Source organism: Flavobacterium geliluteum (genome assembly GCF_017948595.1).
In the GTDB taxonomy this organism is placed as follows: domain Bacteria; phylum Bacteroidota; class Bacteroidia; order Flavobacteriales; family Flavobacteriaceae; genus Flavobacterium; species Flavobacterium flavipigmentatum.
In genome coordinates, this window is record NZ_JAGFBV010000020.1 from 1 (window position 1) to 57,671 (window position 57,671).

Consider the following 57,671-nt stretch of genomic DNA (forward strand, 5'->3'; position numbering starts at 1 on the left):
GTCAAATCAAAAACAGTTATAAAACGAAAAACGCTTATAGCGGATTTTTTAAAGTCCTGTTATAAGCGTTTTTTTATTGTCTAAAAAATAAACCTGATCAAAATAAGGGATGTTTTTCAGTGCCCTCCTATTACAAGCCGGCTTTTTGGTGATTTTTATTAAAAAAAGAAAATCGTTTAGATATTCATTTCCGGAATTTCGCCTTCAATAATCAATTCTGCTTCTGTTGAAGCAATAATGTGCTCAACAGAAACACCTGGCGCGCGTTCTAAGAGCTTAAAACCCTTTGCAGTTATTTCCAGAACAGCAAGCTCAGTAACCACCTTTTTCACGCATCCTACACCCGTTAATGGCAAAGTACATTTTTTTAAGATTTTTGATTCTCCGGCTTTATTAACATGCATCATGGCTACGATTATATTTTCGGCAGAAGCCACCAAATCCATCGCTCCTCCCATTCCTTTTACCATTTTGCCTGGAATTTTCCAGTTGGCAATATCACCATTTTCCGAAACTTCCATAGCACCTAAAATAGTCAAATCTACTTTTTGGCTTCGAATCATTCCAAAACTAAAAGCCGAATCAAAAAAACTGGCTCCGGGAAGTGTCGTAATCGTCTGTTTTCCTGCATTAATGATATCTGCGTCTTCTTCTCCTTCGAAAGGGAAAGGCCCCATACCCAAAACACCATTTTCACTCTGAAACTCCACAGCAATATCTTCTCTAACGTAATTCGCAACCAAAGTCGGAATTCCGATGCCTAAGTTGACAAAATACCTGTCTTTTACCTCTTTTGCAATTCGTTTTGCAATATCTTCTTTTGTTAACATATTTTTGAATGTTTCAATTTGGAAATTAGACAATTAGATAGAGCCTTGTGGCATAATCCGATTAATTATCTAATTGTCATATTTTCTAATTATCTAATTCTTTTTACGAACGGTGCGTTGCTCAATACGTTTCTCGAATTTTTCTCCCTGAAAAATACGCTGCACCATAATTCCTGGTATATGGATTTGATTGGGATCTAAAGTGCCAACCGGAACCAATTCTTCGACCTCAGCAATTGTAATTTTTCCTGCACCTGCCATACAAGCATTAAAGTTTCTGGCGGTTCCTTTAAAAATAAGATTACCAGCCTCGTCTCCTTTCCAAGCTTTCACAATAGCAAAATCGGCTTTGAAAGCTTCTTCCATAATGTGCATTTTTCCGTTAAATTCGCGCACTTCTTTTCCTGCCGCCACTTCGGTTCCAAAACCTGCTGGAGTAAAAAAAGCAGGAATTCCAGCCTGTGCGGCGCGAGAACGTTCTGCCAGAGTACCTTGCGGAATTAACTCCACTTCTAGTTCGCCCGACAGCATCTGACGTTCAAACTCGGCATTTTCACCCACGTACGAAGAAATCATCTTCTTGATTTGTCTTTTTTGCAAAAGCAATCCTAAACCAAAATCATCTACACCTGCATTATTAGAAATACAAGTAAGATTCGATATTGATGTTGCTACCAAAGCTGCGATAGTATTTTCTGGAATTCCGCATAAGCCAAAACCGCCAAACATAATCGTCATGTTGCTTTCGATTCCTTTTATTGCTTCCTGAACATTATTTACTTTTTTTGTAATCATATCAAATGGTCTTTATTGACGTATAATTTTGATAAAAATAAAGTTTTTTGATTAAATAATAGTTATTTCATAAAAAAATAATAGTCAAAGCAAAAAAAAGCCTTTTGGATCTTCCAAAATTAAGGAAGAAACAAAAGGCAATACTTTATTTTTATAAAATAAAAACCTACTTAGAAAGAGGTCAATTTACAATTACAGTTCAAATTCGTCTGTACTTTGCTCTGTCTGAGTAGTATCTTTTACGACAGCTGGTCTAACGTAACAATCTACTTTTATGCTCAAACCAGGAGGACGATCGAATGCAGATTTTGAAACCTGAAGCCCTGCGTCAGCATAGCATAATTTCATAAAATAAGCCCAAACCGGCAAAGCAGCTGTTGCTCCCTGACCATACGTCAAGCTTTTAAAACGTGCCGAACGATCTTCGCAACCCACCCAAACACCTGTTACTAGATTTGGAACCATACCCATAAACCAACCATCTGATTGGTTTTGTGTGGTTCCGGTTTTACCCGCAATTGGGTTTTTGAACATGTACGGATATCCTGTCCAGCGATTGTCGCCATTACCACCGCCTTGTGTACGCAAACGCGCACCAGATCCAGTCTCGGTAACACCTTCCATCAATTTAATTACGGCAAAAGCAATATCTTTATTTAGTACATCGTGTGATTCTGGAATTGGCTCATAGATCACCTCGCCACTTTTGTTTTCAATACGACTTAAAAACTGAGGTTTTACATACACTCCCTGATTGGCAAAAGTGCTGTAAGCCGCTACCATATCTTCTACTGTAGCATCTACTGCACCAAGCGCTATTGAAGGTTGAGAAGGAATATCAGACTTGATTCCTAATTTATGCGCCAGTTCTACCACCGCATCAGGACCAGTTCTGTCTATAAGTTTTGCAGAAACCGTATTGATAGAGTTTGCCAAACCTTGCTTTAAAGTTACCATACCACGGTATCTATTATCGGAGTTTCTTGGTTCCCAATCTTCAGTAACATTATGTTTCCCTTTATGAATCATAAACGGACCGTCAAGAATAGAGTCACAAGGCGACATGTTAAGTTGCTCGATTGCAGTTGCGTAAACAATTGGTTTGAAAGTAGAACCTACTTGTCTCGCTCCTTGTCCTACGTGATCGTATTGAAAATATTTATAATTGATTCCGCCTACCCAAGCCTTGATACTACCTGTCTGAGGCTCCATCGCCATTAAACCTGACTGCAGAAAATGTTTGTAATAACGAATAGAATCCAACGGAGTCATCACAGTATCACGTTCTCCTTTCCAGGTAAAGACGCGCATTTTAGTTTTTACTTTAAAAGAAGCTATAATATCTTCTTCACTTTTTTCTAAATCTTTCATCATGGCCCAACGGCTCGAATTTTTCATGGCTTGCATCATGATTCTATCCGTTTCGGCTTTTGTAATATTCAAAAAAGGCGCATTCTTATTGGTTTTCGATTCAATAAAAAATTGTTCCTGAAGATTTTTCATGTGAGCCAAAACAGCCTCTTCGGCGTGCATTTGCATTCTCGAATCTATGGTAGTATAAATTCTCAAACCATCTTTATAAATATCATAATCAGAACCGTCTGGTTTTTTGTTTTCAGCCATCCATTTTTTCATGTAGTCACGCAGATATTCTCTAAAATAAGTTGCCATTCCCTCGCGGTGGCTTTCTAACTTAAATTTTAAGTTTATTGGTAAGGCTTTGTACTTCTCTTTTTGAGACTCCGTAATCATCTTGGCTTTTACCATTTGACCCAGTACTACATCACGACGGTTTTTAACACCAACAGGATTTCGCAAAGGATTATAAAGAGATGAATTATTAAACATTCCAACTAATATTGCCGATTCGTCTATGGTTAAATCTTTAGGCTCTTTAGAAAAATACGTTTGAGCTGCAGAACTTACCCCAACAGCGTAATTTCCGAAATCGTATACATTACAGTACATCGCTAAAATCTCATTTTTGGTATACTGCCTTTCCAGACGAATTGCAATAATCCATTCTTTTATTTTTTGCACTATTCTAAAGGGCAAAAAGCTAGATCCTCCACGATGAAATAATTGTTTTGCTAACTGCTGTGTTAAGGTACTAGCTCCTCCATTGGTCCCCAAGGAAAAAGCAGCTCGCAAAGTTCCGCGTCCATCAATACCCGAATGCTCATAAAAACGAGCATCTTCGGTAGCAACCAAAGCATCTACAAGGTTTTTCGGTAAATCCGAATACTTCAACTGAGACCTATTGGTTTTAAAGTACTTACCGATCACGACTCCATCTGAAGAAATAATTTCGGTAGCCAAATTAGAATCCGGATTTTCTAAATCTTCAAAAGAAGGCATCGAACCAAAAAGTCCCCATGATGCGAACAAGAAAAACGCCAGGAGCGCTAGTAGCCCGTAAACGAAAATTCGCCAAAATTTCTTTTGATAATACTTAATATCTTTAACACTATTTGGTTGATTGTTTTTTGTGGTAGCCATAACTATTTCAAATCTTTTTGTTCTATTCTAAAACCTACATCAGTGATACCCTCTAAAGCCTGAACTCCGGGAATCTTTCCTGATTCTCTAACAGCTTGTTTGATATGTACTTTGTATTTTCCTCTAAACTTTACTCCTTCTTTAAAATATAGTTTACTTTCTTTAATATCCGAGAAACCTTCTCCTAAAAGTGTGCCGTCAGGATTGGCCATTAAATATTCTAAAGTGTCGACTTTTGTAAATCCGTTTGGCGTTTCGATAGCCACAATCAAAAAAAGATTATTGAACGGATAATTGTTATTATCTCTCAAATTTACAAATAAATCATATCTTTTTGTGGAGTCTAAAACGGGCAAATCAAAGGTTACAATACTGTCTTTGTGCCACGCACTTCCAACAGATTTGTACTGATCAAACACTCTTTTTTTATCACAAGAAAAAAGAAGTATCCCTACCAAAAGAAGAATTCCGCTATTTTTTATTCTCATTTTTAGTAATAATTATAGGTTTTCTAGGTTCGCCTTGCTTTTTTTCGTTCGAATTATTGTTGGGTTTGTTCGAATTATTAGGCTTGTTATTATTCGGTTTGTTGGGTTTATTTGGGTTTCCTCCTCCGGCCTTTGGGGCATTGATATTGGTATTTGCCTGAGGTTTCGGGGCGTTGGCCACAATCGCATTTTCTGTTGGTTTGCGTTTGCGATTTGGTTTTTTCTTTCTTTTCGGCTGATCAAAACGAGTTAAACTTTCCTGCCCCATAGCGTTATTAAAATCTTTTTCAGGCTCTAAAGTCACCTCAATAGCAAAATCTTCCAAAGACGAAACTTTGTTTTTTTGCTTATTCTCGGCAATAATTTCTTTTACCTGATCAATTTTTAAAACATGCCAGTTTGCAAAATTATTGGTGTAAGCAAACCACATCAATCCCTTAAAAATATCTTGTTTCTGGCAGATTGCGTCTCCTTTTTCGGTAACCAGCTTGGTATCGTAATCCGGAAAATCTTTCAGGGCATCCATGTACGTATCCAATTCGTAATTCAGGCAGCATTTTAGTTTTCCGCATTGTCCTGCTAATTTTTGAGGATTCAACGAAAGTTGCTGATAGCGTGCCGCCGAAGTATTGACACTTCTAAAATCGGTCAACCAAGTAGAACAGCAAAGTTCTCTTCCGCAAGAACCAATACCTCCTAAACGAGCTGCTTCCTGACGAAAACCCACTTGCTTCATCTCTACCCTTGTGCTAAATTCTTTAGCAAAATCCTTAATCAAAAGTCTAAAATCGACTCTATCATTGGCGGTGTAATAAAACGTAGCTTTCGAACCATCGCCTTGAAATTCGATATCCGAAATTTTCATTTCCAGCTTGTGCTGAATGGCCAATTCTCGGGCACGAACTTTCATTGGTTCCTCGCGTTCACGCGCTGCAGACCAAATATCAATATCTTTTTGAGATGCTTTTCTATAAATTTTAGGTACTTCATTACTCTCGTGATTGACCCCTTTTTTCTTCATTTGAATTTTTACCAATTCGCCTGTCAAAGTTACGATCCCGATATCGTGTCCCGGTGAAGCAACAGTAGCCACAATATCACCAATACTTAACGTTAATTTTTCTGAATTTCTAAAAAATTCTTTGCGTCCGTTCTTAAAACGCACCTCAACACAATCAAAAATAGCCTCTCCATTAGACGGACTCATGTTTGAAAGCCAGTCAAAAACTGTTAATTTATTGCAGCTATCGGTGCCGCAAGTCCCATTATTTTTACAACCTTTTGGTGCGCCACCATCTGAGGTTGAACAACTTGTACATGCCATAATTTTATATGTAGTGTTGCAAAAGTGCAACTTAAGTTCATAAACGTTTGATCGGTAAAGATAGTATTTTTTTTAGTTTGCTTTTTATCGATTAAAACTAAAGGGTTGTTAAATAAAAAAACCTATTCTGTTTGACACAAAATAGGTTTTTAGATGTTTTTTAAATCTGTTATTTTAGTTTTTTTATTTGTTTATCAAAATCAGAAATTATTTTTTGTGTTTTATTAAAAACCTCGTAAGCTTTAATTGCTTTTTTGTCAGCTTGCAGTTTAGAAATTTTTCCTTTTCCTTCTATTATTTTATAATCATTAAAAGATAAAAACTTATTAACGCTTGCAGCCAATTGTTCCATTGTAAAAGTGTTTTCACGCTCTATCAATCCTTCTATATAATCGAAATATCCAATTACAGTGCGCTCCAGTTGTTTAATTTCTTTTTCCTGCAAATAATTTTTAGCAACAATTACATCCGATTTCAAAATTCTTCCATTTGGACTATTTTTCCAAGTAGTCAATCCCATATTTTCTTTTTTGGCATTCGCGGTTTCAAGTATTATCTCGGCCGCTGTTTTACCTGTTATGGCATAATGAAATTTATTTTGAATTGTAGCATAAAAGTTTTTAGTTATTTCGGCATTGCTATTATAGTCGATGCTGCATTCGGCAAAAATATCTGTGATTTGCTGATAAATTCTCCTTTCACTCGCCCGAATCGAGCGAACCCTTTGCAATAATTCTTTAAAATAATCTTTGCCAAAAATAGCCTGAACTTGTTTTAAACGATTGTCATCTAAAACGAAGCCTTTTATAATATATTCTTTTAAGGTTTGAGTTGCCCAAATACGAAACTGTGTGGCTTTGGTTGAGTTTACTCTATAACCAACAGAAATGATGGCATCGAGACTATAGTGTTTTACCTTGTATTTTTTACCGTCTGAAGCAGTTGTCGAGAAAACCTCGGTAACTGAATTTTCTTCTAATTCATTACTTTCAAAAATATTTTTTAAATGTAATGAAATATTATCTGTGCTACAATCAAATAATAATGCCATTGCTTTTTGTGAAAGCCACACCGACTCATTTTGTAACAAAACATCAACGCGTATTTCACCGCTTGGTGCAGTGTACAACACAAACTTTTTTAAATCATCCTCCATAATTACTTTCTCTCTGTTACGATTATCGTATTCAACTTAACAGGTGAGTACTTTGACAAAAATAACGATTGTTGGGCAAAAACCGCTGTTTTAAAACTGTATCAGCATTTGTTTTTTAAATTTTAACTGCTTCCAAAATCTTTACAGGCAAAAAGAACAACTATATACTTTTTCAAGCTTAGTGAATGATATTCGTAAAAAAAACCTATTCTGTTTGACACAAAATAGGTTTTCTTTAAATGAAAATTTTAGAAAAATTTATCCTAAAATCTTATAAATTTTATCAGACAACCTGATTCTGAAAGGAACTTCAAAAGTAACTTTATTGCCTGCTTTTGCTATTGTGTTTTCGGCTCCGTCGACAATCATTTTGTCTAAAACCAATTCCTGATTACCTGTAGTTGGTCCAGAAATTAAGATGGTATCACCAATGTTTAGCTCTTGATTTTCTATCGTAAACTGTCCTACTTGTGCTTTTACGTAGTAATGTTCTGCTTTTCCAAGCAATACTTTTTTTACTTTTACTTTCTGACGAATATCAACTTGCTTCTCGGCTGCTGCCAAAGCTGTATCGGCCAATTCTCCAGAATGTTTGAATTTTAAATTTTCTGATTTTCCTTTTCTAAAAACTTTGTTCCCAACCTGTTTTCCAGTTCTTAACCGCACCTGATCTACCAACGGCATGTGTATGATTTCTAAACATTCGGTAGAACAGCAATTTTCCATTGCCGCTTTACATTCATCACATTGAATAAACAACAAATGGCATCCGTCATTTTCGCAATTGGTATGGTTGTCGCAGGGTTTTCCGCATTGGTGACATTGCGAAATAATATCTTCTGTGATTCTTTCGCCAAGACGATTATCGAATACAAAGTTTTTCCCGATGAACTTGCTTTCCAGACCTTCTTCTTTTAGCTGTTTGGCATAATTGATGATTCCGCCTTCTAACTGAAAAACATTTTTGAAACCCTGGTGTTTAAAATAAGCACTTGCTTTCTCGCAACGAATTCCGCCTGTGCAATACATGACCAGATTTTTGTCTTCTTTATGGTTTTGAAGCTGTTCGTTGATTATGGGCAAACTTTCTCTAAAAGTTTCGACATCCGGCGTGATGGCGTTTTTAAAATGCCCTACTTCGCTCTCGTAATGATTTCTAAAATCGACTACAATCGTGTTTGGATCTTCGAGAATTTCATTGAATTCCTTGGCTTTCAGATGAACGCCTATATCGGTTACATCAAAAGTCTCATCGTTTAAACCATCTGCAACAATTTTATCACGGACTTTAATCGTTAATTTTAAAAAGGAGTGATCATCATGTTCTATCGCTTCATTCAAACGGATGCCTTTCATAAAATCGTATGTTTCGAGAGTTCCTCTAAAAGCTTCTAAATTGTCGGCAGGAATACTCATCTGAGCATTTATGCCTTCATGGGCAACATAAATTCGGCCTAAAGCATCAAGTTTGTTCCAGGCGATAAATAAATCATCGCGAAATTTTTTGGGATCTTGAATTTTGGCATACGCATAGAAAGACAACGTGAGTCGTTGTTTACCGGCATCATCGATCATGATGGCTCTTTCTTCTGCGCTTAAAGTGTTGTACAGTTGCATGCTATAAACAGTTTTTAAGTTTAGAAATTATTTTTTTGTGCTGCAAAAGTAGCAAAAAAGGTTCGAAGTTGCAAAGACTTCTTCTAAGCGGTTAAGATTCTGAGTAGCTAAGGCGCTAAGGTTTTTAGGATTCATTGTAAAGACTAAAGTTCTTAAGAATTTTGATTTTTAGCCCAGATGGAAGCGGCATCCTTTTGTGCCGGGGTTCGGCACAAAAGATATAGCGGACAGCTGGATTGGCTTCAAACAAAAAAAACTGCCTAAATAAATAGACAGTCTTGTATAACTTAGAACCTTAGCTACTCAGAACCTCAGCACCTAAAAAAATTAACAATACTCATTAAACGCATCTTGCAAATTCTCAGCGATTAATTCAGCTGGACGACCTTCGATGTGGTGACGTTCTAGCATGTGAACCAATTCTCCGTTTTTAAACAAAGCCATAGAAGGGGATGATGGAGGAAAAGGAAACATGTGTTGTCTTGCAGCATCTACCGCTTCTTTGTCAACACCCGCAAAAACCGTGATTAAGTGATCTGGTTTTTTTGCTCCATCCAAACTCATTTTTGCTCCCGGACGTGCATTTCTTGCAGCACAACCACAAACAGAATTCACAACAACTAGCGTGGTACCTTCAGCTTTGATTGCATTATCTACAGCTTCTGCACTATGTAAATCTTGAAAACCAGCTGCTGTTAACTCAGCCTCCATTGGTTTTACCATTTCTTGTGGATACATATTTTTATCTTTTAAATTTTACTTTTTGACTTGCAAAGTTACAAAGTTTACTCGCAACAACTTAATTTGAAGTATAAAGTTTTGTTATAGTTCCATTGATATATACTCTTTACGAAATATTCAACAAAGATAGACCTTGAATTATCATTCCGACTGAGGAGGAATCTCAACAAGTAACTCATCACAGAAATTTATCAATCTTTGTAGAACTTCTCACGGAGATTCCTCCTCCATCGGAATGACATACCAGGCCCAAAACTATTTCAAGATCTGCTTGAAAAATTTTTATTTAAATAAAACCCGAAACAAAGCTTTTATAAACGGCATTTTCGGGCATTTTAAAATTACTTTCAGATCTTCCCATAAACTGGTTTCTTCGTCTAGAAATTTAAAAATTAGACTTGGATTTCCTTTTTTAAATAATGAAGAAAAAATAAGGCTTCCCAACTCATTATGACGGTACAAAACATCCAAAAGCAATAAATCATAATACCAAAATTTGTTTTTTTTATGAAAATCAGACATTTTAAGTGATCCTGATGGCATTAGAAGCGAGGCCGAAGGAGCTAAAAACGCCACCAATTGAGATGATTTTTTTTCTGAATTTTTAAAAGTATAACCCGTACTGGCTTTTGTCCATCCGCCAGCAGTTCCTATATTTAATACTCTTTTGGTGTTTTTTTTCCAAAACGGATAGCAGGTCATCGGAATACTGCCTTGTTCTTTTTCTGTAATTTCAAAATGATCGGCACCTAAATTTTTTAAGTATATCTGAATTTCATTTTCGTATTCCTCTTTCGAAAGCAAATTTTCAGAAAATAACGTATATTCAACCAAAGCTTCGGTTTTTGAAGCGGGTAAAACATACATAAACCGCGTATTGCCTCTTTGTTCTACAGAAAAATCCATAAAAGTGGCCTGTTCCGGATCAAAAATTTCCTTCTCAGATTTTACAAACCATCCCACAAAATGTTGCTGCAAAACAGGATATTTTGTGTGATTGGCGACAAACTCTTTGGTGTAAATACTATTAAACAAATAATCACAAGTATATCTGTTTTCTTCTGTTCCGACAAAAACATGATTCTCTAATTCATTAATATCAGTCACTTTTTCGCGCAAAAAAACTACATTTTCTTGCTTTGAAAGAGCTTCAAAAACAAAATTGTAAAAATCCAATCCTCGAATTTGATTGTATTGATAAGGTTTTAAATCCAAATCAGATCTAAAATTTTCATTGGCAAACAAAGCCGAATCCCAATTCTTTAAAACAATCGAATTCCAAACTGTAGCATTTTCATTCCAGAAACACCAGGTTCTGTCGTTGGTTTCCTTTAGATTTTCATCTAATAATGCAATTGATTTATGAGAAAAACTGCCCGATTGCACCATTTTGTAAACAGTCATCAAAGCGGCCAAACCTGTTCCGGTAAAGATGTAATCGTAATGTTTGATTTGCGAAGAATTCATTTTCAAAAATAAGAAATTTTATTCTTTCAATTTTCCTAAAAGAAATTTAAAATCGCTTGCGCTAATAAAATTATGATACTGCAGAATGATCTCGTTTTTATCGTTCATGACACATAAAGCAGGATAGACAAGCTGTTTGTCAGCGGCTGCTAACTGAATAGCGAGTTCGTGAACGCCAACATTATTCCCCGAAGGTTTGTAATAAAAAGTATGATTATTGAACGTAATGTTGCGTTTTTCTTCTGCATTGAAATCTATGAAATAAAACTCCGAATTCAGTCTTTCACTGATTTCCTGATTTTTGAAGGTCGTATTCTTCATTCGTTGACAAAACTGGCACCAATCGGTGTGAATAAACACGATAATTTTTCGCTTTTGAATATGTTGCAAACTATCAATCGCTTCAAAGGTTCTACTTTTTAGCTGACAGAAAGCTGTTGAAGTTATTCCAAAAAAGAATAAAATTAGAAATAGCTTTTTCATTTGTTTAAAATTATTTTGCCACCGATTTTAGTGATTTTAATGATTATAAAAAAAATGTTAAATCTGCGTGCTAATTATTTAATTCGTTTGAGATTCCTAAGAAATCTCAAACTGATGTAAAATCTTTTTCAATCCTTTAAATCTGTGACAAAAAATTACCTCAAAGTATATCGCAATCCAAAAAACCCTCGAATCGTTTGATTTTGCCCGTACACATACGTCGTATCAAATGTTAAACCATAAGGATTTTCAGGCGTTACCATTACTTTTCCAGCAGCATCGTATTGCACATTTTTATCGAAAGGATCATTGGCTCTCGAAATCAAAAACGGATTATTTTGCTTTGGAGTAAAGTTTAGCAAATTTTTGATTCCGCCGTAAAATTCAAAATCTTTCCAACCCAAATATGTCAACTGAATGTTCTGGATACTGTACCAGGGCGATTTCGGGCTTCTCGGATCGTATTCGTTCAACAAAGGGAGTTTCATCGGGCTGTAAACATTTCCGGTATAATCTAAAAGCAAATTCCACGGTTCAATTCTATAAGAAACACTCCAGGTTCCGGTAAAATTTTCTGTTAAAAAAGGTCTTTCCGAAATTCCGTTTTCAACATTTTTATTGTCTAAAAGAGTTGCTCCGACAATCATCTTCAAACCTGCCGGAAAATTAACATCTACATTTGTGCTAATTCCTTGGCTAATAGCGTGACCATTGATGTTATCATATATAATTTTGTTGGGATCGGCCTCGTAATCCGAAATAATTTTATTGCTAAATCGAGTATAAAAAGCCGTAGTTTCAATTCCGATAAAAGTGCCGTTCTCGAAGTTTATTTTCTGAATGTAATTTAGATTAACGTTGATAGATTGTTCTGGCTTCAGATCATTCTCAATCACTACATCGCGAGAGCCAGTAAGGGCTGCGTGGTCTTCTGTAAATAAATTGACAACCCGAAAACCAGTTCCGGCATTCAACCTAAAAATCGCATTGTCGTTCTTTTTCCATCGATAAGCGACTCTCGGCGTGTAAATCGAACCATGAATTGAATTATAATCATAGCGCATTCCGAGTAAAACCTGATTTTTAGGATTGATGGTAATTTCATCCTGAACAAAAATCCCGGGCAGCCAGGTATTTTCGGCTTCTTTTGTGGCAGTTGTATTGTCGTTGTAATACGAATATCGATTGGCAATTCCGGCAAGGAAATCATTTTGACCAATCTTTTTATCCCAAGTCAATTGCAAAAAACCAATTTTCTGATTGGCGATATACGATGTAGTTCCGTAGCGACTATCCTGATAATGCACATTTCCAGAGAAAGAAAGCATCAATTTTTCTTCAAACGGCAATTGATATGTTCCGATCAACTCGCCACGTTTGGTATAAATACTTTCGCCGTAAATTTCATCGCCTCCGCGAAATTTTTTCTCCCAATGTACATCGCCACCCCAGCGATCCTCATACATTCCCCGCGCTGCAATGGTAAAAAGGCGACTGTTTTCTCTTGCAAAACTCCATTTATTAAAAACCGAAATTCGTTCAGATAAAGTAACATCTGTAAAATTATCCTTGTCTTTATCGACAACCTGATCGTAGTTAAAGTAGTTCAAACCCAACAAAGTCGTTGCTTTTTTTCCAATATTAAATTTCATCCCCAGATCAAGATTACTTTCAAAATAAGTAGTTGTAAAATAATCTGCCGAAAAAATGGGCGCATTGACAGGGTTTTTGGTAATAATATTAATCAATCCGCCAACCGCCTCGCTGCCGTACAAAGAAGAAGCAGGGCCTTTGACGATTTCGATCCGTTCGACCAAAGAATTCGGAATTCCCGACAAGCCGTACACCGTAGAAAGACTGCTCACAATGGGCATTCCATCAATCAAAACCAAGGTATATGGGCCTTCTAGACCATTTATATGAATATCGCCTGTATTGCAGACGCCACAATTAAGTTGTGGCCGCACGCCATTTATGTTTTGAAGCGCTTCGTAAATACTGGCCGTTGGATTTTTTTTGAAAAAAACTGGCGAATACACCTCTACCGGAACAGCACTTTCTAACCTTTTTACAGCTTTTAAAGTTCCCGAAACCACGACTTCGTTAAGTTGATTTTGATTATCCTTCAATTCAAATTCTAAAGAATCACTTGATGAAGAAACCTCAATTTTCTTTTTTAAAGTTTGAAAACCCACTTTTGAAACTTGAACAGCATAATTGCCAACAGGCACATTTTCGATTAAAAAATAGCCCAAACTATCCGTAACCACTTCAAGATTGGTGTTTTGTAAATGCACATTTGCCATGTAAACTTTCTTCCCTTCAGACGATACAAAACCCGTAATTGTAGCTCTTTCTTGTGCAAAAGAAAATTGTAAACCAAACAATATCAATAACCAAATTGATTTTTTTATTTTCATAAAATTAAATTTAGACAAAGCTAAAAATTAAATTCGATAAATAAAATTTTTGATGATAAAAATTCACATTCCATTATATTTCAGTCAACTAAATCAAAAGTGCTACTTCATAAATTCTTCGTCAATGAGCTCTTTATTGATCATTGCTCCCGCTAAAGAACCTGACGAAACTGCCATCGCCACGGCTCTCGCCGGATAACAATTATCGCCACTTGCAAACACTCCGCGAAGAGTGGTTTTTTGTAAATGATCTACTTTTAGCAGTCCTTGCTCTGTCAATTCGCAGCCAAGAACGGAAGGTAAAAGACAATGTTGCTCAAAAGGAGGTCTGTGATACACGGCTTTAACACTTATTTTTTCTCTGTTTTTAAAGACGATACAACTGATATTACCTTTTTCGTGTTCAAAAGATTCAATTTCATCTTCGATAATTGCAACTTTATTTTTGGCAAGAATTTGTATTTGTTCTGCTGTCAAAGTAGCTTTTCCGTTGGTACACAATCGTAACTCTTTTGTCCAGTTGGCTATTAGTTTTGCATATTCAAAACCAGCTTCGCCATTTGCTATTATAGCTGTTTTTTCAGACTTCACTTCGTAACCATGACAATACGGGCAATGAATTACAGAAATCCCCCAGCACTCATCAAACCCTTCGATTTTGGGAAGCAAGTCTTTTACCCCTGTGGCAAACAATAGTTTTTTGGCATAAAAAACCGCTCCTGATGCTGTGGTGATTTCAAATCCGTTCTCTGTTACGATGGCCTTTGTGGCAAGCCCATTATAAAACTGAACAGTTTTGTAAAGTGCAACTTGTATTTTGGCTTTCGCCGAAATTACATTGGGTTTCTGACCATCGTGAGTAATAAAATTGTGCGAATGCGGCGTTTGTCTGTTACAAGCCAAACCGCTATCAATGACCAAAACTTGTCGCAAGGAACGACCTAAAGCCATCGCAGCAGAAAGCCCGCTATAACTGCCGCCGATTATAATAACTTCAAAATGTTTACTTTGTATCATGTTTTTTTTCTTTATTTAATGGAGAAAATAGATTACTATGTGATTTATAGTTTAAAAAATGTCCTATGATCATTCCGATTCCTCCCCAATAAATAAGTTTTAGATGCACGTCAAAAAAAATTTCATACAAAATACTAATCAATATTGCAGTCATCGAAATAATCAGGATAGTAGCAACCAAAAGATTTGATTTTTTAATACTTTTGAGTATTGCAAACAAACCAATTGCGGCACAAACCAAATCAATAAATGGATTGTGCGTTAGTCCCAAAGGCAGCATACTAAGAAGTGGAAAAATAAGACAGTGTACCAAGCAAATGGTTGCACTCGAAATTCCTAAAAGATCATAAATAGGTACTACAGTTTTTCTCATTTTTAGTATATTTGATTAATGCAATTTTGTTGCAAATATAGAAGTTTTTTATTAATTGCAACTTTGTTGCGTTATATAATTTGAAAAAATATAAATGAAGATTACAAGAAACACCGTAGCAAAGACAGCCGTTCTAGAGATTTTTGGGAATTCAACAACGGCGCTTTCGCATACCGAAATTCAGAAGCAGCTGAACGAAGTTTGTGATCGCGTAACGACTTACAGAATACTTGACAGACTAATACAAGACGATATTATTCATAAAATAGTAGATCTTGACGGAACTGTAAAATACGCGAAATGCCGTCATGAGCATCGCGTACACATTCATAATCATGCCCATTTTAGTTGCGAAAATTGTCATGAAATAACATGCTTAGAAAATGTAAAACCGAGTTACCTTATTCCGCATAGCTATAAAGTAAAAGACATTAACTTTACGCTTTCAGGTTTGTGCCCAAAATGCTCATCCTAACAACATTTAGACTAGTCTAAAAATTTTATTAAACGAATACTATTTTTCTATATATTTGTTAAAACAATATTTTTACAATGACTAAATCTTTAGAAGAAGTTAACCAATCGGTTGCTACAGAGCATAAAAAAAAGGGATTCAGAAAAATATTAGCCTTTTTAGGACCCGCCTACTTAGTCAGTGTGGGTTACATGGATCCGGGAAACTGGGCCACAGATATTGCCGGCGGCAGTCAGTTTGGGTATTCTTTGCTTTGGGTTTTGCTAATGAGCAACTTGATGGCGCTTTTGCTTCAAAGTTTGAGTGCACGTCTCGGAATCGTTACCCAACGTGACTTGGCACAGGCATCGAGAGAGACCTATTCTAAGTTTATCAACTATATTTTATACTTTTTGGCCGAAATCGCCATTGCAGCCTGCGACTTGGCCGAAGTTTTAGGAATGGCGATCGGAATCAACTTATTGTTTGATATTCCGCTTATCGAAGGCGTTTTGATCACCGTTTTAGACACTTTTTTATTGTTGTTTTTAATTAATAAAGGCATCCGAAAAATGGAGGCATTTATCATTGTACTCGTTGCCATCATTGGGTTTTCTTTTATTTTTGAAATGATTTTTGCAGAGCCGGAAATAGACAAAGTAATTTACGGATTGATTCCGTCGATCCCGAGTTCGGCTGCTTTGTACATCGCGATCGGCATCATCGGTGCGACCGTAATGCCACACAACTTGTACCTACATTCTTCTTTGGTACAAACCCGAAAATTCGACAGGACTCCGGCGGGAATCAAACAAGCCTTAAAATACAATTTTATTGATTCTACCATTGCCCTAAATCTTGCTTTTTTTGTCAACGCTGCTATTCTAATTTTAGCAGCAGCCACATTTTACAAAAATGGCATGTTTGAAGTTGCCGAAATTCAGGACGCGCATCAGTTTCTGGAACCTTTATTAGGCACCAAATGGGCACCTATTTTATTTGCCGTAGCTTTAATCGCGGCAGGACAAAGCTCAACCATAACGGGAACACTGGCAGGACAAATTGTAATGGAAGGCTATTTGAATTTAAGAATTCAACCTTGGGTACGACGCATCATTACCCGCTTGATCGCTATTGTCCCAGCGGTGGTCGTAATCATGATTTATGGCGAAAGCGTAACCGGTAAATTATTGATTTTAAGCCAAGTAATCCTGAGTTTACAATTGGGTTTTGCGATTATTCCGTTGATACATTTTGTGAGCGACAAAACCAAAATGAAAGGTTTTCATATCTCCAGAACTACTCAATTTGCCGCCTGGACTATTGCTTTGATCATTGTTTCGCTCAATGCAAAATTGGTTTATGACGAGATTAATTCCTGGTTAGAAAGCTCCAGTAATTCTCTAATTCTTTGGTTTACGGTTGTCCCGCTGGCATTTGGATTTTTAGGATTGTTGCTTTATATCGTTTTTAAACCTTTTATTGCTAGGGCAAAGTCGAATATCGAAAACCATTCACCTCATCATTTACAGTTAAATTTTACTTCGAAAGAAGTTTATACCAAGAAAAACATCGCTATTTCTGTCGATTTTTCTAATGCTGATGAAGCTGCGCTCAACAACGCCTTCGAATTGGGCGGAATCGAGGCGCAATACACTTTAATTCATATTGTAGAAACCGTTGGTGCATTAATTTACGGAGGCCATGTTGACGACCACGAAACCACTATTGACGAAAAATTATTATTAGAATATAAAGAAATACTTTCTCAAAAAGGCTTTAAGATCGAAACCGAACTTGGCTTTGGAAAACCTAACAGCGTGATTCCGAAAATAATAAACCAAGGCAATTTTGATATTTTAGTGATGGGAACCCACGGCCACACAGGCTTAAAAGACCTTTTATTTGGCACCACAGTTGACAAATTGAGACATAAAATTTCGATACCTTTGTTAATTGTTAAATAAAAGTTGCTAAGGCACTGAGCAACTAAGGTTCTAAGGTTTTCTTTAGCATCTTTACACTCAGAACCTCAGCAACTAAGAACCTTACAACCTCAAGAAATGACTTTCTCAGAAGAAAACTATCTTAAAGCGATTTACCACCTTACGGCTTCGTCTGATACCGAAGTAAGCACCAATGCCATTGCCGAAATGATGGAAACCAAAGCGTCGTCTGTTACAGATATGCTTAAAAAATTATCCGAAAAAGATTTGATTAACTACAAAAAGTACCAAGGCGTTTCTTTGACGGAAAACGGAAGATTGGCGGCAAAAATGATCGTGAGAAAACATCGTTTATGGGAAGTTTTCTTGGTCGAAAAACTGAATTTTACTTGGGATGAAGTTCACGACATTGCAGAACAGTTAGAACACATCAAATCGGAGCAATTGATCAATCGTTTGGATGATTTTTTAGGAAATCCGACAGAAGACCCGCATGGTGACCCGATTCCCGATGCCAACGGACGTATTGTAAAAGTTGAAAAACAATTGCTTTCTGAACTTACCGAGAATCAAACTGGGGTTTGTGTGGGTGTAAAAGATACTTCCTCGGAGTTTTTGAAATACTTAGACAAACAAGAGATTGCTTTGGGTTCCCGAATTGTATTTCTATCGAAAGAAACCTTCGATTTATCGGTAAAAATTAGCGTAGATGGCAGAGAATTGTCTATTTCGAACAAAATTGCTTCAAATTTATTCGTGAAATTGGTTTAAATCATGGATATCGATGTGTTTTTATATATAGTTTTCTCAGTCACTTTTTTTGGGATTGTTATTACTCAGGAGAAATCATTACATAATAAAAAGACTTTTTTAAAGCTCTTTCTATTTTCTGCTTTTCTCATCTTAATTGGAATTATATTTCTTTACGATAAAAATCAAAAAAATCAAAAACTAAGCTATTTTGGCTCTCAAATGACCTTTATCTTTTTATATCTTTATAAATTCGTAAGTTTAATTTATTATCCGATTTTTCTAAGACAACCCGAAATTTCTAAAAGTCCAAAACATAAAATTGACATTATCCCTACTTTAATTGTTTTTACAGGAACAATCAGTTTGCCTTTTATCGTTGACACTTATATTACCCAGCAATTTTTTTAGACAATCCCCTTCTCTACCATTTCGAGCATGACCGTCGAAGCATTTTTAAACGTTGGTGGCTGCTCGATAATACTGCCTGCGTTTTTCTTGTTGACTTTGAAAGTCAGGTCATTATCGGTGGTGAATAAAAGTGCTGTCAGGAACGGATTCTTGATGTAGGTTCCCAACACCATCAAAGCTTCGTCTAAAGTATGAATGCTTTCGATTTCTTCGGTTTTGTAGCGCGTTGTTAGTGAGATTGAAAAGGTATTATCTTCGTTTAAAACCAAACGAAAATAGATGTTTTTGATTTCGGTGTCACCAATAGTTTTGGCGAGTGTAAGTTTGGCAAAAGTGCCGCTTTGAATACTTTCTTTAACGCGTTGGCAAAAGAGAGCAAATATAGGTTCGTAAGACATGATGTTTTGCGAGTCGAAAAACGACTAATTTACTGTTTATCTAATTTTTATATTATTGAATATAAAGTTTTACTTTCCGGTAAATTCGGCTTTTCTTTTTTCTAAAAAAGCAGTAGTTCCTTCTTTAAAATCCTGAGTTCCGAAACATTTTCCGAATGATTTGATTTCGGTTTCAAAACCATCTTTCCCGTCTTTGTAATTGGCATTTATCGCTTTTATCGCTTTGTTGATAGCATAAGGCGCATTTTTAATGATTTTTTGAGCGATTCCGGAAGTAAACGCCAAAAGTTCTGCTTGTGGCACCACATGATTGACCAAACCGTATTGTTTTGCTTCTTCGGCGGTAATCATGGCTGCGGTCATAATCATCTCCATCGCGCGGCCTTTACCCACCAATTGTGGCAAACGCTGTGTTCCTCCGTAACCCGGGATTAATCCTAGAGAAACTTCTGGAAGCCCCATTTTGGCATTGTCAGATGCAATTCTAAAATGACACGACATGGCCAACTCCAGTCCACCTCCCAATGCAAAACCGTTTACGGCTGCAATGACTGGTTTCTTTAAATTTTCTATCAGATCGAATAAAGATTCTTGACCTTCAGCGGCCAATTGAGCCCCTTCGACAATAGTATAATTTGCAAATTCTGAAATATCAGCGCCTGCTACAAACGCTTTTTCGCCAGTTCCTGTCAAAACAATAACACGAACGTCCTCATTTTTAGCTAATATTTGAATCGCTTTGCTCAGGTCATTAATAGTTGCTTTGTTTAAGGCATTAAGTTTTGTGGGACGATTAATGGTTACGGTGGCTATTTTTTCTTCGATAGCTATTAAAAGATTTTCGTAGTTCATGATAATGGTTTTATGCGTTTGTAATGGGTAGGGAAACCGTAAAAGTAGTTCCTTTTCCGTAAGTTGATTCAAAGGTAATTGTTCCTTTATAATTTTCGATGATGTTTTTGATAATTCCGAGTCCTAAACCCATTCCGCTGGTTTTGGTTGTGAATTTTGGTTCAAAAATGCGACCAATATCTTGCTTCTGGATTCCAATTCCGTTGTCTTTTACAGCAATTTCAACATTATTATTGCGTCTTTTTACGGTCACGACAATTGATTTATGAAATTGGCTTTCCGGAATTGCCTGTGTGGCATTTTTAACCAAGTTGGTAATCACACGAATCAGTTGCGTACGATCCATTTTAGAAATAATTTCTTCTTCCTGACTTTCAAAAACAATATAATCTTCATTAAAAATATCCAAAGAAAGTTCTACAACTTCGACCACATTTAAGGTCTCGTTTTGCTGCGCTGGCATAGAAGCAAAATTAGAAAACGCCGAAGCCACTGCGCTCATCGTATCAATTTGCTGAATTAAGGTTTCGGAGTAATCATTCATTTTTTGCTTTACATCCGGCAAAGTGGGGTCAAACTTGCGTTGAAAACTCTGTACCGTCAAGCGCATTGGAGTAAGCGGGTTTTTAATCTCGTGCGCAACCTGTTTTGCCATTTCGCGCCAAGCTTCTTCGCGCTCGCTTTGTGCCAATTTGATCGCACTGGTCTCTAACTTATCGACCATTCCGTTGTAGGCTTTTATCAAAAAGTTGACTTCTTTACTATTGGCTTCCAAAACAATTTTTTCGTTTTTCTGGTCTAAATTCGTTTCTTCCAATCGGTCTGAAATCGTTTTTAACGATTTTGTGATGTAAGTAGATAAAAAATACGCCAAAGCAAAAGCAACTACCAACATAAAAGAGTAAACTTGACTCAAACGAATTAAAAAAGTGTTCAATTCATTATCATAATAACCATCGTCCTCAAGATAAGGCAGGTTTAAGACTCCCAAAGGTTTGAATTTCTCGTCTTTTATCAAACTGTAGGACGAGCGATTTTTAACTCCGTCAATGGTTTTAATATCTACAAAACGCTTTTCGATAGACGAACGAACCAATTTTAGGATATATTCGGGAATGGGCGGCGCGACTTTATCAACGGCGAAAGACTCCTTAGACGATTTTAGTAATTTTCCGTTAAGGCTGTAAATATTAATTTCGATATTGTGAATTTGCGCTAATTCGTGGATTTTATCTTTGAAAATTAAATCTAAATTCCCCGTTTTCAGCGGATAAGTGGTAGTTGATAGCACGTAATTAATGTGTTCTTTTACGGCATTTTCTTTGCGCTCTAAACGTTCCTGATGGTATTCTTTGGCTTCATTTTTAAATTGAATAATCGAAATAGAAGCCATTAAAAAAGAAGCCACAACAATCAATACAATCATCGAAAGGAAAATCCTAACACGAAGCGAAAGCATCGACATTTTGAAGTTGTTGAACATAGGTGTTGTTTTTTTAGCTTCAGGTTTCAGGTTGCTGATCGCGACAACAACCTAAAACTTTAAACCTGAAACTTTAAACTATTTTTTCTCGCGTATTCTTTTATAAAATTGAAATCCTAGCATCAGTAGAACCGAGAACAAAATGATTCCGATTACGCCATAAATCCAATTGAAGGCATTTTTTAGAACAACCAAAAAAACCACTGCAAAAAGTATAATGGTAGCTCCTTCATTCCATAAACGCATAAAATTAGTAGAATATTTCACTTCATTGTTTTGAAGCTGTTTAAAAATCTGATGGCATTTTAAGTGATACAAATATAATAAAAACACGAAACACAATTTTACGTGCATCCAAGGCATTTTGAGCCAAGCGTTTCCCAAATCGGTAAAAAACAACATCCAAAAAGCAAAAATACTGGCTAAAATTGCCGAAGGCCAAGTGATAATATACCACAAACGATACGACATAATTTTGAATTGCGATTGCAAAATTTCCTTTTCAGGAGATGGTTTAGCGTTGGCCTCAATTTGATACACAAACAGACGCACTATATTAAACAATCCCACAAACCAGGTTAATACGAAGATAATATGTAATGCTTTTAAGTAGTTGTAATATTCCATTTAGGTCATTTTTGTCTTTGTATTATTTTTTTGCTGCCCAATCACTAATCCAGGTACCTACTGTTTTACACCACTCATCATCATCATTTAAACAAGGAATAGCTTTGAAGTTTTCTCCTCCATGCGCTTTAAATTCATGATTGGCTTCCATGGCAATTTCTTCCAAAGTTTCTAGACAATCCGATACAAATGCTGGTGTTACTACGGCTAAGTTTTTAATTCCTTTTTCAGGCATTTTATTCACCTCTACATCAGTATAAGGCGTTAACCATTTGTCTCCGGCCAATCGTGACTGAAAAGTCTGGCTGTATTTTCCTTCTGGAATACCCAATAATTTAACAACTTGTTTGGTGGTTTCGTAACATTGATGACGGTAACAAAATTCGTGTGCCGGCGAAGGCGTATTACAGCAAGAACCATCAATTTTACAATGTGATTTTGTGATATCTGTTTTACGAATGTGACGCTCTGGGATTCCGTGATACGAGAATAATAAATGATCGTAATCGTAGCCTTCTAAATGACCTTTAATAGAATCGGCAAGATTTTGCAGATAATCGGGTTTGTTATAAAATGCGGGAACAATGGTAAATTTCATTTCAGGAAAATGTTTTTTACGCAGTTCTTCTGCTAGTTCTAATATGGTAGTTGTAGACGCCATAGCATGTTGCGGGTACAAAGGAAAAAGCAACACTTCATTCACGCCTTTATCATGCAATTCCTGTAAACCAGACAACAACGAAGGATTTCCGTAACGCATGGCCAAAGAAACCGGAACCTCTACTAATTTTTGTACCTTTTTGTGCATTCTTTTAGAAATAACAACAAGAGGAGAACCTTCGTCCCACCAGATTTTAGCATAAGCAGCGGCCGATTTTTTAGGTCTTGTTTGTAAAATAATACCGCGAACTAATATTGCTCGCAACAAAAACGGAACATCAATCACGTATTTGTCCATTAAAAACTCATCTAAATATGGTTTTACATCTTTGGGAGTTGGACTTTCCGGAGAACCTAAATTTACTAATAATACACCTTTCATGTTATCTTTTTTTGTTGAAACAAAAGTACTTAAACCTACTTTTTTTCAAATTGTGATTAACTATTTTTTATTTATTGTTTAATATCTGAAATCGATTCTTTACTGAATGTTTGGATTGATCGACATCAAATATTTTTTTGGAGTTGTGGCAAACTTTTTCTTAAAGGCTGCTATAAAGTGACTTCCGGTGCTGTACCCAATTTTCAAGCCTACTTCGTTAACATTATAAGATCCGCTGTCGAGTAATTTTCGGGCAAAATCCATTTTATAATCAAACAAAAAACCATAAACCGTATCGCCATAAATTTGCTTAAAACCCATTTTTAGTTTTTTCAAATTCAGACCCACCTGATCAGAAAGTTCCTGTAATCCAGGCGGTTCGGCCATATTGGCTATGATAATTTCTTTGGCTTTTTTAATTTTCAATACATTTTCTTCATCCACCAAAAAAGGACATTGCTCTGCATCAGGATCTTCATTTCGATTAAAAAAAAGACTCAGCAACTCGTATCCTTTTCCTTTGTAATACAGATTTTTTATAGATGGATTAAGATTGTAATGAAACATTTGGTTCAGCACAATCGCCATTGACGGACTAATATCGCTCTCGTTATAATACTTTTTTTCTTGATTTTCTTTGCTCAAAAAAGGAATATGTTCTGCATCGTCTGTAAACAATCCATGAAATTTTCTAATGGAAACGAATATTGAAATCAACCAGGATTTTGGCGCAATTTCTACGTTTAGAGGCAATTCTTTTTCGGTATTATAAAACAATAATGCTTTTTCTCCTTTGAGATTGAGCACATAATTACGTTGGTTAAAAATGAAGTTGGCACTTCCTTTTAACCCGAAATGAAATTGTATCAACCCCAATTGAACGGGACGTTGAAAGGTTAAAACCTCATCAGTATTATTTTGAAAACGAATTAAAATAAAATCATCGTCAATTTTTATTTCTTCTTCCATTTTTTTGATTTCCTTTATTCAACTTAAAAATAACGTCTTTTAGTGAAACGCCAGATTTGGTCTTTCAAAATTAAATCTTTTTGATGGTTTATTCTTTACTTCGCCTTAAAATTATAAAATGTTTATTGTTTAGCACCTTATTTCAAGACCGCATTGAGCTGAACATTGATTTTATTAGACACTTTGCTTTTGACTACCGAAGGTATAGCAATATTAAAATCGCTTGCATTTACGGAGAAATTAGACAACATATTGATTCCCGCGGACGATTTACTCATTTTTATTACCGTTTTGATCGCAACTGTTTTTCCGTGAAGTTCCAATTTTCCATTAACCGTAAAATCTTTTGGCGTCGCGGTTAGGCTGTTGCTATCAAAATTTTCTAACTTTCCTTTAAAAGTCGCTTTCGGATATTGGTCGCTTTCGATATAATTTTCGTTAAAATGCTCTTCCATCAGCGCTACCTTAAACCGAAATCCTTTTACTAAAGCCAAACTTGCTATTTCTCCCGTTGCAGGATTCAAAACTACAGTAACACTTTTGTTCGTCGCCTTTACTTCTTCAAAAGAAGGAACAGAAGCTTCAAAAGTGATAATTCCTGATTTACAAACCAGCTTTTCCTGAGCAATCGCCCAATTGGAGAATGCTAAAATGGCTATTACGATGATTTTTTTCATATCATTTGCTTTTAAAATTATTATTTCGAAAAGATTTTACAACTTTTTAGATCAAACTTGGTCTTTCAAACTTTCTTTTTAATGCCCTTTATTTTAAAACAGCAATAATCTGAATATTGACTTTATTGTCTAATTTATACTTAATAAGTGCCGGAATTGGTATGCCATAATCATCTGCGTTGACAGAGAAATCGGTTAAAATAGTAATTCGAGGACCTGATTTGGTAATTTTTGCATTTACAATAACGTCTTTGGTTTTGCCATGAAGTTCTAATTTTCCTTTGATGATAAAATCTTTATAACCTTCTGTCAGACTGTTGGCGTCAAAATCTTGTATTTGTCCTCTAAACACTGCTTTTGGATAAGTATTCGTTTCCATATAATTTTCATTAAAATGTTCTTCCATCAAAGCGATTTCAAAACGAAAACCTTTCATCATGGCCAAACTTGCAATTTCTCCTGTTCTTCTATTCAGAACAAAAGTGACATTAGTATTGGTTCCCTTAACGGGCTGAAAAGAAGGCACAGATGCTTCAACCGATATTGTTGCTGTTTTGGTGATCAGTTTCTCTTGCGAAAAAACGATCAGAGACACCAATAACATGGTGATAAGTAATATTTTTTTCATAGTATTTTTTGCCGGATTGTTATTCTAACAATCCGTCCTGCTGCCATTTTAAGATGATGTCGATTGTGGTCTGAGGCAATCTTGGCCCTCCTTGTGGCATCAATAAACTGTTGCCGTTTTCTAATGAAATTCTGTTTAACAACCCACGGTTTTGAACAGCACTTTTTACTTGATCGTACGTAACTAAAGACATTGGAGCTCCATTTCTTGGCGTTGCCGCGTGGCAGGAAATACAATTATTGTCGATAATAGATTTTACATTTTGATTGTAGGTTACTGCTCCAGAAATTGGAGTGTCTTCCATCAAAGTATCAGGGTTGTCATCACTGCATCCTATTAATAAAGTAGCGAATGCCAAAACAGAGAAAAGGTTTTTCGGTTTCATAATAATTGATTTTTAATTTAAAAAAAAGTTTTCACAACTCTGCAGAATTATAAAAACAACTCACTGATTTCATATACGGTATAATGTTCATTCTAGTTTTTTAAGTGAAGCTTTCTTTTGCGGGCGAAACCAATCTTACCGTTTTACCGTAGATAAGAAAACACCTCTAAAAATCGATCTCATGAGAAAAAAGATATTCATCGGAACTTTAATTGTATTGGCCACAGCTACTGCAGTTTATTTTTATACCTATCAAGACCACAGAAACATTAGCAGCGAAAAGGCTTCTTATGTAATGAGCATTTCTGACTTAGAACAGGAGTTTGCTAAAAACGACAGTCTTGCATTACTGAAATATCAAGATAAGACTATTGAATTGACGGCACAGGTAACAGCAGTTGAAAGCGAGGACAAAGCACTTATTCTAGAACAAAAACTCTTTGCAACTTTTAATGACAGTGTGCCTGAAAACATTGTTTCTGGCGAAAAAATCAACATCAAAGGACGATTTCTTGGCTATGATGAATTACTAGACGAATTTAAAATGGACCAGAGCTCCATTATTGAATAATTAAAAAAACAATTTCTAACAATCCAAAATTATATTTTATGAAAAAGCTTATACTCTTATTTTTTTTATTCCCTTTGGCATCATTTGCACAAAATGATCTTCTGGACGGAATGGATACTGCTACTCGCAACGAAAAAGTAACATCTGCCTTTAAGGGCTTAAAAATTGTCAATTTAGAATCCACTAAACTTGCTGCAAAAGGTGATTTGTATTTTATTGTAGCACATAGATTTGGTTCTGTAAAAGATGGTTTTGAAGGATTCTTTGGTTTGGATAATGCCAACACGCAACTAAAATTTGTTTACGGATTGACACAATGGCTTACCATTAGTGCTGCCCGTAGCGAATTGGCTTATGATTTTTCTACCAAGTACACGTTGCTTAATCAGACTACTAATGGTTTTCCAGTAACCGTTGCCGGTTTTACAAGTTTGGCGATCAACAATACGCTGAAAGAAAGTCTTTACCCGAAACTAACTTTTGACAATCGTTTTACTTATGTAGGTCAATTATTGATTTCCAGAAAATTCTCCGAAAAACTATCTTTAGAAGTAGCGCCAACGATGTTTCATGAAAACTTTGTAGATAACGTGCAGCAAGATAATACGCAATATGCGGTTGGGCTTGGAGGTCGTTACAAATTATCTAAACGTTGGTCACTAAATGTTGATTATGCTGCACATTTAAACAGAGCATCAAATTCTATCTACAAAAATCCACTCTCTGTAGGTTTTGATTTAGAAACTGGTGGGCATGTTTTTCAGATGCATTTTACTAGTTCTCAAGGAATTCACGAAGCAGGATATCTTGCTCAAACCACAGGAGACTGGACAAAAGGAGATGTGTTTTTTGGGTTTAACCTTCTTAGGGTTTTCTAAAAATTTTAGCTTTTTAATGCCCTATTCGACAGTTTTTGGTATTTAAAACAATTCTAAATTAAACATCTTAACAGTATTCGCAAAACCAGATAGGAAAAACGCTCGTAGATACTTTTCACAACCTTAAAACTTATGAAAATGAATAAAACAATCAAAAAAGGACTACTTATCCTGGGAGGAACCGCCTTGCTGTTTATCGCTATTTTGCTTTTTCACATTATAACAGCCAAACCAGCGGTATACGAGAGTCCGAACTTACAAGTGAGTCGTATTGATTTTGAAAACAATATCGATTCGCTGCAAGCTAAACAAATTAGCGCTGACTTGAGATCAATCAAAGGCCTGACCTCTGATTCTATTATTATTAAAAGAAATGTTGTGGTGTATTTCCATAACAACAAAATCACTAATTCAGAGAAAGTATTCAACGAATTAATGAGTAAAAGACCTTACGAAGCCAAACGATATATTTTACCAGCCAATCTAGCCAGCAAAGAAGTTTGTCCAGTAGATCAGAATAGTTTTAGTTATAAAATGTCTAAATCTATAAATCAATTTTTTAATTAATCCTTAAATACTATTTATTATGAGAAATTTTTCAAGAATTACACTAAGTGTATTATTAGTTTCGTCAGCAGCATTTACTTCTTGCAGCAATGACGATGATTCAACGCCAACAGAGCCAGTAAAAGCATCAATTTACACACGTTTAGGCGGAACAACGATGGTTGCAGATCCTGATAATTCAGGACAAATGATTGAGCAAGGACGTTTGTCATTTCGTAAAGTAGTAAACTCTACAATCGGACTTATTGTTGCTGATGTTCAAGCAAATGCTGCAGGAAATTTACAAGCACATTTTGCTCCAGTTTTGGCAGAGACGGGAAATACTCAGGCTACCAGCATTGCAAAATTGTCTGATAATCTAACCGATTTCTTCTCTTTTAATACAGGAGGAACAAATGCAGTAAACACGTACTCAGGTTTAAACATGGTAGCTGCGCATGATCCAGCAACAAATCCACGTATGGGAACAAAATCGAACACTGCAGATTATACAAAATTCGTAGGATATGTAGGAGCAGCAGCAAATGCTAACGGAGTAGCTTCAAACACAGAATTATACACTGATATTGTGGCTGTTCTAGAATCATTGAGAACTCCTATCGTTCAAAAATAATTCTTTTCCAAAGTCAAAAACGCTACCTTCTACAGGTAGCGTTTTTATTTAATACGCAATTTATAGCGTTAACTCTTTCAAAAGCAAGTCAATAATATTGCTGCTCATTAAATCTGAAGTATCGTTATTAAAGTTTTTAAAAAAAACGATCAAAAAAAGTATTTTAATACCACTTTGAAAGAACCCTAAGCGATATTTTTTCGTACATACTATAGAAGTCAGTGCGCAACCTTATTTAGAACAAATCTATATAAATGGTCAAAAAACACCTGATTTCTCTATATTTCTAATAAAAACCGTTTTTGTAATTACGATTTTGAATCAATTTTTCTTGAAGCGATACAAAAAGAACTTACAGCGTTGTTTTTATAAAATAGTTAATAATAATTTTGTTGAACTTTTTAAGGAAAGTATAATTATGGAAAACTTTAACATGTCCAGAAACAGCACTTTTTACGCTTTAGGTTTAAGTTACAAAAAAGCAGATGCAACAATAAGAGGAAAATTTAGCCTGGATGCCAAAGCTCAATCTATCTTATTAATGCAGGCCGAAGCCGAAGGAATAGAGTCGCTGATCGTTACATCAACTTGCAATAGAACCGAAATTTATGGTTTTGCTAATCATCCCTATGAATTAATCAAATTGCTTTGTGAAAACAGTAACGGATCTGTTGAAGAATTTCAGGAAGTAGCTTATATTTATAAAAATCAGGAAGCGATCAATCACATGTTTCGTGTAGGAACAGGATTAGACAGCCAAATTTTAGGTGATTTTGAAATTATAAGTCAAATAAAAAATGCTTTCAACCAAAGTAAATCCAATGGTTTAATAAATACTTTCATGGAGCGTTTGGTAAACTCTGTGATTCAGGCCAGCAAAAAAATCAAAACAGACACGGAGATTTCTTCTGGTGCGACTTCAGTTTCTTTTGCTTCTGTTCAATACATCATCAAAAATGTAGAAGATATTGCCAACAAAAATATTTTACTTTTCGGAACGGGAAAAATTGGTAGAAATACTTGTGAAAATCTTGTAAAACATACCAAACACGAACAAATCATCCTGATCAACAGAACCAAAGACAAAGCCGAAAAATTGGCCGAAAAACTGGATTTAGTTGTAAAAGATTATTCTGATCTGGAAGTAGAAATACAAAAAGCAGATGTTTTGGTAGTGGCCACTGGTGCTCAAAACCCAACGGTTGACAAAGCCATCTTAAATCTTAAAAAGCCTTTGCTTATTTTAGATTTATCGATTCCTAAAAACGTACATGAAAATGTTACCGAAATAAAAGGCGTAACGCTAATTCACATGGATTACTTGTCGCAACTAACCGATGAAACTTTAGAAAAAAGAAAAACACACATTCCTGCTGCCGAAGTTATTATCGAAGAAATAAAAGACGAATTCAACACCTGGACAAAAGGCAGAAAATTTGCACCAACTATTAATGCTTTGAAAGCCAAACTTAACGACATCAAAAACTCGGAATTGGATTTTCAAAGTAGAAAAATAGCTGATTTTAATGAAAAACAAGCCGAAATTATCAGCAACAGAATTATTCATAAAATTACCACTCATTTTGCAAATCACCTCAAAGAAGAAAACACGATGGTAGATGAATGCATCGAAATGATAGAAAAAATATTTAAAATTGAAGCAGTAGTCAAGTAATATTTTTATTCTAAATTGCATTGAATTTCAGAAAATAATGCGTCATAGTTACACCATTATGGAATAAGTTCCTGAAATTCTTTAATTATGGCAGAAAAAACAAAAATGGCAGAAAAAACGATACGTATAGGCACAAGAGATAGCGAACTCGCTTTATGGCAAGCACATACGGTTCAAAAAAAATTAAATGATCTTGGTTACACAACCGAGATTGTTGCTGTAAAATCTACAGGTGATATTATTTTAGACAAACCTCTTTACGAGCTTGGTATTACCGGTATTTTTACAAAAACCTTAGATATTGCCATGATCAACGGCGATATTGATATTGCGGTTCATTCTATGAAAGATGTGCCAACGGCTTTACCAAAAGGCGTTGTTCAGGCGGCAGTTTTAGAAAGAGCCAATGTTTTGGATATTCTGGTTCATAAAGGAAATCCTGATTTCGAGAACCAACCAAGTACAGTTGCCACAGGAAGTTTACGCCGTCAGGCGATGTGGCTTAACAAATACCCGCATCATACCGTAGTCGATTTACGTGGAAACGTAAATACACGTATGCAAAAACTACAAGATAGCGATTGGAATGGCGCTGTTTTTGCCGCTGCAGGTCTGGAGCGCATCAACCTTACTCCCGAAAATTATATCAATTTAGATTGGATGATTCCAGCGCCTGCACAAGGAGCAATGCTGGTTGTAGCCATGGAAAACGACAATTATACCCTGGATGCCATATCTCAATTAAATCATATCGAAACCGAAATCTGTACCTATATCGAGCGCCAGTTTTTAAGAACATTAGAAGGTGGTTGTACAGCGCCAATTGGTGCACTGGTGCGCTATGACGAAGAAGAAGATACTTTGCGTTTTCAAGGTATTTTACTTTCTGTTGACGGAAAACAAAAACTCGAAATTGACAAAACAGTTGCCATTGAAGAATGGAAAAAACTAGGATTCTACGCTGCTCAGGAAATTTTAAACTCGGGCGGAGCTGAATTGATGCAAACCATTAAAGAATCGTTGAAAAAATAATGAGTAAGTCAATTCAAATATTATCTACAAAAGTGCTTTCAGGCATTCAGAAGCAAGCTTTACAAAAAGCGAATTTTGAAGTAATTGAAGCAGATTTTATTACAACCGAAAATAATGCTTTCGAAATAAAAGACCTTAACGACAATTTAATTTTCACGAGCCAAAATGCGGTTCTGAGCGTTTTATCAAATCCAAAAGTAGAAGAGCTAAAAACCAAAAATGTCTTTTGCGTCGGACTTAAAACAAAAATTTTACTGTCGGAAAACGGTTTTAATGTGGTGGCTTACACGGGTTATGCTTCAGATTTGGCCGAAATCATCACTTTGATTTACCGTAATGAGAGCTATACTTTTTTTAGTGGAAACATGAGACGAGAAACGTTGCCCAAAGCACTAAAAGAAGCAGATATTAAACTGAATGAAATTCAGGTGTACGAAACAACCCTGACACCTCAAAAGATAAAAACGGCTGTCGATGCGATTCTGTTTTTTAGTCCGTCCGGTGTTGAAAGTTACCTCAAAGACAATTCCATCAAAAAAGAAAAATGCTTTTGTATTGGCGAAACCACCGCTCAAGCTTTAGATAAAATTACAAAAAACATCAGTATTGCTGATCAGCCCACGGTTGAAGACGTCATAGAAGATGTGATTACTCAATATACCAATACGCTTTAGGCAATCTGCCAAAAGCAAAAAATCAAGACAAACAACGCTTAAAGCCAAGAGCTTAAAGCCCAAAGCAATAAAAAAAATGTTAAAAAACGACCTATTTTTAAAAGCACTAAAAGGAGAAACTGTTCAACGTCCGCCAGTATGGATGATGCGCCAAGCCGGAAGATATTTACCAGAATTTATCGCTTTACGTGATAAATATGATTTCTTTACCCGTTGTCAAACTCCAGAATTGGCTGCAGAAATCACCGTTCAGCCTATTAGAAGAATTGCACCGGATGCAGCGATTTTATTCTCGGATATTTTGGTGGTTCCGCAAGCAATGGGAATTGAAGTGTTGATGAAAGAAAATTTTGGTCCGTTTTTACCAAATCCAATTCGCACAACAGCAGATGTTGATCGCGTTTATGTTCCAAACATTCAGGAAAGCCTTGGTTATGTGATGGATGCCATCAAACTCACCAAAGAAATGCTGAATGACGAAGTACCACTTATTGGTTTCGCAGGTTCGCCATGGACGATTTTCTGTTATGCTGTTGAAGGAAAAGGCTCTAAAAGCTTTGATACTGCCAAAGGATTTTGTTTTTCAAATCCGATAGCAGCGCATACCTTGTTGCAAAAAATTACAGACACTACGATTTTATACTTAAAAGAAAAAGTAAAATCGGGAGTAGATGCCGTTCAGATTTTTGACTCTTGGGGAGGAATGCTTTCTCCTGTTGATTATCAGGAATTTTCATGGAAATACATCAACCAAATCGTTGAGGCTTTGGCAGATCACGCTCCGGTTATTGTTTTCGGAAAAGGATGTTGGTTTGCGCTTGGCGAAATGGGTAAAAGCAGAGCTTCGGCTTTGGGAGTAGATTGGACATGTTCGGCCAGAAATGCACGCTATTTGTCTGGTGGAAACATTACTTTACAAGGAAATTTCGACCCATCAAGATTACTTTCCCCAATTCCTACCATCAAAAAAATGGTTCATGAAATGATCGACGAGTTCGGAAAAGATAAATATATCGTAAATTTAGGCCACGGAATTTTACCGAACATCCCTGTAGATCACGCCAAAGCGTTTATTGATGCGGTGAAGGAATACCAAGCAAAATAGTTGATTTTTTTTAGTTGACGTTTATATTTCCTGCAAGGTTTTTAAAACCTTGTAGGTATAAATAAGTTTACCAGTAACTATAAGAAGACCTAAAAGGTTTTCGAAAATGGAAAACATAATAACAGTATGAAATTGGAAGTTTTAGAGAAAGATTGTTATTATCATATTTTTAATCGGGGAATTGATGGAGTTACGATCTTTGAAAATGACAATAATAAAATTTATTTTTTAAATCAATTATCAAGATATTCTGAAGATAAAATATCTATTTTGGCTTATTGTCTTATGAGTAATCACTTTCATCTGGTCATTCGATTAAATACTGAGGAAAAAGAAGTCACTCAATTACTTTCAAATTTTTTCAATTCTTATGCTAAGGCGTTCAATAAACAAAAAAATAGAACTGGCAGTCTTTTTGAAAAACATTTTAAAAGAATAAAATTAAAGGATAAGAATTATTTAAAACAATTAATTCTTTACGTTCATTTGAATCCGACACATCATTTTAATTTAGACTTTAAAAGCTATAAATTTTCATCATTTCAAGCTTTTTTATCCAATAAGGAAACAAAAATAGTACGTGACGAAGTTTTAGAATTATTTGGAGGTTTAGAAAATTTCCTGTTTTGCCATAATCAAAAAAATAATCTTTTGAATGAAACATATACTTTTGAGTAATACGTTTTGTCTGGAAAGACTTTGAAAACAATATAAAACTGCTGAGAATATTACAGTGTCTAACAACAATAAAAAATACCTACAAGGTTTTTAAAACCTTGCAGGAAAAAGAAAATCATGCTCAACAAAGGTTTAAGAGACGATGAAGCCATTAGAATTGACAATGTCCTTAAAACATTGCGGGCTCTTGACTTTCTACCAAAAACATTGTGTGATGATGAACTATTTAGCCTTGAAAATTTATTAAAAGAGTTCGGTTTAAGTATTGAATCTTTAATAGACTATCAGAAGGATGAATTAATTGAATTATTGCATCGTAATCATTTTGATTTCAATCAATTAGAGCAATTTGCCGATTTTTTGATGGAATTTTCAAAAGCAGAAAACTATAATTTTGAAGACAAAGCATTAGCTATTTACCAACATATTCAGCAGGAAAGCAGCATTTTTTCCTTTGGGATTAATGCTAAAATAGCTTCGGCTGCAAACACAAAAAGGTGATTTTTACAGATTTAAAAACAGAAAGAATCGCTACTATTCTTCCGGAAGAGTTTTACAACCTCATCAGGAAGAATAAACAACATATCGAAAAGTCTTTTCCTGTTACACTCGCAAGTTGTTTAGATTTAGAAAAAACAAAGGAATTTATTGTTTTAAATCAAAACATAGAAAACAAAAAAGACGGTTATTTTTTTTATATTAGAAACACCAAAACGAACAATCTAATTGGTTATTTATGTGTAAAAAGTATTAATAATCGCATTTCGAAATGTGAATTGGGTTATTTTATAGATAAGGATTTTCAAGGAAAAGGAATTACTTCGCAAGTAGTTTCAGAAGCGTTGGATTTTTGTTTCTGTACATTAAACCTGAATAAAGTTTTTATTTGTACATCAAAAATCAACAAAGCCAGTCAGCAGATTGCACTAAAACATCATTTTAAGCAAGAAGGAATATTGCGGGAGGAATTCAAAAGCGGTAACGGAACATTTGAAGACATCGTTTATTTTGGATTGCTAAAATCAGAATACCATAAACATGAAAGATAAATTTTACGCCTACATACAACAGTTGCAAGACCAGATTTGTGCCGGATTAGAAGCCGTTGACGGAACGACAAAATTTCGTGAAGACCTCTGGAAACGTCCGGAAGGCGGTGGTGGAAGAACACGTGTTATTGAGAACGGAAGTGTTTTTGAGAAAGGCGGCGTTAACATTTCTGCGGTTCATGGAACATTGCCCGAAGCGATGCAGAAAATGTTTGGCGTTGGCGAAGCCGATTTTTTTGCTTGTGGACTCAGTTTGGTTTTACACCCAAAAAACCCAATGGCACCAACGGTTCATGCCAACTGGCGATATTTTGAAATGTACGATGAAAAAGGAAATATTATCGAACAATGGTTTGGCGGCGGACAGGATTTAACACCTTATTATTTGTTTGAAGAAGATGCGAAACATTTTCATCAAACGTGTAAAACCGCTTGCGACCAACACAATCCTGAATTTTATACAAAATATAAAAAACAATGTGATGCTTATTTTTGGAATGCTCATAGAAACGAAGCCCGCGGAATTGGCGGTTTGTTCTTTGATTATTGCAAAGCAAATGAGCAAATGAGCATGGAAAACTGGTTCAGTTTCGTAACCGAAGTTGGAAATTCATTCTTAGAAGCGTATGTTCCGATTGTAGAAAAAAGAAAACACATGCCTTTTACAGCAGAGCAAAGAACGTGGCAGGAAATCCGTCGTGGCCGTTATGTAGAATTCAATTTGGTTCACGATAAAGGCACGCTTTTCGGACTAAAAACCAACGGAAGAATAGAAAGTATTCTGATGAGTTTGCCTCCGCATGTGCAATGGGTATACGACCATCATCCGGAAGCGGGAACCGAAGAAGAAAAACTAATATTAACACTTGAAAATCCTCGAGAATGGATCTAAAAATGATTTATATAGTGTTTTTTGGAGGCGTTTGTGGGTCTTTTGCCCAAAATGATTCGCTTCAAAATCACTATTTTAAATCATATAATGACAAAATCACGGCGAGTCTTTATTATTTAGATACTTCCAATAATTTTCAGATAGGATTTACATCTGATAATCAAAAAAAATACATCGATCTCATTCCAAACCGTAAAGAACAATTGGGTGTAAGTCTGAGTTACAAATTTATTGATATGAGTTTTGGATATTCTCCGAGATTTTTTGATGTCAACAAAGACAATTCAGACTCAAAACTATTTAGTTTCAACACCCGGTTTTATTATAAAAAATGGATGCAGTCGTTTACTTTTATCAATCAAAAAGGCTTTTATGCCAGTGAAGAAAATTTTGAAGTAGCTTTTCCGCGCATGCGTACTACAAAAATCGGAGGAACAACTTCTTATATCTTTAATGATCAATTCTCCTATAAAACCTTAGTCAATCAAAATGAATGGCAGACCAAAAGTTCAGGAAGTTTTATTCCGAATTTTTCGTTTTATTATACTAATTTGAATTTAAACAACGAACCCAATTCATCCAACGGCGATATTTATGTTTTGTCGTTAGCACCCTCTTATTTTTATAATTTTGTCATCAGCAATCGTTTTTTAATTGGTGCAGGAATAGCATTCGGAGCAGGAATTAATAGTATTGACGGAGATGTTTCGGCTTTGTATGAACTCGATTTGAATTTAAAATTGGCTTATAACAAAGATTCCTTTTTTGCCTTTGCGAGTCTAAATAATCTTAATTTTGTTCAAAAAGAATCACCTTCCAACAGATTAAATGACAATATTTCGACCATAAAACTTTCGTTGGGCTATCGCTTTGACCCTCCCAACAAAGTACAAGAGGTTTACGAAAAAATAAATCAAAAGATTAAAATTGAATAATCATAATTAATGCCCTTATTTTATATTTAAACCCTGAAAATTTAAACCTTAAACAAAAAAATATGTTCCCATTACAAAGAGGTAGAAGACTACGCGTAAATGAATCGATACGCAGTTTGGTTCGCGAAACAACATTAAGCCCAAGTGATTTTATGTTTCCGATGTTTATTGCAGAAGGCGAAAATTATAAAGTAGAAATTTCATCAATGCCCGGAATTTATCGCCGTTCGATTGATTTAACTGTTGAAGAAGTAAAAGAACTTTTTGCTTTAGGAATTCGTGCTGTTAATATTTATGTAAAAGTAGATGAATCGCTAAAAGACAATACGGGTAAAGAAGCCTGGAATGCTGACGGATTAATGCAAAAAGCCATAAAAAGCATCAAAGCTGCGTGTCCCGAAATGATCGTAATGCCAGATGTTGCACTTGATCCTTACTCAATTTACGGTCACGACGGAATTATCGAAAACGGTGATGTTGCCAACGATATTACCAACGAAGCCCTTGTAAAAATGGCCGTTTCGCATGCACAAGCCGGAGCAGATTTTGTAGCTCCGAGCGATATGATGGACGGGCGTGTTTTACGCTTACGCGAAGGATTGGATGCTGCGGGTTTTCATAATGTGGGCATCATGAGCTATTCTGCTAAATATGCTTCTGCTTTTTACGGTCCTTTTCGTGACGCTTTAGACAGTGCTCCGAGAGAAGCGGATGTCGTGGTTCCGAAAGACAAAAAAACCTACCAAATGGATTATGCCAATCGTATCGAAGCGATCAAAGAAGCTTTATCTGATGTAGAAGAAGGAGCCGATATGGTCATGGTAAAACCTGGAATTGCCTATCTGGATATCGTGCGCGAAGTAAAAAATGCTGTAAATGTTCCGGTAACCGTTTTTCATGTTTCGGGAGAATACGCTATGATAAAAGCCGCCGCCGAAAGAGGCTGGCTGGACCACGACAAAATCATGATGGAACAATTGATGTGTATCAAAAGAGCCGGAGCCAGTTTAATATCGACTTACTTTGCAAAAGAAGCGGCAATACTTTTACACAATAACAAGTAGAAAACAATTCAGCCCTAAACTCAGCTTAAAAATCATGAAAAAAATACTATTCTTATCTGCGGTTTTAACTTTTGCATCTTGCAAAAAAGAAGAAAAAACAACCATAGATAATTCACAAATCGCAACCGAAGAAGCTGCTCCAGCTGCAACTCCAGAAGAATTAGGAAAATCAATTTTTGAAGGAAAAGGAAATTGTGTTTCCTGCCATCAGGTCGATCAAAAAGTAATTGGCCCAAGCATACAAGAAATTGCAAAAACTTATAAAAGCAAAAACGCTGATATTGTAACTTTTCTAAAAGGAAATGCAGACCCCATTGTAGACCCAAGTCAATATGATGTTATGAAGACAAACCTTGCGGTGACCAAAGAGATGTCTGATGAAGAACTACTGGCGATTCAAACGTATATTTACAGCCATCTGAAATAATACTTATTTTCTTCAGAACAAACAAATAGATTAAAACAAAAACGGCGCTAAATTTTAGCGCCGTTTTTTACATTTATAAAAGATTACCAGATTTTAACTCTTTTCTCTGGTTCTACATACATTTTGTCTCCTTTTTTGATTCCGAATGCCTCATAAAAAGCATCCACATTCTGAACCGGCACATACGCTCTGTACATTCCCGGAGAGTGCGGATCTGTTTTTACTTGACTTTTTATCGCTTCATCTCTAGATTTGGTTCTCCAGACAGTTGCCCAGGAAATAAAGAAACGTTGCTCTGGTGTGTAACCGTCAATTAAACCCGGATGAGGATTAGATCTCAAGTACAATTGCAAACCATCGTAAGCAGCGTTAATACCACCTAAATCACCGATGTTTTCACCCAAAGTAAATTTACCATCAACATGAATGCCCGGTAATGGCTCCAAAGCGCTATATTGAGCTGCAAGATCACCACCAAGAGCAGTAAATTGCTTCAAGTCGTCAGCTGTCCACCAGTCTACGAGATTTCCATCTGCGTTGTAACGAGCCCCTGAATCATCAAAACCATGAGAGATTTCGTGACCAATAACAGCTCCAATTCCTCCATAATTTACAGCTTCGTCTGCCTGATAATTATAGAAAGGCGGTTGTAAAATTGCTGCTGGAAAAACAATCTCGTTGTAAGACGGATTAAAATAAGCGTTTACTGTTTGCGGAGACATCCCCCACTCTGTTTTATCTACTGGCTTGCCTAATTTAGCAAGGTCTTCTTCATAATCCCATTTTGATAAATTTTTCATATTATCAAAATAAGTCCCACCTTCATTAACATTTTTAAGTGTCAAAGCCGAATAGTCTTTCCACTTATCAGGATATCCAATTTTTACTGTTAGTTTATTCAGTTTCTCAATAGCTTTTGCTTTTGTTTCGTTAGACATCCAAGGCAAAGCATTGATTCTGTTTTGATACGCCAACATTACATTTGCGATCATATTTTTTGCTTTTTCTTTTGCTTCAGCAGGAAATAATTTCTCTACATACAATTTTCCTAAAGCCTCTCCAGTTGCACCGTTGATTACCTGCAAAGCCATTTCGTCACGTGGACGTTGTTTCAAAGCACCAGTTAAAGTCTTTCCGTAGAAATCAAAATTAGCATTTTCGATATCGGTGCTTAACGTAGAAGCAGCTCTATTTAAAACAGTCCATTTTAGGTACTCTTTCCAAGCTTCTATTTTCTTTTCTGTGAATGTTTTTTCTAAAGCCACCATATAACGTGGTTGAGCAACATTAACGGTGTCTAATTTTGCCATTCCGATTCCAGCAAAATATTTCTCCCACTGAATAGAAGGCGTGCTCTTTTTTAAATCGGCAACGGCAGTTGGATTGTATTGTTTTCTGCGGTCTCTTCTTTCTACACGATCCAATCTTGGAGCAGACATTTCAACTTCTAAAGCTAAAATTTGTTTTGCGCTTTCTTTGGCTTTTGCAGGAGATTCTCCGATAAACTGTAACATTCTAGCCACGTGCACTTCGTATTTCTCACGTTTTTCTTTAGAATCTTTATCATCAGAATTGTAATAATCTTTATCAGACAATCCTAGAGCTCCCGGAGTTAAGTTAACAGAATTTTTGTTACTGTTTTTGGCATCTGCTCCAATATAGATTCCAAAGAAACCAAGACCACCTTGAGGCTGCATTTCGATAAGAAGATTTTGCAAATCGGCTACTGTTTTAATAGCATCTATTTTCTTCAAATACGGTTGAAGCGGCGTTACACCACGTTTGTTTCTTCCAACAGTATCCAAAATAGTGTTGTATAAAGCGATGGCTTTACCTTGATCTGTGTTGGATTTGTACTTTGGATTCTTAGACGCTTCTTTTAGAATTTCTAGAGCATCCTTGTCTGTTTTTTGTCTTAATTCGTTAAAACTTCCCCAAGAATTTCTGTCACTTGGAATTTCAGTTTTATCCAACCAAGTTCCGTTTACAAAACGAAAAAAGTCTTCTGACGGACTAATTTTGGTATTCATGTATGATACATTAATACCTGGTTCTTTAGGTTTAGCATCTTGTGCCTGAATTGCTGTAAAAGACAACATTACAGAAAAAGCACAAAACACCGATTTGTTAAGCTGTTTAATCATTTTTGTATATAGTTTTAGGATATATACAAATTTATCGTTATTCTTCTGAACTTACCGTTAAAATTCAAAGTTTTTTAAGCAAAAAATATTAATTCTCGCATTTTTATCCTTTCAACACAAAAAACGCAATGATTTTAATAAATAAATTCCCTTTTTTCTGTAATATTTAAAATTGTTTTTGGAATATTTGCCCAACAAAAAATGACCATTTTGAAAGCAAAATTACAAAATGCCTTTTCTAACAGAATTGATGCTATCGGCCTGCCTATACTGGCATTATGCTGCGTCAGCTTTTTTTGGGGAACAACTTGGCTGGCATCAAAAGAAGGAGTAAAACACATGCCTGCTTTGCAGCTGGCTACAATTCGTCAGTTTCTGGGCGGCCTTTTATATGTGCTTTATTTTGTACTTAAAAAAGCACCTTGGCCAAAAGGAAAGCAATGGCGAACTATTCTGGTTTTGGCACTTTTAAATTTTGCTTTGAGCAATGGATTAAGCACGTGGGGCGTAAAATACATCAGTAGTGGTTTGGGCGCTATTATTGCAGCCATTTTTCCTATTTGGATTGTTATCATTTGTTTTTTTCAGGGAGAAAGAGTGGCCAAACTGGCGATTATTGGTTTGCTCATCAGTTTTGGGGGTATTTGTATTATTTTTATGGATTATCTGGCAGATTTTATACGTCCTGAATTTCAATTTGGAATACTATTATCTCTCACAGCGACCGTAACCTGGGCGTTTGGAATTTTGCAGACTACCAAACAAGCCGTTAATTTCAATCCCTATTTTAGCCTGGGGCTTCAAATGTTACTCTCGAGTTTTATCCTTTTTGTCATTACCGAAGCCACAGGAACCAATATTCCGTTAAGGCAAATTCCTCCGGCATCATGGTGGTCTATTGGTTATCTCGTAATTGTGGGTTCTGTATTTACGTTTATCGCTTTTATCTACACCTTGCAACACCTTCCCAAAGAAATCAGCAGTATTTATGTGTACATCAATCCGATTGTTGCGATCGTTCTGGGTTTTTTTATTTTTGGAGAAACACTCACCCAAACTATTGCGGTTGGTTCTATGGTTACCCTTATCGGATTGTATCTGGTGAATAAATCCATCCGAAAACCGAAGCTAAAATAATTTGCTTCAAACTCCTGAATTTTCGGAGCCATCCAGATGATTTTAATTCGTGAAATATTCCCTTCCAAAAATGACAAGATCCTGTTAAAAACCTTTTTATATAAAGATTTTAAAAACTGCTTTTTGTATTTTTGCATCAAATTTTATTTATGAAATCGCTTCTTTACAGATACCGAAAGTTTTTTATTGTTTTGATTGTATTTTCGGTAGTAACTATATCGTTGTTTTATTCGGCTTTGAAGCCACAAAAAACATTACCCATTTTTAATCCCGCCGATGTAAATCCCGAATTGGTAGACAGTACAGTGCAGTACAAAAGCAAATACCACACGATTGCCGATTTCTCGTTTATCAATCAAAACGGAGATACCATCACGCAAAAAAATTACGAAGGAAAGATTTATGTAGCCGATTTTTTCTTTACCACCTGTGGCTCTATTTGTCCCAAAATGACGACCAATCTGGCCGAAGTTCAAAAAGCTGTTTTGAATAATCCTAAAGTAATGTTACTCTCTCATACCGTCTTTCCTGAGGTTGACAGTATTCCAGTTCTCAAAGCTTACGCTATAAAACATGGTGTGGTAAACAGTAAATGGAATTTGGTTACCGGCGACAAAAAAGAAATTTACAAAATAGCCCGCAAATCTTACTTGGCGGTAAAACTAGGAAGACCTGACCAATTGTATGATATGGTACATACCGAAAATTTTGTTTTGGTCGATCAAAAGCGTCGCGTTCGTGGTTTTTATGACGGAACCAACAAAGAAGATATGAAACGTCTTCTGGAAGATATTGATTTTTTATGCCAACAGTAAAAAGAGGTTTTTTGAGGAAACATTAGTCGGTACAAAACTGTGTTAAATACCTTAATATAAAGAATAATTGTCTATTTTTGCAATCTAAATTCAATCTAAATAAGCTTGCAAACTACTATCCACTCCCTAAAAAAAGGCGAAAAAGCCATTATCAAAGATTTTGATATCGATTTGATTCCGCTAAAGTTACTAGAAATGGGTTGTTTGCCGGGCAGCTTGGTCGAATTGCTTCAGATCGCTCCTTTTGGAGATCCTTTGTATCTGGACATTAATGGCTCACATGTTGCCATTCGTGTAGAAACTGCTCGCGAAATTGAAGTTGAACTTATCAAAACCATTCTGTAATGAGCATTCAAAATATTAATGTTGCCCTTATCGGAAATCCCAATACCGGAAAAACCTCTGTTTTCAATCAGCTTACAGGTCTGAATCAGCAAGTGGGGAATTATCCGGGCATCACGGTAGAAAAAAAAATAGGCTTTTGCAAATTTCCTCACAATATCAAAGCCAACATACTTGATTTACCGGGAACATACAGTTTGAATGCCAGTTCGATGGACGAAAGTGTCGTGATTGAACTTTTGCTCAACAAAAATGATAAATTATATCCCGATGTAGCAGTAGTCGTAACAGATGTTGAAAATCTAAAACGAAATTTACTGATTTACACGCAGATAAAAGACCTCGAAATTCCAACGATATTAGTCATTAACATGTCTGATCGTATGAAAAGCAAAGGAATCACCCTCGATATTCCTTATCTCGAAGAACATCTTAAAACGAAAATTGCGTTAGTCAGTTCCAGAAAAGGTTTAGGAATTGAAGAACTAAAAAACCTTATTATTTCGTACAGGACTCTCCCGAATGAAGCTTGCCTCGACATGTCCAGCATTGATAAAGCTTACTTTAAAAATCTAAAGGAAGCTTTTCCCAACCAATTGTTGTACAAATTATGGCTGGTAATTACGCAGGATGTCAATTTTTCTAATCTTGATCGAAATGAACTCAGAAGCACTTTTACCAAATCACATTCGGAGTTAAAGCGTTTACAGCAAAAAGAAACCATCAAAAGATATCAATTTATCAATGAGGTTTTAAAAGGAGGCTTACAAGTAGATGCCTCAATGGCAAATGATGTACGAGCCAAACTAGACCGTGTTTTAACGCATAAAGTTTGGGGTTACGTGATTTTCTTTGCGATTTTATTTATTATTTTTCAATCTATATTTTCTTGGTCAACCATCCCAATGGACTTTATTGACAGCACATTTGCTTCTTTGAGCAGCTGGGTTGGGGCGGAATTGCCAAGCGGTATTTTAACCGATTTACTTTCGCAAGGAATAATTCCGGGAATTGGCGGAATTTTGATCTTCATTCCACAAATTGCCTTTTTATTTCTCTTTATTTCGATATTGGAAGAAAGCGGTTATATGAGTCGTGTGGTCTTTTTAATGGACAAAATCATGCGCAAATTTGGTCTTTCGGGTAAAAGTGTTGTGCCTTTAATTTCGGGAACTGCCTGTGCTATCCCGGCCATTATGGCGACCCGAAACATCGAAAACTGGAAAGAGCGTCTGATTACTATTCTGGTAACTCCTTTTACAACTTGTTCTGCTAGATTACCCGTTTACGCCATCATCATCGCTTTGGTAATTCCGAATGAACGTATTTTTGGGATTTTAAACATGCAGGGATTGTCGCTAATGTTATTGTATTTACTGGGTTTTACCGCCGCTATATTGTCTGCTTATATTTTAAACAAAATATTAAAACTGGACAGCAAAACCTATTTTGTGGTCGAAATGCCTAGTTATAAATTACCCCTTTTTAAAAATGTAGCCATCAATGTCGTCGAAAAAACAAAAGCTTTTGTGATGGGTGCTGGTAAAATTATCCTTGCGATATCTGTTATTTTATGGTTTTTGGCCTCTTATGGTCCCGGAAGAGATTTTAACGAAGCCGAAAAAATTGTAAAAGAAAGAAACAGCTACAAGCCATTGACCGAAATAGAATTTGAAAACGCTGTTGCATCTCAAAAAATAGAAAACTCTTATATCGGAATCATGGGTAAAGCCATCGAACCGGCAATTTCACCTTTAGGGTACGATTGGAAAATCGGGATTGCGATTATCAGTTCGTTTGCCGCACGAGAAGTTTTTGTAGGTACACTAGCCACGATTTACAGTGTTGGAAACAGTGATAACGAAGCCACGATAAAAAGCAAAATGCAGGAAGAAATCAATCCGGAAACGGGGCACAAAATTTTCAATTTTGCTTCGGGAATATCGTTATTATTATTTTATGCCTTTGCCTTACAGTGTGCGAGTACACTTGCCATCACCAAAAAAGAAACCAATTCGTGGAAATGGCCTGCCATGCAACTCGTTTTTATGAGCGGTCTCGCCTATTTTGTAGCATTATTTGCTTATCAAATTCTAAAATAAATCACGATGGTCCAAGAAATTATAGCCTTTATCATCTTAGGATTTGCCATTGCTTTCCTGATCAAAAAGTTTTTTTTCAAATCTAAAAAGAAAAAAGATTGCGGTGACGGCAATTGTGGATGTAGTTAGGTTGAAGTAGCTAAGGCTCTAAGATACTAAGTTACTGAGTGATTAAGATTTTAGCTAAAAACTGAATTTACTAAATAACCCGATTTTTTTGAACATAATTTTTGAATCCGATTGAGAAATCTTGATGCTTGTCGATTAACTTAAAAGATGTTACTTCACTCCTTCCCATTCTGCGTAAAACTGAGCTAGAAATGATTCCATAAAACGATGTCTTTCTGCCGCAATTTGCTTTCCAGTATCGGTATTCATTTTGTCTTTTAGAAGTAAAAGCTTTTCGTAAAAATGATTAACAGTGGGCGCGTTATTGTTCTTGTATTCTTCCTTTGTCATGGTGCTGATTGGCGCAATTTCGGGATCGTACAAGCTTCTGTTTTTAAATCCTCCATAGTTGAACGCTCTCGCTACTCCAATTGCTCCTATCGCATCTAAACGATCCGCATCCTGAACGATATCCAATTCGACAGAAGAAAACTTTTTTTGAAAATTTCCGCCTTTAAAAGAGATGTTTTCAATAATATTTACAACATGTTCCGTAATGGTTTCAGAAACGTTTTCAGATTCTAAAAACAAACGAGCCGTTTTGGGTCCGATCGTTTCATCGCCACCATGAAATTTACTGTCTGCAACATCATGAAGCAAGGCTCCTAATTGTACCACAAGCAAATCGCACTCGGTATCACGGGCAATCAAAAGCGAATTTTTATACACTCTTTCGATATGAAACCAGTCGTGACCACCTTCGGCATCGTTGAGTTTTTCTTTTACAAAAGCTATCGTTTTATTGATCAATTTTTCGTTATCCATAATTATTTTATACTGTTTGATTTTATAAAAAAACAAACATAATTTGCCGTTTAATCAGATTTACAACTTTTATTAAGGATAAGATTGCAACCCCATTTTATTAAAAAATGTTGATTATCAAAGCTTTAAAAACTCTAATAATCAACATGTATTTGGTAATTTAGACAAAACACAACAAAGTTGCATTTTACGTAAAATCTAAAATTTACAATCTTGCTGGTTCCACCCATTTAAAGATATGAGACTCTTGCGGGATCACCAATCTTTCTGAAATTCTCGCCATACGAGCAGGCAACTTCATCAAATAATCACGAGCCTTTTCTGCTTCATCAGTCAAATTTGAAATTTTATCAATCTCCCATTTATCCATTAATTTTTGCATGATATCTACATAATCTGATGCTGTGTAAACGCCGATACGTTGTGCTGAATCCGAAAATTGTTCGAAAGCAGAACTTATCTTTTGACCCGATTCTCTTAAAAAATGTGCTGGCATAACGATTTTCTGTTTCATCATGTATTGAAAAGCCAACATCATTTCGCTAGGATCAACAGCAAATATACGCGTAACAAATTCGCTATAAGCGTGATGATGACGCATCTCGTCACCCGCAATCATTTTGCACATTTTAGACAATTTGTTGTCGCCAAATTTCTTGGCAATCTGCGCTACTCTGTTGTGAGAAACATAGGTTGCCAACTCCTGAAAACTAGTGTAAACAAAGTTTTTATATGGGTCTCTTCCTGTTCCAATATCAAAACCATCATTAATCAGGTGCTGCGTTGTCATTTCGATTTCACGCATGTTCACTCGGCCAGACAAATACAAGTATTTATTTAGCAAATCGCCGTGACGGTTTTCTTCACCGGTCCATTGACGAATCCATTTAGACCATCCATTTCCACCATTTTCTATCTGATCAATTCCTTCTACATCCATTAGCCATGATTCGTACGTTGGCAAAGCTTCCTCAGTGATGGTGTCACCAACAAGCGTTACCCAAAAATCATAAGGCAAATCTTTTGCAATCTCACGTAATTCTTTTACCTCCTCAAAAAAGTTTTCTCCTTGAGAATTAGGCAAAAAATCTGTGGGCTGCCAAATTTTTTCAACCGGAATTAAATACTGTTCTACGAAGCTGTCAACGTTTTTTTCTAAAAACTGCATCACTTCTAATCTAATGTTTTGTATAGACATTACTTATTTTACATTTGGGACTTAAACTTAAAATTATTCTTGAAAATTTAAATCTATTTATACTCGTTTACTTCTTCTACAATTGCTTTCTCTGTCATTGCCATCAACTCTGCAAAGTCATGGTCTTTTACTGCTAACGCTTTGTGGACTGTAAAGGTAAGGCGATTTCCTAAACCAACAGGAAAAAAACCATACTTTACCATTTTCCATGAATTGTTGATACTCACCGGAACTACATACGCAGAAGGCGCATATTTGCATAAGATTTTTAAGCCACTTTGGGCAAATTCTTTTGGTTTTCCGGTTTTGCTTCTTGTGCCTTCAGGAAAAATCACAGCCGCACGTTGGTGCTTTTCGATATATTCAGACAAACCTTTGATCACCGGAATGGCTTGTTTTGGGTCTTTTCGATCAATAAGAACTGATCCACCATGTCGCAAGTTGTATGACACACTCGGGATACCCGTTCCTAGTTCTTTCTTACTTACAAATTTACAATGAAAACGTCTAAAGTACCAAATCATAGCCACAATATCGTACATACTTTGGTGATTAGAGACAAAAATTATTGGAACTCCTACGGGAATTGTCTCTCTGTTTTTTATTTTGTACGTGGTTCCTACCAAATTTGTACAACGTAAAAGGAAAAAATTTAAATAATCCACACTTACTTTATGAGCCTGATAGCCAAAAACATTCAGACATATCCATTGTATTGGGTGAAAAATAGCCAAACAAAAGCCAAAACACAAATAGTAAATAACGGAAATAGGGTAAGAAATTATTTTTTGCATGCTTAAAAAATTATTGCCCAAAAGTAACAAATAAATTTTTTAAGGTCATTAAAATTAAAAACAATAACGGTTTTGGTGGTTTAATTGTACCTTTGCCTACTAAAACTGGTATTATTTTCCTGAATTTAATGAATTTTACTTACCCGAAAAACGAGAAACTAAAAAGCAAAACTACAATTGGATTACTATTTTCTGAAGGAAAATCGGTTTCTAAATATCCGTTGCGTTTGGTGTATCGCGCTGGTGAAGCAAATGCTGACGAGAAAATCAAGATTGGTGTCTCGGTCTCAAAAAAATATTTTAAAAAAGCGGTTGATCGTAATTATTTCAAACGTGTCCTGCGGGAAACCTATCGCCTGAACAAACATTTGCTTTGGGATAATGTTCAGGAACCTTATTCTATCATGTTTTTTTACCAAACTAAAGACAGATTATCTTACCAGGAAATCAATACCAAAACCGTTCAGTTGTTTGAAAAATTTTTGCTTCAGGTAAATAAAACTTCTGCATCAGAATCAGAGACGGAAGTATAATTTCAATCTATATTCAACAGATTTCGATCTTTAGGCTAATATTCATTTGGACGAATTATCGTTATTACTGATTTATTCCTATTTTAGTGTTTTTATAATTAAACAGACTTCTTCACAATGGCTCTAATTTTCAAAAGAAAAATCATAATTCCTGCTGTCGCTGCCGCATTTTTATTTATTGGAACCAGTTTCAAAGACGATTTTTTTGAGATTGCGAAGCAAATCGAAATCTTTACAACGTTATTCAAAGCCGTCAATACCAACTATGTTGATGACACCAATCCCGGCGAATTGATGGACAAGTCTATCAAAAGTATGTTGGCAAGTTTAGATCCGTATACGGTTTATTTTAATGAACAAGATGTGGTCAATTTCAAAATCAACAATACGGGCGAATATACCGGAATTGGTGCCTTAATCACCCGAAAAAAAGACCGTTTGCTGGTAAGAGAACCGTATAAAAACTTTCCTGCCGACAAAGCGGGGTTAAAAGCAGGTGACGAAATTATTCAAATTGGCGATGTTTTGATTGCCGATTTTAAAGACGATGCTTCTCAATTGCTAAAAGGTGCCAAAAATACAAAATTTACTATTAGATACCTCCGTCAGGGAAAAACGTATACAACAGACATCGTTCTGGATGAAGTCGAAATTAAATCGGTTCCTTTTTTTGGTAAAATCGATGAGAAGACGGGTTATATCGTTCTGGCTCACTTTAGCAGAAAAGCCTCTAATGAAGTAAAAGACGCGCTTGAGAAACTAAAAGCAGATGGTGCCAAACAAATTGTGCTCGATTTAAGAGGAAATCCGGGCGGTTTGCTTAATGAAGCGGTTGATATCTGCAATTTGTTTGTTCCGAAAAACGAAGTAATCGTAACTACAAAATCCCGAATCGAAAAACACAATAACACGTATAAAACCAACAAAGAGCCAGTTGATACCGAAATTCCTTTGGCTATTATCGTTAACGGAAGAAGTGCTTCGGCCTCTGAAATTGTTTCAGGTGCTTTACAGGATTTAGACCGCGCCGTAATTCTGGGAAGCAGAAGTTTTGGTAAAGGTTTGGTACAACGTACGGTAGAACTTACTTACGGAACTCAGCTAAAAGTAACTATCTCACGCTATTACACGCCATCGGGACGATGCATTCAGGCATTGGATTATGCGCATAAAGACAAAAATGGTGTCGCTCAAAAAACAGATGCTAAAAACTTTAATGCCTTTAAAACCAGAAAAGGAAGAACCGTTTATGACGGGGGTGGCGTTTTGCCAGACATCGAATTGGATGAAACCAAGGTGAGCCCGATTACGAATGCTTTGAACAGAAATGATGGAATCTTTGATTATGCTACTTCTTATTATTACAAAAATCCAAATTTAGGCGACAAAATTCCGACGATTACAGATGCTGATTATGCCAGTTTTAAACAATATTTGAAAACCAACAAAATCACTTTTGATACCGAAACCGAAGTTGCTTTGAAGAACACTTTAGCTACAGCTAAAAAAGAAAACATAGACGAAGCGATTCAGGCAGAATACCAGCAACTACTGACTGCACTTGAAAAAAGCGAAACAACGTTACTGGACAGAAATCAAAAGGAAATTAAAAACCTGATTCAGGAAGAACTCATCAAAAGATATCAATATCAAGAGGGATTGTATCAATTTTACATCAAAAACAACTCTGAAATTAAGAAAGCGGTAAGTGTTTTAAACAATCAGGCTGAGTACAAAACGATATTGAAAATGTAATCACATCAAACCCAAAAAAAGCTACAACCTAAAAAATTGTAGCTTTTTTTATGCCTTTCAACAAAAGACCTATTCCCGAATCATTTCGATATGCGGAATATCATCTTCCAGATACATTTCACTGGATTGCACAAAACCGTGGCTTTCGTAAAACTTCTTTAAGTACAGCTGTGCACCAATTGTAATTTTGTCTTTATCAAAATGCGTTTTGATTCCGCCAATTGCTTCGCGCATTAAATCGTGTCCCCATTTTTTTTCACGATATTCAGCATGCACAACAACACGGCCAATAGAAGCATTATCAAAACTAATTCCTGCGTCAAACAAACGTGCATAGGCCACTATTTTATCATCATATTCGCCAATGAGGTGTAATGCTTGCTTGTCTTTCCCGTCAAGGTCCAAATAAACGCAATTTTGTTCGACTACAAAGATCTCACTGCGCACTTTGAGCAAATCGTATAACTCATGAGCAGTTAATGCCTCAAAAGGCTTTATTTTCCATTTTAACTCCATTCTGTTTCTATTATATTCTTTAAAATTATCTTTTCATCACTTTTACCGATTTTATTATGGCCTCTAATTCCAACATTAAATCCCGTTCCTGATTGGATGGAGAATAACAAAAGCCTTCAATCACAAGGATTCTATTATAACTTTCATCAATAATTGCGTAATTGATAAAAGGCCCCGTCATAAAATCGTTTCTAAGTTCCCAAGTACCTTTGGTCTCAAATGTTTTTTTCCCGTTTAATGAAGTAACCGAAAAATAAGGCGCATAGGCTTCGCCTGTGATCATCTGCGTATTGGGTTCGCGGCCTTTGATGTATCGGCCAACAGAATCACGCATTCTAACAATATTTCCGACGATATCTGTACCACGAGTAATTCTCGATTTAGGAATTTGATAAATCAGTAAACTGGTGTTACCGCTAATGATTTCTTTTTTAAGCCAAATAAAATTCTTTTTGTGCAACATGTATTCGTAACCTGTCGGGATTTGCAAATCGACATGAAACTTATTTTTGATAATGGTGGGGTTCAAAAGTGATTTACTGTTGTCTTTCTGAATTTTCTGAATTTCTGTATGACGAATTGCCTTGATAATTTGCGGGCCATTCATCTCGATACTGCAAATAATATCTTCTATCGATTTGCCGTAAATTCGGAATGTATTTCGGGGCAGTGACTTGGTATTGGTTTTTACCTCAAACTTATCGATTCCGGCTTTTTTTACCACAATAATGCTTCGGCTATCGGTTACAAAACCTTCCAGCAAACGCGCGGGATATTGATTGATGGTAAACAAAGGTTCTTCTTGGGTAAGTCCCCAGACTGGTGATGCAAATTTATTTCTGATGCTGTCACCCACTTCGCCATACCACAACTGATCATCAATAATCACCGATATGGTATTGGTTTTGCCTTCTTTAACAGGCTGATCGCTGTCATGTTTCTGAAAACACGCAACGAACAAACACGAAAGTAATAAGCATAAAAAATGGGTTTTATTCATTTTTATAATTTTATGAAATAAAACCCAAATTTAAGTAAGATTTTTAATTATCCGTTTATTTTAAGTTTCATTCCGGGTTTTATATCGCCATCCTTGATGTTGTTCCACTTTTTAATATCTGAAATAGTCACACCAGGGTATTTTTTTGAAATACTGTATAATGAATCGCCTTTTTTGACAAAATACTCTTCACCAACATTTTTAGAAATCGGTTTTTTCTTGAATGAATCAACAGTATTTGAAGCAACTGAAGTAGTTTGGTCGTTTACTATTTCGGCAGCTTTACCAACTATTAACGTTTTCCCTAAACCAATGTTGTTTGAGTTTAAGTTATTCCACTCTTTTAATTCGGCTACAGTAAGATCGAATTTTTTAGCAATACTGCCCAGATTGTCTCCGGCTTGCACGATGTATTCTTTAGACTCAGTAGCAGTGTTAACTTTTTCATCCGCGGCAGCGATTGCTTCTTGAGTTTCTTTTTTGTCTGCAACAGGAATTACTTTTACATCAGTTGATTTCTTGATGGTATCTGTAGATCTAATTTTAAGTGTTTTTCCTAGTGCAATATTGTTGCTTTTAAGGTTATTCCACTTTTTGATATCTACTACCGAAACATTGTACTTGTCAGCAATGGCGCCCAAATTGTCGCCTTTTCGCACCTTATAAAATTCTGTACTTTGAGCAAAATCCTGAACCTGATTCGTCTTAATCACCTTGTTTTTAGGTGCCAACCTTGAAGCCAATTGTGTAGGCATTCTTCTAAAACCGCTGTCGTGTTGTACGTAAGCATAAATTTTATCTTCGTTAGAAACGAAAGTAGCAATTTTATCTTTTGGCAAACGTAAAAAATGTTGTTCATCTTTATAGAAAGGTACTACTTTTAATTTATACGAAGGATTTAAAAGCTCCAACTGTGACTGTGGCATATCCAGCAAATCAGCAATTTGTTTGAAAGTCATCTTTTCTTTGATGCGAACAGTATCGGTTTCGAAGTTTTTAACAACCGCTCTTTCCGGATTTATTCCATGTTCTTTGTGGTATTCAAAAAGATACATTGTGGCTAAAAAAGCAGGAACATATCCTTGTGTTTCTCTTGGAAGATGGTTGCGAATGTCCCAATATTTGGTTTTTCCGCCAGAACGGCGAATTGCTTTGGTAACATTTCCTGGTCCGGAGTTGTAGGAAGCCAAAACCAGTTCCCAATCACCAAAAATAGTAAACATTTTATTCATGTAAACTGTAGCAGCAGCCGTAGCTTTTATAGGATCACTACGCTCATCAATATACGAATCTATTTTAAGATCGTATCGTTTTCCGGTTCCGTACATAAACTGCCAAAGTCCGGTAGCGCCCATTCTAGAAACTGCTTTAGGGTTTAAAGCAGATTCTACAACGGCTAAATATTTTATTTCTAATGGAACGTTTTGCCTGGCAAAAGCATCCTCAAAAATAGGAAAGTAGTATTCTGATAAAGCCATTAAACGCGAAAATGACTTTCTACGATTTTTTAAGAACGACTTTATTATGTTTTCTAATCCTTGATTGTATTCTATATCAAAAGGTGATTTCTCATTCATGTCCTGAAGACGTTGCTTGAGCAAGTCTGTTGGCAATTCTTCATTAACACTTAAATCGGTATTAATGGTTTGAATGTCTTTGGTCAGATCCTCGTAAATGTCTAAACTGGTTAACTCATTCATCCAAAGACTGTCTACACGGGTAGCCAAATTGTCTTTTACAAACGTGCTTTTAACAGAATCTAGGTACGAAATTTTAATTTCTGGCTTTACCGTAACATCATTATGGGCAACTTCTTGCGCCACCAATGACATTGAGAATAAAACAGAAACCGCTAACGATATTTTTCTTATAATCATATAACATTTTTTTAAAATTCTATAATTCAATGAATTACAAAAACCTTAGTTTTACAAACTTAATCAGATTATGGGTGTAAATCCTTTAAAAAAATGTTAATTGTGGATTTTTAGTCCAAAATTGCAGCAATTCCAGGTAAAATCCTACCTTCTAACATTTCAAGCATTGCACCACCACCTGTAGATACGTAACTCATTTTGTCTTCGAAACCAAATTGTTTTACAGCAGCAACGGAGTCGCCACCTCCCACTAATGAAAAAGCTCCTTTTGCGGTTGCTTCGGCAATAAAATTACCTAAAGCAATAGTTCCTTTAGAGAAAGTTTCCATTTCAAAAACTCCAAGAGGACCATTCCACAAAATAGTTTTCGATTCTAAAATTACCTTTTTAAAATTTTCTAAAGATTTAGGACCTGCATCAAGACCTTGCCATCCGTCAGGAATTGCGGTAACGTCTACCACTTGAGTTTTTGCTGTATTAGAAAAATCGTCTGCAGCAATAACATCAACAGGAATATGAATCTGAACCCCTTTTTCTTTAGCCAATCTTAAAATTTCAAGTGCCAATTCTTGTTTGTCATCCTCGCAGATCGACTCACCAATTTTACCACCTAGTGCTTTAACGAATGTAAAAGTCATTCCACCACCAATAATCATGTGGTCTACCTTGTCTAAAATATTCTCGATAACCGTAATTTTCGAAGAAACTTTAGAACCACCTAAAATAGCCACCACAGGTTTCTCGCTATTTTTAAGTACTTTATTTAAACTTTCTATTTCTTTTGCCAATAAGATTCCGAAACATTTTTCAGTTGGAAAAAATTGTGCAATAATGGTTGTCGAAGCATGCGCTCTGTGCGCTGTACCAAAAGCATCGTTTACATAAATATCACCAAGTGAAGCCAATTCTTTGGCGAAAGCAACATCTCCCGCTTCTTCTTCGGCATGAAAACGTAAATTTTCTAACAATAAAACTTCTCCTGGTTTTAGTTTTTTTGCTGCTGTCTGCGCTGGTTCTCCAACACAATCTGAAGCAAATTGTACCTGAACTCCTAAAATTTCAGAAGTGGTTTTAAGAATATGTTTTAATGAATATTTTTCTTCGACATCTTTTGGTCTTCCCAAATGCGACATCAAGATTACGCTTCCGCCTTGTGCTAAAATAGCATCAATAGTTGATTTTGCTGCCTCAATACGAGTTGCATCTGTTACATTAAAGTTTTCATCCAAAGGAACATTAAAGTCAACACGGATGATTGCTTTTTTATTTTTAAAATCGAAATCGTTTAAAGTTTTCATTTGATAAGTTTTTAATTTTTTGAAAGAAAAACAAATATAGAACTTTTAGGGTAGTATTAAATTCGAAAAATCTAAAAATAAAGGGTCAATCACAACGAAAACGTTGTAAATTATGAAAAAAAACAAATTAACTTTTAAAAAAGATAAAAATGCTTCGTTATACCATTTATGCTGTGTTTTAACAAAAAACAGTCTTAATCATGCACCGGACTTTGCGTACAAGGACAGTTACTGATTGACTGAAGGAAATCGAAACCAATCGTTACAACGTGCGTACCTGTGTTGTAATTGCCTAAGTCATTGAACATAATTTGGTACGAATATCCAAAGTAGAATTTAGACTTCATAAAACCAGCCATTGGGCCAACAGAAAGAGGCTTAGGAAACTGGTCGTTTAAGAAACGATACGAAACCCCAACCCAATAGTAATCTTCGTAACGATTGTAACGTCTGTACTTGAAGTTAAAATCGGTTGTAGAACGTTTATCACTAGCAAAATATTGGTAGTAAAGAGAAGGCTCATACTCGATACGGCTGTTCTCCCCGTCTCTAAATGTATAACCCGTATACACCTGATAATTGGAAAGCAAGCTAGGCTCTACGCCTCTGTACTTGTCAACATTTTTCTTTAAAACGTTATTGGCATTAAAACTTACATAAAAGTTTCGGTTACGATACAAGGCACTAACATCAAAGTTATTGTTACTTGTATAACGGTTATCTGTTATCGATGGATCGAAAACAGGATTTCCGTCAGGACCGTTGTTATTAAAATCATTAATATCGATTCTAAAACTATTAAAGTTGTACGAAATACCAAAAGACAAATACTGTTTAGAATAATAATCTAAAATTAAGTGATGGGCAAACGAAACTTTGGCTCCAGTTTGTCTAGTATATCCGTTTTTATCATTGTACACCGAAATACCAACACCGGAACGATCCAGGATTCTAAAATCGGCATAAACCGACTGATTTTCGGGAGCATCTTTAATACCGACCCATTGCGTCAAGCCATTGGCTCTAATACGTAGGTTGTCTCCGATACCCGCATAAGCAGGTGAGAGTACAAAAGGGTTATCAGCTAAATACTGCGTAAAAACGGGTAGGTTTAACTCTTGGCTGTAACCTGTTGTTACAGCCATGAGTACTAAAGATAAAATTAATTTTTTCATTGTAATATTTTTTTTAGATAACATCATTGGGGGCTTTATTTTGTTATCTGTATAATGTGAAATGTCCAACAAACTCCCTTGCATCTTTCTCGTCATTTAGTTTAAGAACATACCAGTAATCACCTGATGGTAATTCTTCACCATTGTATTTTCCATCCCATTTTTGACCGTAGCGATATTTGCCAATTACACGTCCGTATCTGTCATAGATATCGAAAAGTAAGTTGTTGTAAATATTGGTACACTCAGGACCCCACTCGTCAAACTGACCATCGCCGTTTGGTGTAAAGTGATCTGGAATACAAACGTCAACATATTTGCCAGGAACGGTAATCGTTGCAGTACATCCATTTTGATCTCTTACTATTATTACATAATCTCTTGATTTGTAAATTTTAAATTCATGTTCAGATGTAAATGGTTCTCCATCAAAACTGTATTCGTAAGCAGGAGATCCGCCTGTAGCCGTCACCGAAATAATATTCAGTTCTTCTTTTCCAGGAGTTTTAGTAATCGCTAAAGGTGCCACCGCTTTTATAGTGAAATCTACAGAAGATTGGAAACAACCATTGTCATGAATTGCCGTAACATAATGTACTCCAGGAGCAACATTTAAGAAAATGTTACTTACTTGGTTAGTCGAAGCAAGTCCATCCAATTCGTATGTTACAAGTGATGGATCTGTATTACTTGGATCTATAGTTACAGTTACAGCATTTGCAGCAGCGTTGTTAACACAGTCGTAATTGATCTCTACTGTAGGATTAAGTACAACTGGTTCTGGCATTATCACCTCAACTTCTGTTGAACAATTTGTTGCAGAATCATTTACATAAACGATATGTTTTCCACCAGAAAGACCAGTAAAAGGGAATATCGTTTGACCTACAGCACCTTGTGTATATGGTCCCGCTTTAACGTCAAGACTCACACTATATGGTTCTGTACCTCCTACCACTTGAATACTGAATGATCCGTCTTTATCTCCGGCACATGCTTCAGGAACCATAGAATTAGGAACTTCTGTAGCAATAAGCGGATTAGGTTGTGTAATCGTTACATCGCTTATAATATAACATCCATTTTCGTCTTGTGCGATAAGTGTATAAGTTCCTGGTGCTAATCTGTCAAATACCGTTTTAGAATCAAATTGATTTAAATCAGGTGAAATAGCATACTTGATAACTCCAGTTCCACCAGAAGCAATCACTTCAATCTTACCATTGTTTTCTCCAAAACAAGAAACGTTAGTTGGAATGAACTGTGCTTGAATTGCAGTAGCTGGTTGTCTGATTTCAGCTGTAGCTGATGTTGCAGTACAATCATCACTAGTTACTTGTACCACATAAGTACCAATTACCAATCCTTCGAATCTTCCAGAAGCTTGTGGCCCTTGAATGATTGTTCCGGCAGTATTTTCCAGCGTATAGCTGTAGTTTCCTAAACCGCCTGTAGCGTTTGCAACAATAACTCCTGTTGCTTCACCAAGACATTTTACTACTGCATTGGTCACATCTAAACCTACTACTAATGGCTCTAATGCCGGATTAGCAACTTCGTTAGAAATAAATCCAACACAACCGTTAGCATCTCTTACATAATATTGATACACACCTACTGGTACTCCAAAAGTAACAGAAGTTGTAAACGACCCAATTGTTGTTGCAAAATTAGCAGTCGTACTATACGTATATGGACCTGTACCTCCAGTTGCGCTCAATGTAAGCTCAGACTGTGTAAGACATGTTTGTGTTCTACTTAAAGTCAAGGTTGGTATAACTTCTGTTGGCTGCGTTATCACAATATTTGCAGATGTTGCAGCACAACTAAATCCGTCTGTAACTGTTATGCTATAAGTTCCGGCAGCTAATCCTGTAAAAATTGGATCACTTTGTGGTCCGGAAACAATAACCGGAGTTGCAGAAACAATATTTAGCGTGTACATAAAATTACTTCCCTGACCACCTGTTGGAGGATTTACGGTAATTATACCGTTTCTATCTCCAAAACATGAAAGCACACTTGCGTTTGCAGTAGCCGTAACTACGATAGGAGCAGGG

Annotated in this window: 56 protein-coding genes (1 of these 56 running past the window's edge); 24 read left to right on the forward strand and 32 right to left on the reverse strand. The window is 35.9% G+C overall.

Annotated features, from left to right (window positions below; translation table 11 throughout):
• Positions 1-176 precede the first annotated feature (176 nt).
• The 13 genes from J3495_RS12675 to J3495_RS12735 form a co-directional block, all read right to left on the reverse strand.
• On the reverse strand, positions 177-830 hold the full coding sequence (locus J3495_RS12675; RefSeq protein ID WP_210666913.1) for a CoA transferase subunit B: 654 nt from the start codon (positions 828-830) through the stop codon (positions 177-179).
• A gap of 93 nt (positions 831-923) precedes the next feature.
• Positions 924-1,625, reverse strand: coding sequence for a CoA transferase subunit A (locus J3495_RS12680; RefSeq protein ID WP_210666914.1), 702 nt, complete (start codon positions 1,623-1,625; stop codon positions 924-926).
• 192 nt (positions 1,626-1,817) lie between these two features.
• Positions 1,818-4,124, reverse strand: coding sequence for a penicillin-binding protein 1A (locus J3495_RS12685; protein WP_210666915.1), 2,307 nt, complete (start codon positions 4,122-4,124; stop codon positions 1,818-1,820).
• A gap of 2 nt (positions 4,125-4,126) precedes the next feature.
• Positions 4,127-4,612 carry a gliding motility lipoprotein GldH gene (locus J3495_RS12690; RefSeq protein WP_210666916.1) on the reverse strand — a complete coding sequence of 162 codons (486 nt, stop codon included), beginning with the start codon at positions 4,610-4,612 and terminating at the stop codon, positions 4,127-4,129.
• Positions 4,596-5,936 (reverse strand): PSP1 domain-containing protein, encoded by a 1,341-nt coding sequence (locus J3495_RS12695; RefSeq protein ID WP_210666917.1) that lies wholly within the window; start codon positions 5,934-5,936, stop codon positions 4,596-4,598. The genes J3495_RS12690 and J3495_RS12695 overlap by 17 nt, the downstream gene beginning before the upstream one ends.
• A gap of 169 nt (positions 5,937-6,105) precedes the next feature.
• Positions 6,106-7,092, reverse strand: a complete 987-nt coding sequence (locus J3495_RS12700; protein ID WP_210666918.1) for a virulence RhuM family protein — start codon at positions 7,090-7,092, stop codon at positions 6,106-6,108.
• A gap of 258 nt (positions 7,093-7,350) precedes the next feature.
• Positions 7,351-8,709, reverse strand: a complete 1,359-nt coding sequence (trhO, locus tag J3495_RS12705; RefSeq protein WP_210666919.1) for an oxygen-dependent tRNA uridine(34) hydroxylase TrhO — start codon at positions 8,707-8,709, stop codon at positions 7,351-7,353.
• Positions 8,710-9,036: 327 nt separating this feature from the next.
• Positions 9,037-9,447: a BrxA/BrxB family bacilliredoxin gene (locus J3495_RS12710; protein ID WP_210666920.1), complete on the reverse strand. Its 411-nt coding sequence runs from the start codon at positions 9,445-9,447 to the stop codon at positions 9,037-9,039.
• Positions 9,448-9,732: 285 nt separating this feature from the next.
• A complete protein-coding gene (locus J3495_RS12715) occupies positions 9,733-10,917 on the reverse strand; it encodes a lycopene cyclase family protein (protein WP_210666921.1) in 1,185 nt (394 codons plus the stop codon).
• 18 nt (positions 10,918-10,935) lie between these two features.
• Positions 10,936-11,400 carry a thioredoxin family protein gene (locus J3495_RS12720; RefSeq protein ID WP_210666922.1) on the reverse strand — a complete coding sequence of 155 codons (465 nt, stop codon included), beginning with the start codon at positions 11,398-11,400 and terminating at the stop codon, positions 10,936-10,938.
• A gap of 155 nt (positions 11,401-11,555) precedes the next feature.
• Positions 11,556-13,820: a TonB-dependent receptor gene (locus tag J3495_RS12725; protein ID WP_210666923.1), complete on the reverse strand. Its 2,265-nt coding sequence runs from the start codon at positions 13,818-13,820 to the stop codon at positions 11,556-11,558.
• Between the two features lie 102 nt (positions 13,821-13,922).
• On the reverse strand, positions 13,923-14,837 hold the full coding sequence (locus tag J3495_RS12730; RefSeq protein WP_210666924.1) for an NAD(P)/FAD-dependent oxidoreductase: 915 nt from the start codon (positions 14,835-14,837) through the stop codon (positions 13,923-13,925).
• Positions 14,824-15,210, reverse strand: coding sequence for a MerC domain-containing protein (locus J3495_RS12735; RefSeq protein ID WP_210666925.1), 387 nt, complete (start codon positions 15,208-15,210; stop codon positions 14,824-14,826). Before J3495_RS12735 ends, J3495_RS12730 begins: the two co-directional genes overlap by 14 nt.
• A gap of 94 nt (positions 15,211-15,304) precedes the next feature.
• Here J3495_RS12735 and J3495_RS12740 point away from each other — a divergent pair, with 94 nt between their 5' ends.
• From J3495_RS12740 to J3495_RS12750, 3 genes are all read left to right on the forward strand, one after another.
• Entirely contained in the window at positions 15,305-15,685 is a 381-nt protein-coding gene (locus J3495_RS12740; RefSeq protein ID WP_210666926.1) for a Fur family transcriptional regulator, read from the forward strand.
• A gap of 77 nt (positions 15,686-15,762) precedes the next feature.
• Complete coding sequence (locus J3495_RS12745) at positions 15,763-17,631, forward strand: Nramp family divalent metal transporter (RefSeq protein WP_210666927.1); 1,869 nt, start codon at positions 15,763-15,765, stop codon at positions 17,629-17,631.
• Positions 17,632-17,727: 96 nt separating this feature from the next.
• Positions 17,728-18,381, forward strand: coding sequence for a metal-dependent transcriptional regulator (locus J3495_RS12750; protein WP_210666928.1), 654 nt, complete (start codon positions 17,728-17,730; stop codon positions 18,379-18,381).
• A gap of 386 nt (positions 18,382-18,767) precedes the next feature.
• On the opposite strand, the gene J3495_RS12755 is transcribed toward J3495_RS12750, so the two are convergent.
• The 9 genes from J3495_RS12755 to J3495_RS12795 form a co-directional block, all read right to left on the reverse strand.
• Entirely contained in the window at positions 18,768-19,169 is a 402-nt protein-coding gene (locus tag J3495_RS12755) for a hypothetical protein (protein ID WP_210666929.1), read from the reverse strand.
• Positions 19,170-19,238: 69 nt separating this feature from the next.
• Positions 19,239-20,021 carry an enoyl-CoA hydratase/isomerase family protein gene (locus J3495_RS12760; RefSeq protein ID WP_210666930.1) on the reverse strand — a complete coding sequence of 261 codons (783 nt, stop codon included), beginning with the start codon at positions 20,019-20,021 and terminating at the stop codon, positions 19,239-19,241.
• Positions 20,022-20,031: 10 nt separating this feature from the next.
• On the reverse strand, positions 20,032-21,447 hold the full coding sequence (locus J3495_RS12765; protein ID WP_210666975.1) for an ATP-binding protein: 1,416 nt from the start codon (positions 21,445-21,447) through the stop codon (positions 20,032-20,034).
• 135 nt (positions 21,448-21,582) lie between these two features.
• Positions 21,583-22,131 (reverse strand): CopD family protein, encoded by a 549-nt coding sequence (locus tag J3495_RS12770; protein ID WP_210666931.1) that lies wholly within the window; start codon positions 22,129-22,131, stop codon positions 21,583-21,585.
• 22 nt (positions 22,132-22,153) lie between these two features.
• Positions 22,154-23,173 carry a ferrochelatase gene (hemH, locus tag J3495_RS12775; protein WP_210666932.1) on the reverse strand — a complete coding sequence of 340 codons (1,020 nt, stop codon included), beginning with the start codon at positions 23,171-23,173 and terminating at the stop codon, positions 22,154-22,156.
• Between the two features lie 99 nt (positions 23,174-23,272).
• Positions 23,273-24,142: a helix-turn-helix domain-containing protein gene (locus J3495_RS12780; protein WP_210666933.1), complete on the reverse strand. Its 870-nt coding sequence runs from the start codon at positions 24,140-24,142 to the stop codon at positions 23,273-23,275.
• A gap of 137 nt (positions 24,143-24,279) precedes the next feature.
• Entirely contained in the window at positions 24,280-24,819 is a 540-nt protein-coding gene (locus J3495_RS12785) for a YceI family protein (protein WP_210666934.1), read from the reverse strand.
• A gap of 88 nt (positions 24,820-24,907) precedes the next feature.
• Complete coding sequence (locus tag J3495_RS12790; RefSeq protein WP_210666935.1) at positions 24,908-25,447, reverse strand: YceI family protein; 540 nt, start codon at positions 25,445-25,447, stop codon at positions 24,908-24,910.
• 19 nt (positions 25,448-25,466) lie between these two features.
• Positions 25,467-25,832, reverse strand: coding sequence for a hypothetical protein (locus J3495_RS12795; RefSeq protein ID WP_210666936.1), 366 nt, complete (start codon positions 25,830-25,832; stop codon positions 25,467-25,469).
• Between the two features lie 181 nt (positions 25,833-26,013).
• On the opposite strand from J3495_RS12795, the gene J3495_RS12800 reads away from it, so the two are divergent.
• The 15 genes from J3495_RS12800 (at position 26,014) to J3495_RS12870 (ending at position 37,992) form a co-directional block, all read left to right on the forward strand.
• Positions 26,014-26,403, forward strand: coding sequence for an OB-fold protein (locus J3495_RS12800; RefSeq protein ID WP_210666937.1), 390 nt, complete (start codon positions 26,014-26,016; stop codon positions 26,401-26,403).
• Positions 26,404-26,441: 38 nt separating this feature from the next.
• The gene (locus tag J3495_RS12805) at positions 26,442-27,281 is read left to right on the forward strand and encodes a DUF5777 family beta-barrel protein (protein WP_210666938.1); all 840 of its coding nucleotides are present in this window, start codon (positions 26,442-26,444) and stop codon (positions 27,279-27,281) included.
• A 138-nt stretch (positions 27,282-27,419) separates the two neighbouring features.
• Complete coding sequence (locus J3495_RS12810; RefSeq protein WP_229975587.1) at positions 27,420-27,848, forward strand: hypothetical protein; 429 nt, start codon at positions 27,420-27,422, stop codon at positions 27,846-27,848.
• Positions 27,849-27,867: 19 nt separating this feature from the next.
• Entirely contained in the window at positions 27,868-28,461 is a 594-nt protein-coding gene (locus J3495_RS12815) for a globin family protein (RefSeq protein ID WP_210666940.1), read from the forward strand.
• 418 nt (positions 28,462-28,879) lie between these two features.
• A complete protein-coding gene (hemA, locus tag J3495_RS12820) occupies positions 28,880-30,136 on the forward strand; it encodes a glutamyl-tRNA reductase (RefSeq protein WP_210666941.1) in 1,257 nt (418 codons plus the stop codon).
• A gap of 105 nt (positions 30,137-30,241) precedes the next feature.
• Complete coding sequence (hemC, locus tag J3495_RS12825) at positions 30,242-31,168, forward strand: hydroxymethylbilane synthase (protein ID WP_210666976.1); 927 nt, start codon at positions 30,242-30,244, stop codon at positions 31,166-31,168.
• Entirely contained in the window at positions 31,168-31,842 is a 675-nt protein-coding gene (locus J3495_RS12830) for a uroporphyrinogen-III synthase (protein WP_210666942.1), read from the forward strand. Before hemC ends, J3495_RS12830 begins: the two co-directional genes overlap by 1 nt.
• 76 nt (positions 31,843-31,918) lie before the next feature.
• Positions 31,919-32,947, forward strand: a complete 1,029-nt coding sequence (gene hemE, locus J3495_RS12835; RefSeq protein ID WP_210666943.1) for a uroporphyrinogen decarboxylase — start codon at positions 31,919-31,921, stop codon at positions 32,945-32,947.
• Between the two features lie 126 nt (positions 32,948-33,073).
• A complete protein-coding gene (locus J3495_RS12840; RefSeq protein ID WP_210666944.1) occupies positions 33,074-33,625 on the forward strand; it encodes a transposase in 552 nt (183 codons plus the stop codon).
• A gap of 117 nt (positions 33,626-33,742) precedes the next feature.
• Positions 33,743-34,126: a hypothetical protein gene (locus tag J3495_RS12845; RefSeq protein WP_210666945.1), complete on the forward strand. Its 384-nt coding sequence runs from the start codon at positions 33,743-33,745 to the stop codon at positions 34,124-34,126.
• Positions 34,123-34,674 (forward strand): GNAT family N-acetyltransferase, encoded by a 552-nt coding sequence (locus J3495_RS12850; RefSeq protein WP_210666946.1) that lies wholly within the window; start codon positions 34,123-34,125, stop codon positions 34,672-34,674. Before J3495_RS12845 ends, J3495_RS12850 begins: the two co-directional genes overlap by 4 nt.
• Positions 34,664-35,566, forward strand: coding sequence for an oxygen-dependent coproporphyrinogen oxidase (gene hemF, locus J3495_RS12855; protein ID WP_210666947.1), 903 nt, complete (start codon positions 34,664-34,666; stop codon positions 35,564-35,566). The genes J3495_RS12850 and hemF overlap by 11 nt, the downstream gene beginning before the upstream one ends.
• A gap of 2 nt (positions 35,567-35,568) precedes the next feature.
• Positions 35,569-36,501: a DUF4421 family protein gene (locus J3495_RS12860; protein WP_236025463.1), complete on the forward strand. Its 933-nt coding sequence runs from the start codon at positions 35,569-35,571 to the stop codon at positions 36,499-36,501.
• A gap of 62 nt (positions 36,502-36,563) precedes the next feature.
• On the forward strand, positions 36,564-37,565 hold the full coding sequence (hemB, locus tag J3495_RS12865) for a porphobilinogen synthase (RefSeq protein WP_210666949.1): 1,002 nt from the start codon (positions 36,564-36,566) through the stop codon (positions 37,563-37,565).
• A gap of 34 nt (positions 37,566-37,599) precedes the next feature.
• Positions 37,600-37,992 (forward strand): c-type cytochrome, encoded by a 393-nt coding sequence (locus J3495_RS12870; protein ID WP_210666950.1) that lies wholly within the window; start codon positions 37,600-37,602, stop codon positions 37,990-37,992.
• Between the two features lie 83 nt (positions 37,993-38,075).
• Here the strand turns inward: J3495_RS12870 and J3495_RS12875 are convergent, their stop codons facing one another.
• Positions 38,076-40,136: a M13 family metallopeptidase gene (locus J3495_RS12875; protein ID WP_210666951.1), complete on the reverse strand. Its 2,061-nt coding sequence runs from the start codon at positions 40,134-40,136 to the stop codon at positions 38,076-38,078.
• Between the two features lie 210 nt (positions 40,137-40,346).
• Here J3495_RS12875 and J3495_RS12880 point away from each other — a divergent pair, with 210 nt between their 5' ends.
• The 4 genes from J3495_RS12880 to feoB all read left to right on the forward strand — a co-directional run bounded on the left by J3495_RS12880 (position 40,347) and on the right by feoB (position 44,532).
• Positions 40,347-41,273, forward strand: a complete 927-nt coding sequence (locus tag J3495_RS12880; RefSeq protein ID WP_394369569.1) for a DMT family transporter — start codon at positions 40,347-40,349, stop codon at positions 41,271-41,273.
• Between the two features lie 149 nt (positions 41,274-41,422).
• Positions 41,423-42,088, forward strand: coding sequence for an SCO family protein (locus tag J3495_RS12885; RefSeq protein ID WP_210666953.1), 666 nt, complete (start codon positions 41,423-41,425; stop codon positions 42,086-42,088).
• Positions 42,089-42,193: 105 nt separating this feature from the next.
• On the forward strand, positions 42,194-42,433 hold the full coding sequence (locus tag J3495_RS12890; RefSeq protein WP_210666954.1) for a FeoA family protein: 240 nt from the start codon (positions 42,194-42,196) through the stop codon (positions 42,431-42,433).
• A complete protein-coding gene (gene feoB / locus J3495_RS12895) occupies positions 42,433-44,532 on the forward strand; it encodes a ferrous iron transport protein B (RefSeq protein ID WP_210666955.1) in 2,100 nt (699 codons plus the stop codon). The genes J3495_RS12890 and feoB overlap by 1 nt, the downstream gene beginning before the upstream one ends.
• A 279-nt stretch (positions 44,533-44,811) precedes the next feature.
• Here the strand turns inward: feoB and J3495_RS12905 are convergent, their stop codons facing one another.
• The 3 genes from J3495_RS12905 to J3495_RS12915 all read right to left on the reverse strand — a co-directional run bounded on the left by J3495_RS12905 (position 44,812) and on the right by J3495_RS12915 (position 47,457).
• A complete protein-coding gene (locus tag J3495_RS12905) occupies positions 44,812-45,465 on the reverse strand; it encodes an HD domain-containing protein (RefSeq protein WP_210666957.1) in 654 nt (217 codons plus the stop codon).
• Between the two features lie 205 nt (positions 45,466-45,670).
• Positions 45,671-46,663, reverse strand: a complete 993-nt coding sequence (locus J3495_RS12910) for an acyl-ACP desaturase (RefSeq protein ID WP_210666958.1) — start codon at positions 46,661-46,663, stop codon at positions 45,671-45,673.
• 53 nt (positions 46,664-46,716) lie between these two features.
• Positions 46,717-47,457 (reverse strand): lysophospholipid acyltransferase family protein, encoded by a 741-nt coding sequence (locus tag J3495_RS12915; RefSeq protein ID WP_210666959.1) that lies wholly within the window; start codon positions 47,455-47,457, stop codon positions 46,717-46,719.
• A gap of 128 nt (positions 47,458-47,585) precedes the next feature.
• On the opposite strand from J3495_RS12915, the gene rnpA reads away from it, so the two are divergent.
• Together rnpA and J3495_RS12925 are read left to right on the forward strand one after the other, a co-directional pair.
• Positions 47,586-47,990, forward strand: coding sequence for a ribonuclease P protein component (gene rnpA, locus J3495_RS12920; RefSeq protein WP_210666960.1), 405 nt, complete (start codon positions 47,586-47,588; stop codon positions 47,988-47,990).
• Between the two features lie 117 nt (positions 47,991-48,107).
• Positions 48,108-49,745, forward strand: a complete 1,638-nt coding sequence (locus J3495_RS12925) for a S41 family peptidase (RefSeq protein WP_210666961.1) — start codon at positions 48,108-48,110, stop codon at positions 49,743-49,745.
• 69 nt (positions 49,746-49,814) lie between these two features.
• Here J3495_RS12925 and J3495_RS12930 read toward each other — a convergent pair whose 3' ends face one another.
• The 6 genes from J3495_RS12930 to J3495_RS12955 form a co-directional block, all read right to left on the reverse strand.
• Complete coding sequence (locus J3495_RS12930) at positions 49,815-50,261, reverse strand: GNAT family N-acetyltransferase (RefSeq protein ID WP_210666962.1); 447 nt, start codon at positions 50,259-50,261, stop codon at positions 49,815-49,817.
• Between the two features lie 25 nt (positions 50,262-50,286).
• On the reverse strand, positions 50,287-51,261 hold the full coding sequence (locus tag J3495_RS12935; RefSeq protein ID WP_210666963.1) for a DUF4837 family protein: 975 nt from the start codon (positions 51,259-51,261) through the stop codon (positions 50,287-50,289).
• 47 nt (positions 51,262-51,308) lie between these two features.
• Positions 51,309-53,138 (reverse strand): LysM peptidoglycan-binding domain-containing protein, encoded by a 1,830-nt coding sequence (locus J3495_RS12940; protein WP_210666964.1) that lies wholly within the window; start codon positions 53,136-53,138, stop codon positions 51,309-51,311.
• A 110-nt stretch (positions 53,139-53,248) separates the two neighbouring features.
• A complete protein-coding gene (locus J3495_RS12945) occupies positions 53,249-54,436 on the reverse strand; it encodes a phosphoglycerate kinase (RefSeq protein ID WP_210666965.1) in 1,188 nt (395 codons plus the stop codon).
• A gap of 194 nt (positions 54,437-54,630) precedes the next feature.
• Positions 54,631-55,611, reverse strand: coding sequence for a PorP/SprF family type IX secretion system membrane protein (locus tag J3495_RS12950; protein WP_229975610.1), 981 nt, complete (start codon positions 55,609-55,611; stop codon positions 54,631-54,633).
• Between the two features lie 43 nt (positions 55,612-55,654).
• Positions 55,655-57,671, reverse strand: partial view of a T9SS type B sorting domain-containing protein gene (locus tag J3495_RS12955; RefSeq protein WP_210666967.1) — the 3' end only. The gene runs 15,530 nt beyond the window's last position; 2,017 of the gene's 17,547 nt are visible here — the last part of the coding sequence; the start codon falls outside the window, past its right edge — the gene reads right to left on this strand; its stop codon occupies positions 55,655-55,657.

Bases quoted from the DNA above. Each gene is read 5' to 3' on its own strand.
- J3495_RS12935 (WP_210666963.1), bottom strand. From the start codon at position 51,261: ATGAATAAAACCCATTTTTTATGCTTATTACTTTCGTGTTTGTTCGTT.
- J3495_RS12845 (WP_210666945.1), top strand. From the start codon at position 33,743: ATGCTCAACAAAGGTTTAAGAGACGATGAAGCCATTAGAATTGACAAT.
- J3495_RS12805 (WP_210666938.1), top strand. From the start codon at position 26,442: ATGAAAAAGCTTATACTCTTATTTTTTTTATTCCCTTTGGCATCATTT.
- J3495_RS12810 (WP_229975587.1), top strand. From the start codon at position 27,420: ATGAATAAAACAATCAAAAAAGGACTACTTATCCTGGGAGGAACCGCC.
- J3495_RS12740 (WP_210666926.1), top strand. From the start codon at position 15,305: ATGAAGATTACAAGAAACACCGTAGCAAAGACAGCCGTTCTAGAGATT.
- J3495_RS12910 (WP_210666958.1), bottom strand. From the start codon at position 46,663: ATGTCTATACAAAACATTAGATTAGAAGTGATGCAGTTTTTAGAAAAA.
- J3495_RS12925 (WP_210666961.1), top strand. From the start codon at position 48,108: ATGGCTCTAATTTTCAAAAGAAAAATCATAATTCCTGCTGTCGCTGCC.
- J3495_RS12945 (WP_210666965.1), bottom strand. From the start codon at position 54,436: ATGAAAACTTTAAACGATTTCGATTTTAAAAATAAAAAAGCAATCATC.
- hemB (WP_210666949.1), top strand. From the start codon at position 36,564: ATGTTCCCATTACAAAGAGGTAGAAGACTACGCGTAAATGAATCGATA.
- J3495_RS12870 (WP_210666950.1), top strand. From the start codon at position 37,600: ATGAAAAAAATACTATTCTTATCTGCGGTTTTAACTTTTGCATCTTGC.
- J3495_RS12725 (WP_210666923.1), bottom strand. From the start codon at position 13,820: ATGAAAATAAAAAAATCAATTTGGTTATTGATATTGTTTGGTTTACAA.
- rnpA (WP_210666960.1), top strand. From the start codon at position 47,586: ATGAATTTTACTTACCCGAAAAACGAGAAACTAAAAAGCAAAACTACA.
- hemH (WP_210666932.1), bottom strand. From the start codon at position 23,173: ATGAAAGGTGTATTATTAGTAAATTTAGGTTCTCCGGAAAGTCCAACT.
- J3495_RS12905 (WP_210666957.1), bottom strand. From the start codon at position 45,465: ATGGATAACGAAAAATTGATCAATAAAACGATAGCTTTTGTAAAAGAA.
- J3495_RS12780 (WP_210666933.1), bottom strand. From the start codon at position 24,142: ATGGAAGAAGAAATAAAAATTGACGATGATTTTATTTTAATTCGTTTT.
- J3495_RS12760 (WP_210666930.1), bottom strand. From the start codon at position 20,021: ATGAACTACGAAAATCTTTTAATAGCTATCGAAGAAAAAATAGCCACC.
- J3495_RS12710 (WP_210666920.1), bottom strand. From the start codon at position 9,447: ATGTATCCACAAGAAATGGTAAAACCAATGGAGGCTGAGTTAACAGCA.
- J3495_RS12950 (WP_229975610.1), bottom strand. From the start codon at position 55,611: ATGAAAAAATTAATTTTATCTTTAGTACTCATGGCTGTAACAACAGGT.
- hemA (WP_210666941.1), top strand. From the start codon at position 28,880: ATGGAAAACTTTAACATGTCCAGAAACAGCACTTTTTACGCTTTAGGT.
- J3495_RS12720 (WP_210666922.1), bottom strand. From the start codon at position 11,400: ATGAAAAAGCTATTTCTAATTTTATTCTTTTTTGGAATAACTTCAACA.
- J3495_RS12750 (WP_210666928.1), top strand. From the start codon at position 17,728: ATGACTTTCTCAGAAGAAAACTATCTTAAAGCGATTTACCACCTTACG.
- J3495_RS12680 (WP_210666914.1), bottom strand. From the start codon at position 1,625: ATGATTACAAAAAAAGTAAATAATGTTCAGGAAGCAATAAAAGGAATC.
- J3495_RS12785 (WP_210666934.1), bottom strand. From the start codon at position 24,819: ATGAAAAAAATCATCGTAATAGCCATTTTAGCATTCTCCAATTGGGCG.
- hemE (WP_210666943.1), top strand. From the start codon at position 31,919: ATGTTAAAAAACGACCTATTTTTAAAAGCACTAAAAGGAGAAACTGTT.
- J3495_RS12690 (WP_210666916.1), bottom strand. From the start codon at position 4,612: ATGAGAATAAAAAATAGCGGAATTCTTCTTTTGGTAGGGATACTTCTT.
- J3495_RS12885 (WP_210666953.1), top strand. From the start codon at position 41,423: ATGAAATCGCTTCTTTACAGATACCGAAAGTTTTTTATTGTTTTGATT.
- J3495_RS12860 (WP_236025463.1), top strand. From the start codon at position 35,569: ATGATTTATATAGTGTTTTTTGGAGGCGTTTGTGGGTCTTTTGCCCAA.
- J3495_RS12765 (WP_210666975.1), bottom strand. From the start codon at position 21,447: ATGATTGTATTGATTGTTGTGGCTTCTTTTTTAATGGCTTCTATTTCG.
- J3495_RS12700 (WP_210666918.1), bottom strand. From the start codon at position 7,092: ATGGAGGATGATTTAAAAAAGTTTGTGTTGTACACTGCACCAAGCGGT.
- J3495_RS12830 (WP_210666942.1), top strand. From the start codon at position 31,168: ATGAGTAAGTCAATTCAAATATTATCTACAAAAGTGCTTTCAGGCATT.
- feoB (WP_210666955.1), top strand. From the start codon at position 42,433: ATGAGCATTCAAAATATTAATGTTGCCCTTATCGGAAATCCCAATACC.
- J3495_RS12735 (WP_210666925.1), bottom strand. From the start codon at position 15,210: ATGAGAAAAACTGTAGTACCTATTTATGATCTTTTAGGAATTTCGAGT.
- J3495_RS12915 (WP_210666959.1), bottom strand. From the start codon at position 47,457: ATGCAAAAAATAATTTCTTACCCTATTTCCGTTATTTACTATTTGTGT.
- J3495_RS12755 (WP_210666929.1), bottom strand. From the start codon at position 19,169: ATGTCTTACGAACCTATATTTGCTCTCTTTTGCCAACGCGTTAAAGAA.
- J3495_RS12800 (WP_210666937.1), top strand. From the start codon at position 26,014: ATGAGAAAAAAGATATTCATCGGAACTTTAATTGTATTGGCCACAGCT.
- J3495_RS12745 (WP_210666927.1), top strand. From the start codon at position 15,763: ATGACTAAATCTTTAGAAGAAGTTAACCAATCGGTTGCTACAGAGCAT.
- trhO (WP_210666919.1), bottom strand. From the start codon at position 8,709: ATGCAACTGTACAACACTTTAAGCGCAGAAGAAAGAGCCATCATGATC.
- J3495_RS12790 (WP_210666935.1), bottom strand. From the start codon at position 25,447: ATGAAAAAAATATTACTTATCACCATGTTATTGGTGTCTCTGATCGTT.
- J3495_RS12685 (WP_210666915.1), bottom strand. From the start codon at position 4,124: ATGGCTACCACAAAAAACAATCAACCAAATAGTGTTAAAGATATTAAG.
- J3495_RS12770 (WP_210666931.1), bottom strand. From the start codon at position 22,131: ATGGAATATTACAACTACTTAAAAGCATTACATATTATCTTCGTATTA.
- J3495_RS12930 (WP_210666962.1), bottom strand. From the start codon at position 50,261: ATGGAGTTAAAATGGAAAATAAAGCCTTTTGAGGCATTAACTGCTCAT.
- hemF (WP_210666947.1), top strand. From the start codon at position 34,664: ATGAAAGATAAATTTTACGCCTACATACAACAGTTGCAAGACCAGATT.
- J3495_RS12940 (WP_210666964.1), bottom strand. From the start codon at position 53,138: ATGATTATAAGAAAAATATCGTTAGCGGTTTCTGTTTTATTCTCAATG.
- hemC (WP_210666976.1), top strand. From the start codon at position 30,242: ATGGCAGAAAAAACGATACGTATAGGCACAAGAGATAGCGAACTCGCT.
- J3495_RS12840 (WP_210666944.1), top strand. From the start codon at position 33,074: ATGAAATTGGAAGTTTTAGAGAAAGATTGTTATTATCATATTTTTAAT.
- J3495_RS12795 (WP_210666936.1), bottom strand. From the start codon at position 25,832: ATGAAACCGAAAAACCTTTTCTCTGTTTTGGCATTCGCTACTTTATTA.
- J3495_RS12815 (WP_210666940.1), top strand. From the start codon at position 27,868: ATGAGAAATTTTTCAAGAATTACACTAAGTGTATTATTAGTTTCGTCA.
- J3495_RS12715 (WP_210666921.1), bottom strand. From the start codon at position 10,917: ATGAATTCTTCGCAAATCAAACATTACGATTACATCTTTACCGGAACA.
- J3495_RS12875 (WP_210666951.1), bottom strand. From the start codon at position 40,136: ATGATTAAACAGCTTAACAAATCGGTGTTTTGTGCTTTTTCTGTAATG.
- J3495_RS12695 (WP_210666917.1), bottom strand. From the start codon at position 5,936: ATGGCATGTACAAGTTGTTCAACCTCAGATGGTGGCGCACCAAAAGGT.
- J3495_RS12730 (WP_210666924.1), bottom strand. From the start codon at position 14,837: ATGATACAAAGTAAACATTTTGAAGTTATTATAATCGGCGGCAGTTAT.
- J3495_RS12675 (WP_210666913.1), bottom strand. From the start codon at position 830: ATGTTAACAAAAGAAGATATTGCAAAACGAATTGCAAAAGAGGTAAAA.